At 40.5% G+C, this 57,671-nt stretch carries 56 protein-coding genes, 1 tRNA gene and 1 pseudogene (2 of these 58 only partly in view); 44 read left to right on the forward strand and 14 right to left on the reverse strand.

Features of this window, described 5'->3' with window-relative positions:
• The 8 genes from trmD to LEP1GSC199_RS15785 all read left to right on the forward strand — a co-directional run.
• On the forward strand, window positions 1-464 hold the 3' portion of the coding sequence (gene trmD, locus LEP1GSC199_RS15750) for a tRNA (guanosine(37)-N1)-methyltransferase TrmD (protein WP_002987146.1). 190 nt of this gene lie to the left of the window's left edge; the window shows 464 of its 654 coding nt (coding positions 191-654); the start codon falls outside the window, past its left edge; it ends in the stop codon at window positions 462-464.
• An 8-nt stretch (window positions 465-472) separates the two neighbouring features.
• Window positions 473-910, forward strand: coding sequence for a 50S ribosomal protein L19 (rplS, locus tag LEP1GSC199_RS15755; RefSeq protein WP_039927118.1), 438 nt, complete (start codon window positions 473-475; stop codon window positions 908-910).
• A gap of 56 nt (window positions 911-966) precedes the next feature.
• Window positions 967-1,587 carry a ribonuclease HII gene (locus LEP1GSC199_RS15760; RefSeq protein WP_083901963.1) on the forward strand — a complete coding sequence of 207 codons (621 nt, stop codon included), beginning with the start codon at window positions 967-969 and terminating at the stop codon, window positions 1,585-1,587.
• Window positions 1,568-2,221, forward strand: coding sequence for a hypothetical protein (locus LEP1GSC199_RS15765; RefSeq protein WP_002987023.1), 654 nt, complete (start codon window positions 1,568-1,570; stop codon window positions 2,219-2,221). The genes LEP1GSC199_RS15760 and LEP1GSC199_RS15765 overlap by 20 nt, the downstream gene beginning before the upstream one ends.
• Complete coding sequence (locus LEP1GSC199_RS15770; protein WP_002987261.1) at window positions 2,218-2,478, forward strand: EscU/YscU/HrcU family type III secretion system export apparatus switch protein; 261 nt, start codon at window positions 2,218-2,220, stop codon at window positions 2,476-2,478. Before LEP1GSC199_RS15765 ends, LEP1GSC199_RS15770 begins: the two co-directional genes overlap by 4 nt.
• A 34-nt stretch (window positions 2,479-2,512) precedes the next feature.
• Complete coding sequence (locus tag LEP1GSC199_RS15775) at window positions 2,513-3,700, forward strand: HD domain-containing phosphohydrolase (protein ID WP_002987092.1); 1,188 nt, start codon at window positions 2,513-2,515, stop codon at window positions 3,698-3,700.
• A 29-nt stretch (window positions 3,701-3,729) separates the two neighbouring features.
• Window positions 3,730-4,077, forward strand: coding sequence for a YraN family protein (locus tag LEP1GSC199_RS15780; protein WP_002986970.1), 348 nt, complete (start codon window positions 3,730-3,732; stop codon window positions 4,075-4,077).
• A 103-nt stretch (window positions 4,078-4,180) separates the two neighbouring features.
• Window positions 4,181-4,381, forward strand: coding sequence for a hypothetical protein (locus LEP1GSC199_RS15785; RefSeq protein WP_002987385.1), 201 nt, complete (start codon window positions 4,181-4,183; stop codon window positions 4,379-4,381).
• On the opposite strand, the gene LEP1GSC199_RS15790 is transcribed toward LEP1GSC199_RS15785, so the two are convergent.
• Entirely contained in the window at window positions 4,382-5,827 is a 1,446-nt protein-coding gene (locus tag LEP1GSC199_RS15790; RefSeq protein ID WP_002987244.1) for an ATP-binding protein, read from the reverse strand.
• Window positions 5,828-5,947: 120 nt separating this feature from the next.
• Here LEP1GSC199_RS15790 and LEP1GSC199_RS15795 point away from each other — a divergent pair, with 120 nt between their 5' ends.
• The 14 genes from LEP1GSC199_RS15795 to gspN are packed head-to-tail and all read left to right on the forward strand — an operon-like array spanning window position 5,948 to window position 19,336.
• Window positions 5,948-6,313: a type II secretion system-associated lipoprotein gene (locus LEP1GSC199_RS15795; RefSeq protein ID WP_083901966.1), complete on the forward strand. Its 366-nt coding sequence runs from the start codon at window positions 5,948-5,950 to the stop codon at window positions 6,311-6,313.
• 18 nt (window positions 6,314-6,331) lie between these two features.
• Window positions 6,332-7,330 (forward strand): peptidoglycan DD-metalloendopeptidase family protein, encoded by a 999-nt coding sequence (locus LEP1GSC199_RS15800; protein ID WP_002987177.1) that lies wholly within the window; start codon window positions 6,332-6,334, stop codon window positions 7,328-7,330.
• 29 nt (window positions 7,331-7,359) lie between these two features.
• On the forward strand, window positions 7,360-8,271 hold the full coding sequence (locus LEP1GSC199_RS15805) for a hypothetical protein (protein WP_002987030.1): 912 nt from the start codon (window positions 7,360-7,362) through the stop codon (window positions 8,269-8,271).
• A gap of 1 nt (window position 8,272) precedes the next feature.
• A complete protein-coding gene (gene gspD, locus LEP1GSC199_RS15810) occupies window positions 8,273-10,033 on the forward strand; it encodes a type II secretion system secretin GspD (protein ID WP_002987257.1) in 1,761 nt (586 codons plus the stop codon).
• Window positions 10,030-11,706, forward strand: coding sequence for a type II secretion system ATPase GspE (gspE, locus tag LEP1GSC199_RS15815; protein ID WP_002987477.1), 1,677 nt, complete (start codon window positions 10,030-10,032; stop codon window positions 11,704-11,706). The genes gspD and gspE overlap by 4 nt, the downstream gene beginning before the upstream one ends.
• A 4-nt stretch (window positions 11,707-11,710) precedes the next feature.
• A complete protein-coding gene (locus LEP1GSC199_RS15820) occupies window positions 11,711-12,937 on the forward strand; it encodes a type II secretion system F family protein (protein ID WP_002987194.1) in 1,227 nt (408 codons plus the stop codon).
• A gap of 5 nt (window positions 12,938-12,942) precedes the next feature.
• Window positions 12,943-13,404, forward strand: coding sequence for a type II secretion system protein GspG (locus LEP1GSC199_RS15825; RefSeq protein ID WP_002974101.1), 462 nt, complete (start codon window positions 12,943-12,945; stop codon window positions 13,402-13,404).
• A complete protein-coding gene (locus LEP1GSC199_RS15830) occupies window positions 13,379-14,011 on the forward strand; it encodes a type II secretion system protein (RefSeq protein ID WP_198288792.1) in 633 nt (210 codons plus the stop codon). Before LEP1GSC199_RS15825 ends, LEP1GSC199_RS15830 begins: the two co-directional genes overlap by 26 nt.
• Complete coding sequence (locus LEP1GSC199_RS15835; protein WP_002987065.1) at window positions 13,989-14,516, forward strand: prepilin-type N-terminal cleavage/methylation domain-containing protein; 528 nt, start codon at window positions 13,989-13,991, stop codon at window positions 14,514-14,516. The genes LEP1GSC199_RS15830 and LEP1GSC199_RS15835 overlap by 23 nt, the downstream gene beginning before the upstream one ends.
• Entirely contained in the window at window positions 14,516-15,160 is a 645-nt protein-coding gene (locus LEP1GSC199_RS15840) for a type II secretion system protein GspJ (protein ID WP_002987219.1), read from the forward strand. Before LEP1GSC199_RS15835 ends, LEP1GSC199_RS15840 begins: the two co-directional genes overlap by 1 nt.
• Window positions 15,123-16,223, forward strand: a complete 1,101-nt coding sequence (locus tag LEP1GSC199_RS15845) for a type II secretion system minor pseudopilin (RefSeq protein WP_232420808.1) — start codon at window positions 15,123-15,125, stop codon at window positions 16,221-16,223. Before LEP1GSC199_RS15840 ends, LEP1GSC199_RS15845 begins: the two co-directional genes overlap by 38 nt.
• Window positions 16,224-16,225: 2 nt before the next feature.
• Entirely contained in the window at window positions 16,226-17,848 is a 1,623-nt protein-coding gene (gene pilM, locus LEP1GSC199_RS15850; RefSeq protein WP_002987326.1) for a cell division protein FtsA, read from the forward strand.
• Complete coding sequence (locus LEP1GSC199_RS15855) at window positions 17,848-18,372, forward strand: hypothetical protein (RefSeq protein WP_002987159.1); 525 nt, start codon at window positions 17,848-17,850, stop codon at window positions 18,370-18,372. The genes pilM and LEP1GSC199_RS15855 overlap by 1 nt, the downstream gene beginning before the upstream one ends.
• A 1-nt stretch (window position 18,373) precedes the next feature.
• Entirely contained in the window at window positions 18,374-19,336 is a 963-nt protein-coding gene (gene gspN / locus LEP1GSC199_RS15860) for a type II secretion system protein GspN (protein ID WP_002987212.1), read from the forward strand.
• A gap of 239 nt (window positions 19,337-19,575) precedes the next feature.
• Here the strand turns inward: gspN and LEP1GSC199_RS15865 are convergent, their stop codons facing one another.
• Window positions 19,576-23,196, reverse strand: a complete 3,621-nt coding sequence (locus tag LEP1GSC199_RS15865; RefSeq protein ID WP_002987310.1) for a vitamin B12-dependent ribonucleotide reductase — start codon at window positions 23,194-23,196, stop codon at window positions 19,576-19,578.
• Window positions 23,197-23,417: 221 nt separating this feature from the next.
• On the opposite strand from LEP1GSC199_RS15865, the gene LEP1GSC199_RS15870 reads away from it, so the two are divergent.
• A tRNA-Asn gene (locus LEP1GSC199_RS15870) sits at window positions 23,418-23,493 on the forward strand.
• 18 nt (window positions 23,494-23,511) lie between these two features.
• On the forward strand, window positions 23,512-24,249 hold the full coding sequence (locus LEP1GSC199_RS15875; protein ID WP_002987373.1) for a L,D-transpeptidase family protein: 738 nt from the start codon (window positions 23,512-23,514) through the stop codon (window positions 24,247-24,249).
• Window positions 24,250-24,480: 231 nt separating this feature from the next.
• Here the strand turns inward: LEP1GSC199_RS15875 and LEP1GSC199_RS15880 are convergent, their stop codons facing one another.
• Window positions 24,481-25,947 (reverse strand): flavin-containing monooxygenase, encoded by a 1,467-nt coding sequence (locus tag LEP1GSC199_RS15880; protein WP_002987375.1) that lies wholly within the window; start codon window positions 25,945-25,947, stop codon window positions 24,481-24,483.
• 376 nt (window positions 25,948-26,323) lie between these two features.
• Between LEP1GSC199_RS15880 and LEP1GSC199_RS15885 the strand changes: the two genes are divergently transcribed.
• Together LEP1GSC199_RS15885 and LEP1GSC199_RS15890 are read left to right on the forward strand one after the other, a co-directional pair.
• Window positions 26,324-26,653 (forward strand): ArsR/SmtB family transcription factor, encoded by a 330-nt coding sequence (locus tag LEP1GSC199_RS15885; RefSeq protein WP_039927069.1) that lies wholly within the window; start codon window positions 26,324-26,326, stop codon window positions 26,651-26,653.
• A pseudogene (locus LEP1GSC199_RS15890) lies at window positions 26,640-27,127 on the forward strand (SRPBCC domain-containing protein). The gene LEP1GSC199_RS15885 and the pseudogene LEP1GSC199_RS15890 overlap by 14 nt, the downstream one beginning before the upstream one ends.
• 262 nt (window positions 27,128-27,389) lie before the next feature.
• Here LEP1GSC199_RS15890 and LEP1GSC199_RS15895 read toward each other — a convergent pair.
• The gene (locus tag LEP1GSC199_RS15895; RefSeq protein ID WP_039927071.1) at window positions 27,390-27,998 is read right to left on the reverse strand and encodes a hypothetical protein; all 609 of its coding nucleotides are present in this window, start codon (window positions 27,996-27,998) and stop codon (window positions 27,390-27,392) included.
• Window positions 27,999-28,272: 274 nt separating this feature from the next.
• Complete coding sequence (locus LEP1GSC199_RS15900; RefSeq protein WP_002987374.1) at window positions 28,273-28,860, reverse strand: hypothetical protein; 588 nt, start codon at window positions 28,858-28,860, stop codon at window positions 28,273-28,275.
• A 212-nt stretch (window positions 28,861-29,072) separates the two neighbouring features.
• Between LEP1GSC199_RS15900 and LEP1GSC199_RS15905 the strand changes: the two genes are divergently transcribed.
• Window positions 29,073-29,456, forward strand: coding sequence for a DoxX family membrane protein (locus tag LEP1GSC199_RS15905; protein ID WP_002987051.1), 384 nt, complete (start codon window positions 29,073-29,075; stop codon window positions 29,454-29,456).
• 126 nt (window positions 29,457-29,582) lie between these two features.
• Here the strand turns inward: LEP1GSC199_RS15905 and LEP1GSC199_RS15910 are convergent, their stop codons facing one another.
• Both LEP1GSC199_RS15910 and LEP1GSC199_RS15915 read right to left on the reverse strand, forming a co-directional pair.
• Window positions 29,583-31,748: a SulP family inorganic anion transporter gene (locus tag LEP1GSC199_RS15910; protein WP_002986935.1), complete on the reverse strand. Its 2,166-nt coding sequence runs from the start codon at window positions 31,746-31,748 to the stop codon at window positions 29,583-29,585.
• A 115-nt stretch (window positions 31,749-31,863) separates the two neighbouring features.
• Window positions 31,864-32,310: a hypothetical protein gene (locus tag LEP1GSC199_RS15915; protein ID WP_002987370.1), complete on the reverse strand. Its 447-nt coding sequence runs from the start codon at window positions 32,308-32,310 to the stop codon at window positions 31,864-31,866.
• Between the two features lie 260 nt (window positions 32,311-32,570).
• On the opposite strand from LEP1GSC199_RS15915, the gene LEP1GSC199_RS15925 reads away from it, so the two are divergent.
• From LEP1GSC199_RS15925 to LEP1GSC199_RS15935, 3 genes are read left to right on the forward strand one after another with little or no spacing between them, the layout of a single operon-like run.
• Window positions 32,571-33,260 carry a succinate dehydrogenase cytochrome b subunit gene (locus tag LEP1GSC199_RS15925; protein WP_039927075.1) on the forward strand — a complete coding sequence of 230 codons (690 nt, stop codon included), beginning with the start codon at window positions 32,571-32,573 and terminating at the stop codon, window positions 33,258-33,260.
• 18 nt (window positions 33,261-33,278) lie between these two features.
• On the forward strand, window positions 33,279-35,204 hold the full coding sequence (locus LEP1GSC199_RS15930) for a fumarate reductase/succinate dehydrogenase flavoprotein subunit (RefSeq protein WP_002986988.1): 1,926 nt from the start codon (window positions 33,279-33,281) through the stop codon (window positions 35,202-35,204).
• A gap of 8 nt (window positions 35,205-35,212) precedes the next feature.
• Entirely contained in the window at window positions 35,213-35,944 is a 732-nt protein-coding gene (locus tag LEP1GSC199_RS15935) for a succinate dehydrogenase/fumarate reductase iron-sulfur subunit (RefSeq protein WP_039927125.1), read from the forward strand.
• 85 nt (window positions 35,945-36,029) lie between these two features.
• Here the strand turns inward: LEP1GSC199_RS15935 and LEP1GSC199_RS15940 are convergent, their stop codons facing one another.
• The 3 genes from LEP1GSC199_RS15940 to lepA form a co-directional block, all read right to left on the reverse strand.
• The gene (locus LEP1GSC199_RS15940) at window positions 36,030-36,974 is read right to left on the reverse strand and encodes a glycosyltransferase family 2 protein (protein WP_002987246.1); all 945 of its coding nucleotides are present in this window, start codon (window positions 36,972-36,974) and stop codon (window positions 36,030-36,032) included.
• Between the two features lie 2 nt (window positions 36,975-36,976).
• Window positions 36,977-38,281 carry a hypothetical protein gene (locus LEP1GSC199_RS15945; protein ID WP_232420809.1) on the reverse strand — a complete coding sequence of 435 codons (1,305 nt, stop codon included), beginning with the start codon at window positions 38,279-38,281 and terminating at the stop codon, window positions 36,977-36,979.
• Between the two features lie 134 nt (window positions 38,282-38,415).
• Complete coding sequence (gene lepA, locus LEP1GSC199_RS15950) at window positions 38,416-40,221, reverse strand: translation elongation factor 4 (RefSeq protein WP_002987183.1); 1,806 nt, start codon at window positions 40,219-40,221, stop codon at window positions 38,416-38,418.
• Window positions 40,222-40,343: 122 nt separating this feature from the next.
• On the opposite strand from lepA, the gene eno reads away from it, so the two are divergent.
• The 8 genes from eno (at window position 40,344) to LEP1GSC199_RS15990 (ending at window position 47,691) form a co-directional block, all read left to right on the forward strand.
• Window positions 40,344-41,645 carry a phosphopyruvate hydratase gene (gene eno / locus LEP1GSC199_RS15955; protein WP_002986939.1) on the forward strand — a complete coding sequence of 434 codons (1,302 nt, stop codon included), beginning with the start codon at window positions 40,344-40,346 and terminating at the stop codon, window positions 41,643-41,645.
• A 1-nt stretch (window position 41,646) separates the two neighbouring features.
• The gene (locus LEP1GSC199_RS15960) at window positions 41,647-42,111 is read left to right on the forward strand and encodes an FtsB family cell division protein (RefSeq protein WP_002987015.1); all 465 of its coding nucleotides are present in this window, start codon (window positions 41,647-41,649) and stop codon (window positions 42,109-42,111) included.
• Window position 42,112: 1 nt separating this feature from the next.
• Window positions 42,113-42,721: a ClpP family protease gene (locus LEP1GSC199_RS15965; protein ID WP_002974223.1), complete on the forward strand. Its 609-nt coding sequence runs from the start codon at window positions 42,113-42,115 to the stop codon at window positions 42,719-42,721.
• Entirely contained in the window at window positions 42,708-43,718 is a 1,011-nt protein-coding gene (locus LEP1GSC199_RS15970; protein ID WP_039927079.1) for a YheT family hydrolase, read from the forward strand. The genes LEP1GSC199_RS15965 and LEP1GSC199_RS15970 overlap by 14 nt, the downstream gene beginning before the upstream one ends.
• A gap of 33 nt (window positions 43,719-43,751) precedes the next feature.
• Window positions 43,752-45,137: a TldD/PmbA family protein gene (locus LEP1GSC199_RS15975; RefSeq protein WP_002987075.1), complete on the forward strand. Its 1,386-nt coding sequence runs from the start codon at window positions 43,752-43,754 to the stop codon at window positions 45,135-45,137.
• Window positions 45,137-46,516, forward strand: coding sequence for a TldD/PmbA family protein (locus LEP1GSC199_RS15980; protein WP_002986973.1), 1,380 nt, complete (start codon window positions 45,137-45,139; stop codon window positions 46,514-46,516). Before LEP1GSC199_RS15975 ends, LEP1GSC199_RS15980 begins: the two co-directional genes overlap by 1 nt.
• Before the next feature lie 4 nt (window positions 46,517-46,520).
• On the forward strand, window positions 46,521-47,054 hold the full coding sequence (locus LEP1GSC199_RS15985) for a DUF4416 family protein (protein WP_002987296.1): 534 nt from the start codon (window positions 46,521-46,523) through the stop codon (window positions 47,052-47,054).
• A 106-nt stretch (window positions 47,055-47,160) separates the two neighbouring features.
• Complete coding sequence (locus LEP1GSC199_RS15990) at window positions 47,161-47,691, forward strand: hypothetical protein (protein WP_002986946.1); 531 nt, start codon at window positions 47,161-47,163, stop codon at window positions 47,689-47,691.
• An 83-nt stretch (window positions 47,692-47,774) separates the two neighbouring features.
• Here the strand turns inward: LEP1GSC199_RS15990 and LEP1GSC199_RS15995 are convergent, their stop codons facing one another.
• Window positions 47,775-48,524 carry a diacylglycerol/polyprenol kinase family protein gene (locus tag LEP1GSC199_RS15995; RefSeq protein WP_002987240.1) on the reverse strand — a complete coding sequence of 250 codons (750 nt, stop codon included), beginning with the start codon at window positions 48,522-48,524 and terminating at the stop codon, window positions 47,775-47,777.
• A 3-nt stretch (window positions 48,525-48,527) separates the two neighbouring features.
• A complete protein-coding gene (locus LEP1GSC199_RS16000; protein ID WP_039927084.1) occupies window positions 48,528-48,884 on the reverse strand; it encodes an STAS domain-containing protein in 357 nt (118 codons plus the stop codon).
• A 73-nt stretch (window positions 48,885-48,957) separates the two neighbouring features.
• Here LEP1GSC199_RS16000 and LEP1GSC199_RS16005 point away from each other — a divergent pair, with 73 nt between their 5' ends.
• The 6 genes from LEP1GSC199_RS16005 to LEP1GSC199_RS16030 all read left to right on the forward strand — a co-directional run bounded on the left by LEP1GSC199_RS16005 (window position 48,958) and on the right by LEP1GSC199_RS16030 (window position 55,951).
• Entirely contained in the window at window positions 48,958-49,257 is a 300-nt protein-coding gene (locus LEP1GSC199_RS16005; protein WP_002987341.1) for a hypothetical protein, read from the forward strand.
• 29 nt (window positions 49,258-49,286) lie between these two features.
• Window positions 49,287-50,804, forward strand: coding sequence for an LIC12015 family putative lipoprotein (locus LEP1GSC199_RS16010; RefSeq protein ID WP_002987213.1), 1,518 nt, complete (start codon window positions 49,287-49,289; stop codon window positions 50,802-50,804).
• A gap of 101 nt (window positions 50,805-50,905) precedes the next feature.
• Entirely contained in the window at window positions 50,906-51,301 is a 396-nt protein-coding gene (locus LEP1GSC199_RS16015) for a helix-turn-helix domain-containing protein (protein WP_039927087.1), read from the forward strand.
• A 98-nt stretch (window positions 51,302-51,399) separates the two neighbouring features.
• Window positions 51,400-52,986, forward strand: coding sequence for a sodium:neurotransmitter symporter family protein (locus LEP1GSC199_RS16020; protein ID WP_039927089.1), 1,587 nt, complete (start codon window positions 51,400-51,402; stop codon window positions 52,984-52,986).
• A gap of 116 nt (window positions 52,987-53,102) precedes the next feature.
• A complete protein-coding gene (locus tag LEP1GSC199_RS16025) occupies window positions 53,103-55,091 on the forward strand; it encodes an ATP-dependent DNA helicase (protein ID WP_002987073.1) in 1,989 nt (662 codons plus the stop codon).
• 2 nt (window positions 55,092-55,093) lie between these two features.
• On the forward strand, window positions 55,094-55,951 hold the full coding sequence (locus tag LEP1GSC199_RS16030; protein ID WP_002987036.1) for a hypothetical protein: 858 nt from the start codon (window positions 55,094-55,096) through the stop codon (window positions 55,949-55,951).
• On the opposite strand, the gene LEP1GSC199_RS16035 is transcribed toward LEP1GSC199_RS16030, so the two are convergent.
• Entirely contained in the window at window positions 55,914-56,717 is an 804-nt protein-coding gene (locus LEP1GSC199_RS16035) for a hypothetical protein (RefSeq protein WP_002986938.1), read from the reverse strand. The genes LEP1GSC199_RS16030 and LEP1GSC199_RS16035 overlap by 38 nt on opposite strands.
• Window positions 56,718-56,775: 58 nt before the next feature.
• Window positions 56,776-57,671, reverse strand: the 3' portion of a protein-coding gene (gene asnS, locus LEP1GSC199_RS16040; protein WP_002986986.1) for an asparagine--tRNA ligase. 409 nt of this gene lie beyond the right edge of the window; only the last 896 of its 1,305 coding nucleotides appear in the window; its start codon lies beyond the right edge, outside the window — the gene reads right to left on this strand; its stop codon occupies window positions 56,776-56,778.

Raw genomic sequence — 57,671 nt, forward strand, 5'->3', positions numbered from 1 at the left:
TGGGTCCTGTCTACCGGGCTTTGGCATCCCTTGGGGAAAACAAAGGTAAGGTCATTCTCCTCAGTCCTTCGGGAGAACTTTTTAACCAAACTCTCGCTCGGGAGATTTATGAGTCTTCGGAGACTTTGACCTTTATTTCCGGCTACTATGAAGGGGTCGACCATCGTGTCACAGAGCATTTAATTGACAGGGAAGTGGCCATTGGAAACTATGTTATTTCATCGGGGGATTTAGCTGCTCTCGTTGTTGCGGATTGCCTTTCTCGGTTTGTTCCGGGGTTTTTAGGAAAAGAAGAAAGCCTTCTCGAAGAGTCGCACAACGAAACAGAAGAATTAGAATACCCTCAGTATACAAAACCCTATGATTTTATGGGTTGGACTGTTCCAGATGTGCTCCTCGGGGGCCATCATGAAGAGATCCGTAAATGGCGGCAAAAAAACCGCAAAACAAGAAATCATTCTTAGAGGAAGCCATGAATCAGATTCTAGAAACAGCACTCGCAGGCGAAGCAAAGAACGAACTTAATTTCGAAATTGGTGATACGGTAAAAGTTCACTACAAAATCGTTGAATCTGGTAAAGAACGGGTTCAGGTTTACGAAGGTGTTGTGATCTCTATTGCGAATAAATCACAAAGCAAAACGTTTACTGTAAGACGAGTTTCCTATGATATCGGAGTGGAAAGAATTTTCCCACTTCATAGCCCACGTATTGCAAGAATTGAACTCGTTCGTAAAGGATCTGTTCGTCGTGCAAAACTTTTCTATCTCCGTGATAAAAAAGGAAAAGCAGGACGTATCAAAGAAAGAAAAGGCGGACAAGCAATTGTTGCCAAAGATAAAAAGAGACAGGACGAGGCTTCTAAGGTCGCTCTTGCACAAGCAAAAGCTGCCGAAGCACCTAGCGCATAATCTCTCTTGAAGCGGTCGTTACTCGACCGTTCTTTCCTGAATTTCAAATTCCTAACCTGACCTGTTATTCACTCGATGAAGCAGGTCGTGGTACGCTTGCTGGCCCCGTCTCCATTGGTTGTGTCTCTTTTTCTCTAACTACCTTAGAGAAAATTCGAAATGGGGAAATTTTAAAAGGTCTTCGTGATTCCAAAAAAATTCCAGAACCCAAACGAATTGAGCTCCGAAAGGAAATCTTAAAATATATTTCCTACGCTCGTGTAACCTTTGTCAGTGCCTCGTTCATTGATCGTTTTAATATCAACCAAGCAATTTTTTATGGGATGAACCGTTCTTTGCCGAGTGGTTCCAATCCTACGCAAAAAAAAATCTTTCTATTGGCCGATGGAAATTATAAACTAAAAATTACAAAACCCATCGAAGGGTATCTTTCTCTTCCCAAAGGAGATGATTTGATTCCCTCCATTTCTGCTGCCTCCATCCTTGCGAAAACCTACCGAGACGAATATATGGAACGAATGGATACAAAATATCCAGGTTACGGGTTTGCCAAACATAAGGGATACGGAACAGAAGAGCACAGAGATGCTCTCGTAAAACTGGGAATTTCTCCTATCCACAGGTTGAGTTTTTGTAAATTTCTCCGATCAGGGGAGAGTGAACCCACTCTTTTCTAAACTCGTTCCACTTTCCCTTCCGCCTACATTCCCTTGGGGAAAATCGGCTCGGTTTGTAAACAATGGAAACCCCAACCACCACCTAGCGGAGACTTCTCGGACACGTAAGCTCCCATATCCAGGGGTAGAAAAAACAGAAAAGTGGAACAGCGATTCCCGTTTGTTTCGCATAAGCCAAAACGATTTGAAGGAGGCTCAAGTAAGTCCTACGAAAGTCAAGGACCCGTCCCGTTGGGTCCAGTGGATGGCAAAACAATCGGATTCAAGTGCAACTGAAATTGCGGATTTAAAACTCCTCTGGAATTATTTACTCGGCGAGACTGGTTTTTCGGATCTTCTATCCTACATCCATCCAGATAAAAAAGAGTCATTACAAATGGTCGTAGAACCGAAGAACAAAGGTTTGGTTCTCTATGTGTTTTGGGAGTCTAAGGAAACGGGGGCGATGGGAATCCAATTCCACTATGATCCAGAAAAAGAGAAACCCATACTTGTCGAAATCACCACGGAACAGTCGATACAGGGAGAAGAATTCTCTAAACAACTGACTAACCTCATTCGGGACTTCCCTCAAATCCAATCGGTTCAAATTGAAACTTGGTCGGAAGAATCCTTTAACGGAGATTATAGATGAAACAAAAAATGGCAGCTCTGGCTTATGATCCGGCCATTCATTCTGCTCCGAAACTGGTAGCAAAAGCAGAAGGCCGATTGGCGGAAAACTTGATCCGTGTGGCAAGAGAGTCGGGAGTCCTTGTCATTCGTGATGAAGTGATGGTGCAAACCTTAGATCATCTCCCTAATGGGAAAGAAATTCCTAGAGAATTGTATGAAGTCGTGGCAGCAGTGTTTCGAATCCTTGTTTTAGAGAGACAAAAGAAAAACAATTGAAGTTTCTACGCTTCTTACTAGGATTTACGCAATTATGCGGAAAATCTCCATACGTGACTTAGAACCAGGTTCGAAGTTTACTAAGTCAATTTATCTCGACAAAGACACTGTTTTTGTCGGAGCTGACCAGCCCATCACTCAACAAGATTTAGACCGATTGGTTCAATTTGGGATTACCTTTGTTCTTACTGATGGAGAAAAAGTTTTAGCGGATGGACAGGACAAAACTGTAGCTGGTACCGCACCAGGATACTTCGATACAAACCTTCCTTTTTACCAGGATGATGAAAACTCTACTCGATTTAAGTATCTATTAGAAAAAACGAATACGACTAAGGTCGAGTTTAACGCAGTTTTTAAAGACTGTTTTGATTTGGTTCAAAAAACTTATAGGTCTGCGTCCGAAGGTCGTTATACGGAGATCCGTGAATTTCGAGAGATTGCAGAGCGAATTGCTGACCATACGAAGGCCAATGCGCAAATCCCCATTTTACTCTTATCTCATTCCCATTCTGGTTATTATCTATACACTCATATCTGTTATGCGACATTTTTTTCGGTGATGCTCGGAAACTTTTTAGAATTTTCCAGACCCAAACTGATTGATTTGGCTCTTGCCTCTCTATTTGCCGATATTGGAATGGTAACGGTTCCCGAGGAAGTTTCGGAAAAAAAAGGAGCCCTATCAGAACTGGACTTAAAAACCATCAAACGCCACCCTGTGACTGGGTACCAAATTCTCACTCAACGTTTGAAGTTAAAAAACTCTCTGGCGATTGTTGCTTTGCAACACCATGAAGCGGTGGATGGTTCTGGGTATCCGCAAAGGATCCTTGCCAACCAAATTGAAGAACTTACCAAAGTGTTTATGATCGCAGACCAATTTGCTGCTATGATCCATCCAAGGCCGTATAGGCAAGCCATCCTTCCTTACGAAGCCATGAAAATTATGATTAGCGAAAACGTGAATCGTTTTGATTTAAAAATGGTAAGACTTTTTTTAAATAAACTTTCTATGTTCCCTGTGGGATCCGGAGTGGTACTTTCTGACCTAAGAATGGGTATGGTCATTGAATCCAATAAAGATAAACCTCTACGTCCCGTCATTCGAGTGACAAAAGATGCAGATGGCAATCGCTTAAAACATTTAGAGTTTGTAGATCTTATGAAAGATCTCAATCTCTATATCCAACAAGCCATTCCCTTTTCTCAGATCTATTAAACTCTTTTTGATAAATCTGGACCTGTCCGATGAGAGAAAAAACAGAACGAGGTCGTATCGGGGAAGAGTTGGCCGCAGGTTATTTAAATTCCATCGGACACACAATACTTTTTCGGAATTACAGAAAGGCCTTTGGGGAACTGGACATAATCAGTTTTAAGGACGGGGTTCTCTTCTGTTCAGAGGTGAAGGCCTGGAACGATGGTAACGGATTTCATCCCATCGAGTGCTTTCATGAGACAAAACGTGGCCGAATGAGGAAGGTATATTACTATTTACTAAAGGAAATCCCTGCGTTTTATCACCTAACACCTTCGTTTAATTTGATCCATATCACTGAAAAAAAGGAAGTTCGTTTTTATTCGTCAATCTTCTAAATACTTCATCAAGGGATTTTTGTACCGGGCCGATTGGTCATGTATCCCTAAAGGGAAAACGCTCTCAAGGATGAGAGTTTGATTGTTACAAGGAAGTAACCGCATGAGACAATTTAGTATTTTTGGGAATTTGGCAGAAACCGACGAATTTGGTCCAGATCCGGTATTACTCCGGAAAAGGGGAATGGCTTCTACCATTCAGAAAAAATTTGAGAACTACAAAAAAAAGATAGATGATCCAGCTTATATGGATTATGCGATCAATAAAATTGCGATGGAAATTTCACATTTTATTTCGAAGTAATTACCCTAGGCTATAAATCCATTGGTAACCGATACAATACTCCACCGCCTCCCAGATGTGTACTTCCTTTGTTCGGGAGGAGAGGTCCCAATCGGCAATGGTTCTTGTAAGAGAGGCAATTTGTTTTTTCTTTCTTAAGGATAGTTGTTTGGTTTGGGGTTCTGTATCTAAAATTTTTTGAATTCTCTGTTCTTCCCCTTCTGGAACGAATCTCGTATTTCGAAAAGCAAATCGTTCGGATAGAATTTCTTTGATTTTGATTTCTTCTAGTTTAATACACCTTTCATTCGTTGTTTCGAATAACGTTTGAAAGATGGTGATCCTATCTAAAAATGCACCGCTGATTTTTTGCAAATACAGACGAATCTTTTGTAAGGAACAATGGCAGATATGATTGCTATGGTAGTTTCCGCAAGGGCAGGGGTTTGCCGACAACATCAAGGTGAAATCGGTTTTTAGTTTTGTCTTTTCATTCATCCGAACAATTTCTAAATACGAATCTTCCATAGGCATTCTTAAACTTTCCAGAATGCGATCTTTAAATTCCAAAGCTTCATCCAAATAAAGAATTCCTCCATATGCTTTGGAAATTTCACCAGGTTGGAAGGGAAGACCTCCACCCACAAGTCCCACCTCGGTGGCGGAGTGGTGTGGACTTCGGAAAGGACGTTTCCGGGTGGGAATTTCAAAGTCCCCACCAGAGGTCCAGATTCCTTGGTCGTTTTGGTCTCTTGTTTCTTTGGGTGGGAGTAAGGGTTCCAACATTCTGTGGAGCATCGTTTTACCAGAACCTGGACTTCCCAATAACAAACTGTGGTGTTTACCGAGAAGCGCATACAAAAGTCCCTGGAAGGTCTTCATCTGGTAGGGATCCAAAAATACGTTATCCCAAGTTTGAGGATCGGAAGGAGGGGTGGGAACCTCGCGGTTGTCAGGTGAGGACTCGCCGAGGTTTTGGAGTCCTTCCAGATGGTCCAAAAAGTAATATCGACCCTCAGGTAAGATGTCTTCTTGTAAGGAGGCAGGAAGGCAGAAGGAAACATCTGCACTGTCTCGGTTTTGCCAGAGATAGGGTAAAAGTTCCTGGCCTCCGAGAACCGATCCATCCAAACCAAGACCACCCAAAAAGAAGAACTTGCCCTTGGGAATTTGGACTTGATCCGTTGCCACTAAGATTCCTACCGCAATGGCCAGATCCAAACAAACCATCCGTTTGGGGATATGCGCCGGTTTTAAGTTGATGACGATGGTTTCTAGTGGGAATAGATAACCGGAAGCTTCCAGAGCCAAACGGATGCGATCTCTGGACTCTTTGGTGGAGATAGAGGCACAACCTAAAATTTGGAACCCTGGAAGTCCTCTTCGGATTCCCACTTCGACCTGGATTTCTTTAGATCCATTCCATTCGTATAACAGACTTCCAACTTCAGCGCGTTTGGGGATCACAGCTAAATTTGGTTACGAATCCGTTCTTTTGGGCCAAAAAATAAAAAAGACTTTGCATAATTGAGGCATCATGGTGACTTTTCCTCAGAGTTTGCTTTGAATTGTAGTATCATTCGTGTAATTCCCCTCGTCCTTCTCCTTGCGTTCAGTCATTGTTCCCAACGGTTGATCAAAAAAGAAAGATTAAGGGAAATTAATGAATACTATGATGGAAAGACATATGCCTTACAAGAGGAGATTAAATTCTCTCAAACGGAAGTTTGGAAGAAAGGAACCTTGGTTAAGATCTATATCGAATCCACTCCTTCTCTTTTGAAATTGAAGGTTTATCCCATAGCAGAGTCTAGAGAGTCTTCTGTGGGGAAATTGGCAGCCTACATCATCAATGATGACGTGAAGAAAAAGCAGTATGACTTGGAAGATGTCGAAGAGTGGGTTGGCAAAAAATTCACTCTAGTCGAAACCAATGTCAAAAAGAAGAAATAAAGGTTTAGGGATGCCGTATTGTCGCAGTTTGTTCGTTTCAGTTCTTTCTTTGTTTCTTGTTCAAGATTCTTCCCCCCAAGTCCCGATATTCTACCTGTGAAGATCTTTCGGTTGGCCATTATTTCCCTTTCGGTTCTTTTTGGAACTCAGATTGTTGCCAATCCATTTCAAAAAATTCATTCTGAAATCAATGAGTCCATCCCCGGAAATGATTCAGGGATGTTTCGCCTCTTTGGCTCGCAATCACAAGAATCTGAAATCCATAAACTGTTTTCTGTTGGTGTAAATCCTTCTGGGGAAGAGGAAGAGGTGGAACTTGCCTCTCTTGATTTGCCCAAATACATTGATGTATCACCTGTTGTCAGTAATACAGTCGTACATGAGTCTGGAATCATCTTAAAAAAATATGCAGTACAAAAGAAAGACAATCTATCGAAGATTGCTCGGTCCTTTTCTATCGAATTGGCAAAACTAAGAAAACACAATGGGCTAACAAGTGACCAACTCAAGATTGGCCAGGTATTGGAAGTTCCCGTTCAGGTGAAAAATGCTTCTTCTTCCCGAGTGGTTCTCAAAAAGATTTTCATTATGCCGGTTCCGCAAAGCCGAGTGACTTCTCGGTATGGAAGAAGGGTAGATCCTTTTAATAAATACAATCGTGTGTATCACACTGGCCTTGATCTGGCTGCTAAAGTGGGGGCTCCGGTTCTCTCTGCTGCGGATGGGGAAGTCGTATTTACCGGTCGTAACGGCGGGTATGGAAATTCGGTCACCATCCAACACAAAAACGGTTATAAAACAGTTTACGCCCACTGTTCCCAGATTTTAGTTGAGGTTGGGGAAACGGTGAAGATGGGTCGTGTGGTTGCTCTTGTCGGAAGGACAGGAACAGCAACAGGGGCACATCTGCATTTTGAAGTGTTTCGAAACGGGAGGATCATGAATCCCGAATCAGCTCTAAGTATGACAGAAAAACAAGTCACTAGACTCCCTAAATCTGAAGTAGCCGGAATGTAATTGGAGCAAACCTCCAATTTGTGGGGAGCATGAATTTAATCCTTCAAAGAATCCAATCGAGTCAGTTTTTGACATTGATTCCGGCGGTTTTACTTTTTTCCTTTTCTCTCGCCTATTTACTAAAGTTAGTATTACTGCTTTTGTTTTCCACAGAAACAGGGATTGGTGTGGCAGGTACACGGCCCAAACAAATGCGTCAAGAAGTCATTTTGGCTGTGAGTACTTATGAAGATATCGTCACAGGTAATTTGATTCGTGGGCAAGTTTTTGATCCTAATGACGCCACCAAACGAGGGGCAGATGGGTCACCTCTCGATCCTGAAATTGCCCAGGACAATGGGGACGATGACCAAATGTTGATTACGGGAACTCTCTCTGGACATTGGTCCTTTGCTCGAGTGACCATCAGGGAAAAACAGAACAACGATTCCGAAGAATATGGCACAGGTGAGATGGTTGGCGGATATAAAGTGCAAACTATCGAACAACACTTTGTGGTATTAAAAAAAGGGGGCCTTAGCCTTCGAGTGAACATTGGTGAAACACCAGCCCAAGCGAAAGAACGAATTCGTCCGAAAGACGCAGCAGCTGTTTCTAATTTAGGACCTTCTAGTCAAACGGTCCAAAAAGTTCTTTCCCGTGAGGATGTGAATCGCAAACTGAAAGATCCGAATACTATCTATAAAAATGCAAGGTTTGGCCCACATTTGGTAGACGGAAAGATCGAGGGTTACAAGATCTATCAAGTGGCAAAAGACCATGTATTTTATTCCCTCGGTGCTCGCGGTGGGGATATTATCAAAAGAGTTAATGGAATGCCACTCAACGAAACTGAGAAAATGTTGGAAATTTGGGGTTCGATCAAACAGGCTCCGAAAATTACAGTGGATTTAGAGAGACAAGGCAAAATAATCACATATGAATTTATCATTCGGAATTAAAATGAGAAATCGTCTTCCTTTAGTAGTACTGAGTATTTGCCTATATGTCTTTGTCACTCCTAGTTTTTCACAAGAGAAAGGGAAACCAAAGGCCAAATCTTCCCCAGAACCTGCTAGTTTTACGGCGGATTGGAGAGATACAGAACTCAAAGATTTCCTTATGGGAATGAGTGCCATCATCAAACGAAACATTCTCATTGATGATGCTGTGAAAGGGAAAAAGATTACCATCATCTCGCAAAAACGAGTGAAAATTGAAGACGCTTACGGATTTATGAAATCTGTTTTAGAAACGCAAGGGTTTGGTCTTATCGAAGAAAACGATCTCATCAAAGTTGTCAAAATCAAAGACGCTCTAGCCAAGTCACCCATAGTTCGCATAGGGAAAGATCCTGTTTCCGAAGCGGATGTATCACTCAACAAAACTATTACACAAATTGTTCCCTTAGAATTTTCAAATGCTGCGGAACTTGAACCAATCCTAAAACGGGTAACATCCCCAGATACCGATATCATCATTCCAAAAAATCAAAACACACTGATTTTTTCTGGTTCCACATCGGACATCAACAAATTACTCAAGTTAGTTGATAATTTGGATGTTCGTGCCGATGGGCCTGGATCCATTTCTTCTGCGGGTGATATCCATATTTATACTTTAGAATACAATGAAGCAGAGAAGTTGGCTGCCATTTTGGTGAAATTGGACATGCCTGATGCTCCTACGGCTCCGACACAGGGTCCTCCGGGAGAACCGGGTGCTGATGGCAAACCGGCACCACCACCACAACCAGTGGCCCAACCAGCAAAAGTTCCTGGTAAACAAGATAAAATTAAGGCAGTGGCTCACAAAGAATCGAATTCTTTGATTGTAACGGCTTCTCCTCAAGAATGGGAAGAAATCAAAAAGATTATTAAAATTTTAGATACTCCCAGAAAACAGGTGTTACTCGAAGTACTCATTGTCGAGCTTAGTTCCACTGACCTAAACGATTTTGGTATCGATTGGCGTTACCAAGAGTTGGCTTATGGACAGTTTAACACGGGTCTTGCGGCGCAAGGGGGAGTAATCGATAAAAATGGTCGACCTACCAACGTAAACACTCTTTCTGGTTTCTCTCTTGGTTTCATTCGTCGCGGGGGTCAACAAATCATTGGTATTTTGAATGCCAACTCGACCAACGAAAATTTTAATGTATTGTCAGCGCCACAAATTCTGACCTTAGACAACCAAGAAGCGGAAATCAATGTGGGGCAAGATGTTCCGGTGCGAACTCAGAACAGGAATGCTGGTCTTGGGGGAGATAATGCGGTAACAGTGGCAAACTTTGAATACCGGCCAACAGGGATTAAACTCAAATTCACTCCCCATATCAATAAAAATAATCGCATCACTCTTGATCTTTACCAAGAGATAAAAAACGTAGCGGGAATTTCTTCCGAAGCTACGGGGGGAAACCCAACGTTTAACAAACGTGATATCAAAACAACCATTGTTGTGGACAATATCCAAACGATTGTGATTGGGGGACTCCTCTCCAATGACAAACAAAAGAAAGTGCAAAAGATCCCAATTCTCGGTGAGATTCCCTTACTTGGAACACTATTCCGCAGAACCACCAATCAAAATCGTAAAACCAATTTGATGGTGTTTTTAACACCACACATTCTGGACGACCGAGACAAATCGGATCGTATCACCATCCAAAAGAAAAATGAACAAGAAAGGATGGTCGACGAACGAGAAAAGAAATTACGATGAGAAAGAGTTTAGGTCAAATTCTATTAGAAGATGGGATCCTTACCATAAAGGATCTCGAAGACATTTCCAAACAACAGGAAAAAACCAATCTTCCTATTACTCATATCATTCAGAAAAAAGGTCTCGCTTCTGAAACTGACATCTTAAAAGCCTTATCCAAATTACATAGAATGGATTTTGTCGACAAACTTGAGTTTGTTGCAAACGAAGAAGTATTTGGAAAAATCCCCTTAAAACTCGTCCAACGCTCCAAAATTGTACCGGTTTCTGTCAAAGGTAAAAAAGTAATCGTTGCTACCTCTGACCCCACAGACCTCCACCCCATGGACGATATGCGTTCCTTCTTAAAAGGTTACGAAATCCAATTCGTTCTCGCAACGGAAAACGAAATTATGAGGATCGTTCACTCTCAGTTCGACAAAACCACTGCCGAAGCCAAAGAGATGATGGACGAGATGGATGGGAGTTTTGGAGATCTATCGGATGCATTCGAATCCGATGCACTTGATCTTTCGAACGAAGCTCCTATCATTAAAATGGTGAACGTGATTTTATCACAAGCCGTTTCCGAAAGAGCCTCGGATATCCACGTAGAACCTTTTGAAAAATCGCTGGTGGTTCGATATCGTGTTGATGGGGTTTTACAGAAAGTTTTAAATCCGCCTAAGTCCTATTTGGCGGGGATCTCTACTCGTATCAAAATCATGTCGAATTTGAACATTGCGGAAAACCGTTTACCGCAAGATGGTCGGATTAAACTACGGTTAGCTGGGAAGGATGTGGACGTCCGGGTTTCTATCATTCCATGTCAATTCGGGGAACGTATTGTAATGCGGATTCTCAATAAAACAGATCAAAAGTATTCGATAGAAACCATGGGTTTTAATAAAGAAATCCTAAAAGATTTTAAAGAACTCATTTATAAACCTTATGGAATCATACTAGTAACGGGGCCAACAGGATCCGGTAAATCAACAACTCTCTATTCTGCGTTATCGGAAATCAATACAGAGGAACGAAATATCATTACTTGCGAAGATCCGGTGGAATACCAGATGGATGGGATTTCCCAAATGCAAATGAACGAAAAAATTGGCCTTACCTTTGCTGCGGGCCTTCGTTCTATTCTTCGCCAAGATCCGGATGTGGTAATGGTAGGGGAGATCCGCGATGAGGAAACGGCAAGGATTGCGATTCAAGCTTCCCTTACCGGTCACTTAGTTTTTTCTACCCTCCATACAAACGATGCTTCCGCAGCTGTGACAAGGCTTGTGGATATGGGAATTGAGCCCTATTTAATTACAAGTTCCGTTCTTGGATTTATGGCGCAAAGGCTCGTACGTGTGATTTGTAAAGATTGTAAAACAAGTTATAAACCAACCGACAAAGATTTAGCAGGTCTTGGAATCCAGAGAAAAGAATTAAAAAATGGAGTCTTATACCGCGGGAAAGGTTGTGCCTCCTGTCTAAACTCTGGATACAAAGGGCGAACAGGTTTGTATGAACTACTCATAATGAATGATGAAATCAAACGAGCTATTTTGCAAGGTGCTGATTCCAATCGAATCAAAGAACTTGCGATTAAAAATGGACTAGCAACACTACCAGTATATGGTAAATTCAAGGTAATTGAAGGTGTGACTACGCCGGAAGAAGTACTCCGGGTATCATAGTTTTATGCCACTTTTTACTTACGTTGCATTTAATAGAAAAGGCAAAGAAGAAAAAAACATCATCGATGCGGTGAATCTTCAAGCGGCACGTAACAAGCTTAAGGCGAAAGGTCTTTACGTTCGTTCCATACAAGAAGACCGTGAAAAAGAAGAAAGGGAACTTTTTCCTTTTTTGTCCAAGTTATTATACCGAATCCCAAGAAAAGATGTGGGGCTTTTTTGCAAACAATTGGGAACGCTGATTGGTGCCGGGATTCCGTTGGACAAATGTTTACTTTCCATCATTGACCAAGTGGAAAATATTTATTTCAAAAAAGTTCTAATTGAGATGCGAGCCGACATCACGGAAGGGATGAGTCTTTCTGAGTCCATGAAAAAACACAAAACTGTGTTTCCTGACCAGTACCCCAGTTTAATTTCTGTCGGTGAATCTACAGGAAACTACGAAGACACCTTGCACAGATTAGCTGAACTAGAAGAAAAATCTTCGGAATTAAAATCAAAAGTCCAAGTGGCCATGATTTATCCCATGATTATGGGTTTGTTATCTCTAGGTGTTTCGATTTTTTTACTAGTTGTGGTCATTCCACAAATTGAACAGTTGTTTGCTTCCTTTGATGCAAAACTTCCCCTTCTTACGAGAGGTGTTATCTTTTTATCCTATATTCTTACAAACTATTGGTTTTTTATATTAGGTGCGATTGCAGGTGGGCTTCTTGGATTTATGAAATGGAAAAGTTCAGGGGAAGGGAAAAAAACTTGGGATAAATTTCTTTTGAGGTTGCCTGTGATCGGAACCTTACTTCGTAAAATTTTAGTTTCCAATTTTGCAAGAAACCTATCCATTCTTCTGATGAACCGGGTTCCACTGATTGTATCTTTGAATATTGTATCGGATGTTGTCGGGCACACCGTTTTTAAAGAAGAAATTGAAAGTGCTATCATCAAAATCAAAGAAGGGGGGAAACTTTCTGATTCCTTACAAGGATCACAAGTCCTTCCCCAGATGGTTCTCGGGATGCTCAGTGCCGGGGAAGCATCCGATAAAGTTCCCGAAATGATGAATAAACTCTCGGAAATCTATGAATCCGAGGTCGACACGGCAATAAAATCTTTGACCCAATCATTAGAACCAATGATGATCATTGTAATGGGTGGAATTATTTTTACCATTATGGCGGCGATTATGACGCCAATGTACAAACTAACTCAAGAAATCCAGGGGATGTAGAGTTTATGAAAACTAAAGGGAAACACAGAAAGATTCGTGAGGGACTCACACTAATCGAGATTACCGTGGTAATGCTCATTTTAGGATCACTCATGGCAATTCTTTACTCCAGTATCGGAAACCGGGGTGAAGGCGAAAAAAAATTGAAGCTGAAAAATGACAGTGCCGTACTCAAAACTGCACTAGAAAGGTATTTAGAAGTTTATGATAAATATCCATCGGAAGAACAAGGTTTGCAGGCTTTAATCGAAAAACCAGATGATGATAAAATCGGTGACGATTACGAACCTATCATTCGTGAAAAGGCAGTTTTAAAAGATCCGTGGAAAACACCTTATGTGTTAAAGTTTGAAGGAGCTGTTCCTCAAATTGTGACGTTAGGTGATGATAAAAAAGAAGGTGGAGAAGGAAAAGGTAAAGATTTTAATATCCTTTCACCGGATGATTACCCGGCCGCTTTCCGATAAAATACCGGTTCTGAAAACCAAACGGAAATTACGCGATGGTCTCACTTTGATTGAGATCGTCGTAGTAATCTCCATTCTTGGTCTTATCATGGTGATTGTTGGTGGAACTCTCCGTAACCTCATCATTCCTTCCACAGAAGATATTTCTGTTAAGTTACAAGAATCCTTTAAGTTCGGATACAACAAAGCGCAATTAACCAATCAAGCTGTTCTATTCAAATATGATTTCGAAAAAAGAGATTACCAGTTTTTTCTTTTAAAAAGAGAAGAAGGTGGATTAGAAGAAGAAGCTATATTAAAAAAAGTTACCCTTCCTTTTTATTCAAAAATTGTTAAAGTAAGGGACGTAGCTGGAAAACCGAGGTCGGAAGGAAAACTTCATATTGTTTTTACCCCACAAGGTACTACCACAGACTTATTTTTATATGTTGGTTCCGATACAGAGATCAAAAGAACCATTCAAATTTATCGGTATGGTGGTAAATTCAAAATCCACAAAACGGAATACTTTCCGGAACAAGAAACGAACCCCATTCAAAAGATATCTTACGGACTTGACGAACGAGATGAACAAGTAGATTCCAATGCAAAAACGCAATCTAAGTAAACGAAACGAAGCAGGTTTTACACTCTTTGAGGTTACCATTGCAATGGCTATGGCTGCTATGGTGATGACTTATACATACTCTCTTATTGCAGAAGGAATTTCTTATCAGAAAAAAGCAGTCTTACTTGCCAATGCCGTACATTTAGCAAAAATCAAAATGGCTCAAGTGGATTCTTCCACAACCATGCAAACAGATACATCTCGCGGATCGATCGAAGCCTTTCCTGGTTACACCTTTGAAACCGAAATTAAAGAAGAAGAAATGGATCTCCTCAAACTAGCCGGAGGACCAAATGCCGATGCATTGCGTAAAAAAGCACCAAAGGATATGTTAGGTGATAAAGATGTAGGATTCAGTGACCTTATGAAAAAAAGAGGTCAAAAAAAGAGTTTTGAGACAGGTGGCGTTCTAAAAGTTTTTAGAGTGAAGGTTTCTATTTTTTATATGGATGGGAACAAAAAGGAAACGTATAGCGTAGAAACATTTAGGAGTACGAAATACTAATGCTCGTGGTTTCGCGATATAAACGTGGGTTTACCCTGGTGGAGATCTCCATTGTTGTAATGATTATGGCAGTCATTTTCACTGGGATATTCTCTGTTTTTTATACTGCAAATAAAATCTCGAAAAAAGGTGCTTCGAACAAGGGTGCCAACAGAAAGGACATTCTTTATGCTATGGAGAATATCAGGGGGACATTTGCTCGTACTTATTATATAGATAACCAAAAAAGAATATTATTTGTAGGTAAACAAGACGGTGTCACAGGGACAAGAAACGATCGGGTAGTATTTGCGACGGCCAATCCAAATTCGGAAGAAGAAGGGCAAGCTTCGGTTCGGGAAGTTTCCTTTTTTTTACGGAAGATGCCCAATCCAAAAATGGAAGGATTGTCATATCTTATCCGCCGAGAAGATGAAATGATTGATACATTTCCCACTCAAGGTGGCGTAGAACATGTATTACTCGAAAATGTCAAAAGTTTTCAGATGAAGTTTTCTGAACGTGGAGACAAATGGGTAGATGATTGGAATTCCCGAACAACGAAAAAAATTCCAAGGCTTATTCGGTTTGAAATTATATCACTAGTGGGGAATGCATTTGTTAAATATGAATCGCTTGCGCATCCAGTCATTCTCTTCAAATAATAAAACAAAAAAAGGTTTTATGGTCTATCTTCTTGTGATGGCCATTGGTACCGCTTCTTTGTTTACCGCATCCAAATTCTTTGAAGATGCAGCTACAGAATACCGTGTGGCACGGTCCCAAGCCGATGGATTTAAGGCTCATATGCTCGCTAAAGCAGGTTTTATGGGGGCAGTGGGTGCTTTAAAAAAAATTCCGGAAGAAGTTTTATACCAATCGGGCCTCGCAATGGATCCTCCCCCCATTCCGTTAGGGGGTGGCGTTATCTATTACACAATGAGTCCCGAAGACGGAAAAATTAACATCAATTCTTTAGTAAAAATTTACGATGACCAACCAAACCAGCGAACTATAGAAATGGTCACTCGTCTCTTTTACCAATTTGGATTAAAACGAGAGATGATTTTTCCGATTTTGGATTGGATTGATGAGAACCACCAGGAAACTGGTGGGGGCGCCGAACAGTACTACTACAACCGGCTTTCTCCAGCGAGAAAAATCAAAAATGCTCCGTTGTATTCTCTCTCGGAACTCTTAGGGGTCAAGGGATTCGATCGGTCCGTAGTTTATGAAAGTTTGAAGCCGAAGGATTATGATAAAAATAATTCCAAGGACTTTATGACTGAGGAGGAAAGAGCCCTTCGTTCCGATAAAGACTATGTGCTCTCAAATAATATTACTGCTTACCTTCCTGCGGGTGATTCCTATGATGACCGGATCAATATCAACACCGCACCCTATTTTGTCCTAATTTCCCTTTCCGACTTTATGACCAAACAGGCCGCTATGAAAATTTTGAAACTCAAGTTGCAGAAAGGAGGCTATATTAAAGAATTGAAAGATCTGGAGACCGAACCTGAATTCCAAGTCAAAACAACGGGGGATTTAACTCTGTATAAGGAACTGGCAGGGGAGGGAACAGATGTCTCTGGTGGGCGTATTAAAACCAAAGGCGAAATTTATAAAATCACAGGGGTTGGGATTATAAAGGATAAAGTGGTTCGAAAGGTTTCTGGTCTTTTTGACCTAACCAAAAACCAGATGTTATACTATACTGAAGATTAATTATGTTATCATTTGACCAATACCTAGCTATCGATTATGGTTCGACGTTTCTAAAAGGAGTCCTTTTTAAAAAAGTACTCGGGAAAGTGGTGATCCTTCGAACGGAGAGCCTTCCTGTTGTAGAACTGGACGAATCCGAAGGGGATCCCTTCGAATACAATATCATTCGTTTCATTCAAAGTTTTTTTCCTGAGGAAAATCGTTTCCTTCTCAATTTGGGAATCCACAATCTTTTTGTTCGTGACCTAACTGTACCTTTGGTTTCAGAAAAAGCCATCCAAGAAGTATTACCCTTTGAAGTTGAAAACTTAGTTCCTTATCCTATGGAGGAACTGGAGGTCATTGGCAAAACTTGGAGATCGAATAAAGAAAACTCGGATGTCATTTCTTTCAATGTCCACCATTCTGAACTCCTGCGTGCGTTAAAACCGTTTGCTAAGGGAGATCTTTCTTTATCTTGTTTATCACTGGATTCCTTTGCCCTTTCTTCTTTGGTAACAAAAAACTATCCATTGTTACTTGCGGAACAAACGATTCTCCAACTAGATCTTGGTGGAAAATATAGTATTCTTAATATCCTATTTGAAGGAAAACTTCGTCATACCCGCCAAATTTATATTGGTGGTGAAGATGTGAGTTTGGAAATTGCCAATCTACTAAAAATCGAATTAGAAGATGCAAGGCTACTCAAGGAATCACTTCCTGTTGGATTCCTTTTTGAAACAATCGAAAAATCAGAAGAAACAAACTTTCTATCTCGATTTCATATCACAGCCACTCAGTGGAAATCCCTTCGAAAGTTTATATTAGCAAAAATTGAACAGCTGATCCATGAAGTGGAAAATAGTATCTTCTCACTTCCCGAAACAGAAAGACCAAACCTTATCCTTCTCTCCGGAGGGGCCAGTTTGTACCCAGGTCTTACTGCCTATTTGGAAGAAAAGTTAGGAATTAAAACTGGCCGTTATGAATTTTTAGGCATAACTGATCCAAGTTTTGTGACGGCAGTTGCTACAGGAACGCACTTTGAATCCCGTAACCGAGTCAATTTTTTGGAAACGGGATTTGCAAAAAAAATTCACACCAATAGGTTTAAATTATCTGCTTTCAAACCACACCTAATCCTCGTAAGTATTTCATTAGTATTATTGTTTGGCGTGTTTATTATCGGAATTGTTTTAGATAAACGTAAAATTGCAGCCAACAAACAAGTATTAATTGAAAAATACAAAAATGGGATTGGTGGAGAACTGGGAGAGGATGAGGATCCGCTGAAACTCGCCTCTGACAAACTAAAAGCAGAACGAAAGAAAACTGAAATCTATCGTTTGTTCCTTTCCCAGGAAAGTGTTTTGGATGTTTTGAACGAAGCCACTGAACAATTTCCTTCCCCAGAGGTATTACCGTTTATTTTGGATCAGTTTAATTTTGAAGAAAAAGAAATCCAAATTTACGGTAGGGTCAATGAATTTGGGGAAATTGGAACCATCCAATCTGCGTTAGAAAAATCCGAAAAATTTACCAATATACAAATTCAAAACAAAAGACTGATCACTGGAGTGAATAAATTCAAAGTCAGTTTTAAAATCAAAATGGATGTTGTGACTCCGAAGGATGAACCGTAATGTTTGATCGGCTCAATGATAGAGAACGTGTTTTAGTCACTGGTTTAATTAGCTTTGTAGCTTTACTTGGGATTTATACCATTATCACTTTATTTTCAGATTTGCGAAATAGTCTTACAGAAGAAATTTTTGAAACTAGAACACAGGCAACAGAACTTGATCGAGTGATTCGAGAATATAATTATTTGCGTGGTTTACAATCAGGTGGAAGTGAAGAAGACGTGAGTGTCATGTATTCCAAACTCGATCAGATTTTGGTTCGATACAATTTGAAAGACAAAGTCCAAACAATGAAAGATACAAGTAATGTAATCCAAAAGGATTATAACAAAATTACAATCGATGTATCGTTTCGCTCTGTACTTTTGCAGGACATTATTAAACTTGTATATGATATAGAAAAGAACAAACAAATTCAAGCAAAAGTAGACTTACTCAGTTTTCGAAAGCCGTTTGCTGAAAAAGAGATATATGATGTGAACTTGAAAGTTTCATCGTATAGTCGTTTATCGAAAGGGAAATAATATGCCAAAAGAAACTGAATTGGAAGAAGATTTTCTTAACGAAGAAGACCAAGAGATTCAAGAAAGTCTTCTGGAAGACGACGGTGATTTGTTTGATGAGGATGGTGATGAAGAACACTCAAAACTAAATCGCAATCAAATTTTTTCACTTGTGGCCATTACTATTTTATCCTTTTTCGTATTTACTCTATTTATATTTCCGTTGAGCGAAATTGTTCGCTCTGTTTTGATCAAAACAGGTAAAGAAACCGGAATCTTTATGGATGCAAAAGAAATCCATTTCCCTATGATTGGGAGAAAGTCTTTTGATAGTTTTGTTGCTAGTTTCCCGTCTGGCACTTCAATTAAAGCAGAAGAAATTAGTTTGGGAGTTTCTTTATTCGGTCTTCTCCAGTCCAGGTTGGAAGGAGATGCAAACATCGGGTATTTTAGTTTTGAAGGAGGTGAGTGGGCTGCAGGTATCCAAACTTTGGATATTCCCCTCCGTTTGTCTTCGATAGATGATAAAGTTACTAAATGGAATGGGGAAGGAGAAATTGACTTATCTGGTGGAAAAATCAAAGAATCCGCAGAAATCCCATTTTTAGGCAGCTTAAAAGGAACTGATATTCGTAAGGCGAATATTGTTTTTAAGATTCGTTCCGGTAAATTACTTCTGGAACGAGGAAGTTTAGAGTCATCTTTTGCTAAATTTCAATTCCAAGGTGTGGTTCGTCTTTCGGATACTTTAGCTTATTCTCAGTTAGATCTAAAAGTGTGTTTCACTTTGACAGAAAAATTTGCCCAGGAACGACAAGACTTAGTCGGTATGTTGGCACTTCTTCCGCAGGAAGGGGGAAAAACTTGTATCCCAATCCGAGGTACTTTTTCGTCTCCTAAAGTGGACCTTCCCAACTTAAATCAGTTAGGTGGTTCGGCACCAAAAGCAGAAGAGACTTCAATTGAACCGGCTCCCGTTCCGTAATCTATCTTAAATTTCCAATTTTATAAATGAATTGAGAACAATAAAAACAAGCAGATAATCCTTCTTGTTTTTATACTAGAATTTGATTTTCTCTTTAGGATAAGAGGGAACAAAAACACCAATGACCACCTATGTTTAGATAAAAAAAAGACCTAAACTTAAAGCTTAGGTCTTTTTTTCCTTCACCCAAACCCTAAATTGCATTGCAATCAGAGTTTGGTTATTTTTGTGGAGTTAGCTTACGAACAACCAGTAGTGGATCCGCAAGAGATACACTTGAGGCAAGCACCGTTACGAACCATCTGGAAGGAACCACATTCTGTACAGGAATCTCCTGTATAACCTTTGGTTCTGGCCTCTGCGATGATTTTAAGAGTTGCCGCTGCCGATTGTGCTGCGGTTGGTTGTGTTGTACCACCTGCCACTGCCACCGGTTCTGGTTTTTCTTCCAATACAGACTTCATCGAAATAGGGGCAACATGTAGCGGAGCACGAAGTCCGCTACTTTCCTGCTTTCCCACTAGATCTTTGCTTGGTTCTGCTTTCCTTCCTACTTCATCAGTTCTTAGATCTTCAGGAGATACTTGTGCCAAGTCGTATCTACCAAGGTAAGTGATGGCAAGTTCTCTAAAGATGTAATCGATCACAGAGGTTGACATCTTAATATGAGGGTTGCCAGAAACCATACCGTTTGGCTCAAATTTGAAGAATGTAAATGCTTCTACAAATTCTTCTAAGGGAACTCCATGTTGGAGGCCAAGAGAAACCGCAATCGCAAATGCATTCATTAAAGATCGGAAAGCCGCCCCTTCTTTGTGCATATCGATAAAAATCTCACCGATTTGGCCATCTTCGTATTCTCCTGTGCGAAGGTATACTTTGTGCCCCCCAACCATAGCTTTTTGCGTATAACCTGCACGACGGTGTGGGAGTTTTCTCCTTTCCGCAATGTATTTATAAACAAGTTTTTCTGCCACTTCTGTTACGGTTTTTGGAGCAGAGGAAGTTTGGAGTTCTTCCTCTTCTTCTCCCACAGCACTTAACAACTGAAATACGGAGTTAAGTGGTTGTGAAAGTTTAGATCCGTCACGGTAAAGTGCATTAGCTTTGATCATCACTTTCCAAGACATGAGGTATGCATTTTTCACATCCTCAATGGTTGCCTCCTCGGGAAGATTGATCGTTTTGGAGATAGCACCCGAAATGAATGGTTGAGCCGCAGCCATAATTCGGATATGTGATTGATAAGATAAAAATCGTTTTCCGTATTTTCCACATTTGTTTGCACAATCAAAAACTGCTAAGTCTTTCTCTTTGATGAAAGGTGCATTTTCGATGGTCATCGTTCCGCAAACATAATCGTTTGCTTGTGCGATTTCATCTGCTGAAAATCCCAATGTTTCCAAAAGGTTAAAACTCATGGAGTTGTAAACGGTCGAATCGATTCCCAACGTTTTAGAAAGGAAATCTTCACCTAACGTGAATTTATTGAATGCAAATTGGATATCGAAAACGAAGGGAAGTTGTTTTTCGAGTTTTTCCAAAACATCTTCTGTAAAACCTTTTTCTTTCAAACGAGCCGTGTTCACACCCGGTGCTCCGTTGAATGTCGCATGGCCTTTACAGTAGTTGACTATCGCATCTTGTTCGGCTTGGCTATAACCAAGTTTTTTCAATGCAGCAGGAACGGATTGGTTGATGATTTTGAAATAACCACCACCAGCCAATTTTTTGTATTTCACAAGAGCAAAGTCCGGTTCAATCCCTGTAGTATCGCAGTCCATAACAAGGCCAATGGTTCCAGTAGGTGCAATCACTGTTACTTGTGCGTTGCGATATCCATACAATTCCCCAAGTTCTAGGGCTCTGTCGGAATCTTCTTTTGCTGCTTCGAGTAGGTAAGAAGGAAGAAACGATGGATTGATTCCCACCGGAGTGATGGTGAGGCCTTCGTATTCTTCTTTTGGTGCATTGTAAGCGGCACGTCTATGGTTACGAATCACTCGGAGCATATGGTCTTTGTTTTTTTCGTATCCAACAAATGGTCCGAGTTCCTTTGCCATCTCTGCCGAAGTTGCATACGAGGACATATGCATAATGGAAGAAATTGCACCAGTGACAGCCATGGCTTCTTGTGAATCATAAGGGATTCCCATGATCATAAGCAAAGAACCAAGGTTAGCATATCCGAGTCCCAAAGTTCTGAATTTGTAGGATAGTTCGGCAATTTCTTTGGAAGGGAACTGAGCCATAAGCACAGACACTTCTAAGATGATGGTCCAAACTTTGTTTAAGTAGCGGTATCCTTCTACGTCAAAGGTTCCGTCTTCTTTTAAGAATTTAACAAGGTTTGCGGAAGCCAAGTTACATGCCGTGTTGTCGAGGAACATATACTCAGAACATGGGTTTGAAGCATTGATGGCACCGTCTTCAGGACATGTATGCCATTCATTGATCGTGCTATGATACTGTGTTCCAGGATCTGCAGAATTCCAAGCGGCATTCGCAATTTTTTCCCAAAGGTCACGGGCACGTAGTGTTCTGGAAGGTTTTGGTTCCCGACCCGCAGCACGAGCTCTCTCTTTTTCTGTTCGAAAATAGAGGTTAAAAGGAAGATCTTTTTCGACTGCTTCCATAAACTCATTTGTGATTCGAACTGAGTTATTGGAATTTTGGCCAGAAACAGTATTGTATGCTTCGGACTGCCAGTCAGTGGTTAACTCTTCAAAGAGCAGGTCTTTGTATCCTTGTCTGGATAAGTCAATCACTCGTTTGATGTAGTTGTCTGGAACAAATGCCTTTCTAGCCTTTTGGATCGCTTTTTTGAGATCCCCATTGACAGTGGGGTCGTAGGTGCCTTCACCAAGTGTTTGTTTGGCGGCTGAACAAGCAGCCATAATATCGTTTAAAAGGCGATTGTTAAGGATTGATCCTGTGACAAGGGATGCCACTTTTTTCTCTTCTTGGACTTTCCAATCAATGAATTCTTCGATGTCTGGATGGTCCATATCAAGGCATACCATCTTCGCTGCACGACGAGTGGTTCCCCCAGATTTAATCGCACCAGCGGCTCTGTCCCCAATCTTTAAAAAAGACATGAGGCCGGAACTTTTACCACCGCCAGAGAGTGGTTCATTGGCAGAACGTAAATTTGAGAAATTGGTTCCTGTTCCCGATCCGTATTTAAAAAGACGAGCTTCACGAACCCAAAGGTCCATGATTCCCCCTTCATTGACTAAGTCGTCATCCACAGATTGGATAAAACATGCATGAGGTTGTGGGTGTTCGTAAGAAGAGGCAGATCTTACAAGCTTTCCAGATTTTGGATCCACATAATAATGTCCTTGTGACTTTCCATCAATTCCGTAAGCCCAGTGAAGTCCTGTGTTGAACCACTGCGGGGAATTGGGTGCAGCCATTTGACTTGCGAGCATAAAAATAACTTCTTCATAGAAGACACGAGCACTGTCTTCATCGGTAAAATAACCGTGTTTATAACCCCAATAAGTCCAACATCCCGCAAGGCGGTGGAACACTTGTTTGGAATCAGATTCTCCTACAAACCTGTCTTCAGGATTGAGGGCGATGAGTTTTTCATCATCAGGAACCGAACGTTGTAGCCATTCGGGGATTCCTTTTTCTGCAATTTTTTTGAGATATTTGGGAACACCTTTCCGGCGAAAGTATTTCTGCGCGAGGATATCTGTTGCTACTTGTGACCAAAAATCCGGAACTTCGACTCCGTTTGCCTCAAATACAACGGATCCGTCCGTATTCGTAATTTTAGAATCCTTACGGACCCAAGTAAGATTCGGGTACAAACCCTTATTCCCTTTGGTAAAATGCCTCTCAATTTTCATGCAGACCCCATCTACAACAACATATACAATTTCTATTTTTTTCCCCTACCAGGAGTGGAGAGGATTATGTCACAATGAGGGAATCTTTAGTTGGAAACATCCATTTTTTAAGCTAAGGAAGCCTGATTTTTTAGAATTTTTTCAATATTTCTGTAAGCTCTGAATGTTTTTTTTCGTTGACCTAGCGACCTTCCTACGTAGCATGGTCACAGATTCGAGATTCCCCTTTAGCTCAGTCGGTAGAGCAAATGACTGTTAATCATTGGGTCGCTGGTTCGAGCCCAGCAGGGGGAGCCAATCGTTTCTGAATGAGTTTTGAAACCCATCGGCTCGCAAAAAATCCCTCTCGTTTTCTTAAACTTCCTAGGGTTCTCCCCAGATTTCAAGCAGATTCCGCACCAAAAACCCAAATCTATCATTGTTCTTTTTAGTTTTCTCTTTTTTCTTTGCCAATTCCCTCTTTCCAGTGAAGGGAATTCTCCGCCAGAATCTCCCCTTTGGAACTCAGAACAGATCCTTTTCATTACCGCAAGAGCCGGTGAATCTACGGGACATTTAGATTTTTTTACTCTAAACGAGGGAGAATGGACTGCAGTGGTCGAAAAAATACCCGTGCGTCTAGGACGAAATGGGCTCATCCTCAAGGAACTAAAAAGAGAAGGGGATGGATACACTCCAGCAAGTAGTTATCCCATCCAAAGGATCATTGGAAAACAAAAAAGGAAAATTCGAAATTTAGAATACACTCAAATTCGAAAAAACTACTACTGGAGTGATAACCCTAAGTCAAAAAATTACAACCAAATGATCAAACACCGCGAAAAAGAGGCAGTGGCACTTTGGAATTCTTATATTTACGATTTATTTGTAGTGATTGAACACAATACAAATCCTGCTATTTTGGGAAGGGGAAGTATGTTATTCCTTCATGTTTGGAACGAAGATAACCCAACATCAGGATGTGTGGGTGTCTCAAAAGAAGTTTTGGAGACTTTAGTTTCCGTGTTAGATGGTAATAGGAAACCTAGTATTTCCATCCAAATTTTGGATTGAGGAAACACTCCCTACGCCACCGATCGGAGTGAAAATCCTTTGCAAAAGCAAAGATTGGAACGGAGAGCGGGATCGCATAATGGTTAAAATTGTTATTTTAATTAGATTTGCGAGGCACAAAAATTAAATTTTCTATTCTTGATAATTTGAATATTCTGAAAATATAAAAAACCGGCATTTGTAGTCAATACCGGAAAAATATGTTGTTTAGGTTTAGAGTTGATTAGAAGATTAAAAAGTTTTTACTGCAAAGTCTTTGTAGTCAGGTGTTTTCATTTCCTTTTCCCACTGACTCCAAGTATAGGGCCACATCGCAGGATCTCCGTCTGGGTCCAAATACCAACTTTGACAGCCGCCGAGCCATACCGTACTACCCATACCAGCTTTGAGATAAGCTGCAAATTGTTTTAATGCTTCTTCTGTAGTTTCGATTTCGTCAAATTTCTTTTTTCTCCAATCGTTAATCACTTTCATAACATATTTGGTTTGGACTTCGCTCATCGCAATTACTGAGAAGTTTCCAATTGGTGTATTGGGTCCCAACATAAGCACAAAATTAGGAAAGTGAGGAATGAATAAAGACCTGTAGGCTTGGACTTTCTTTTTCCAAACTGTATCGATGTTAATTCCATTTTTTCCAGTTAGGTTCATTGGTCTCATAAAGTTGAATGGATGAAATCCTGTCGCTAGGACTAAAATATCCAATTCGTGAAGTGTTCCGTCCTTTGTAACAACTCCTTTTTCGGTAATTTTTTCAATACCTTCGGTAACTAAATCTGCATTCGGTTTTTGGATGGCATCATAGAATGTAGAGTTTACAATTACGCGTTTGCATCCTACCCGATAGTTAGGTGTTAGTTTGGCGCGGAGTACGGGATCTTTAATGGAATTTCTGAGATTCCGTTTGCAAAGAAAACTCATAAGTAAATGAGGGATTTTTTTACCAATCACTGCTTTAGAGAACGTTTGTTCTACGGCAAAGGTATACCATTTGTGGAATCGCTTTAATATATTTGTATCCTTTCTCCAACGTTCTTTTTCCTTTTCGGAATAATTGGTATCGGGAATTTGAATGATCCATTGCGGTGTTCTTTGGAATACGGAAACTTTTTTCCCCACTTTGATCAATTCTGGAATGACTTGGGCTGCTGTAGAGCCTGTTCCGATGATACCAATTCTTTTTCCTTTTAAATCTACAGAATGATCCCATTCGGCTGTGTGAAAACATTTACCTTTAAAGGAACTTAGTCCTTGGATCTCGGGCCGGGCAGGGTGGTGCAAAATTCCTGTTGCGGAAATTAAAAAATCGGAAACGTATGTTTTTCCTTGGTTGGTTTTAGTAGTCCACTTTCCATTGTTATATGATGCTTCGCTAACTGCTTCATTGAAGTGAATTCTAGGAGTTACTTTGTATTTATCGCTGACTCGTTTGAAGTAAGTTTGGATTTCATCCCCATGGGCAAAACGGTGGCTCCACTCTGGATTTGGTTCAAAACTATAAGTATACATATGAGCAGGGATGTCACAGGCAACACCTGGATAGGTGTTTTCTCTCCAAGTTCCCCCTAGATCATTTTTTTTCTCTAATATGGTAACATCCGTGATCCCTGCTTTTTCTAATTCAATCGCAAGTAGAATGCCAGTCATCCCAGCACCTATGACCACAACGGAAGGATTTCTAAGAAGTGATGTTGTCATTTATTTCCTCATTTCGTAATTTGTTCGAACTTTCTTATGAGAACATTGTTCCGAAATTCGCAACTGAGACAGAATGACATCAGTTTGGGATTTGTTTGCAATAAAAAAAACATATGTGTGATAAAAAAGAAAATTTGAATTTTTAAATTAGAATCATAGTGATTCTAAAAAAATAAAATGAACGCTATCCAAATCGGTTCAGGGAAATTCTGCATTAGATTTGTTAGGCGGTCTATGGTACCTTGCCGCAGGTATTTCTTTTTTTCCATTTTGTTTCTCGTCTGTCGGGATCAGTGCAAATTTTTTTCGGAAAGACAGGAGCAAAAAACATATTTAAGTATTTACTTAATTAAGAAATATATTAATAATGCATTCAATGAATGCTTTTGCTGCTTTAGCAGATGATACGAGAAGGGATATTGTAAGGCTCGTGGCCAAAAATGGAGAACTTACTTCCACAGAAATTAGCCAGAATTTCCAGATGAGTCCTCCTGCAATTTCGCAACATCTGAAAGTGCTAAAAGCAGCAAATGTCCTTCAGGTGAAAAAGGATGCTCAGAAACGTATCTACAGTCTGAACCAACAAGGAATGCAGGAAATGGAAGCTTGGATTACCGATATCAAAAATCTTTGGACCAAACGTTTAGACAAACTGGATCGCTACGTGCTCAAACTAAAAATGGAGAGATCCCATGATAAAAAATAATACAGAGACAGTCATAGAAAACAACAAGGTTACTTTACTTATAAACGATATTTTGATGTACCGGCTGACTTACTTTTTGAAGTTTGGTCGGAGGGGGAACACCTTACAGAATGGTGGGGCCCAGATGGCTTTACGTTAACGATTCAAAGATTAGATTTTTCCAACGGTGGTATTTGGGAGTTTGTGATGCATGGTCCTGATGGACATGATTATAAAAATAAAATTCAATTTATCGACATTCAAAAACCTCATTTCATTTCGTATAAACATTTGGGGGATGGCGAGGGTGATGAAGACGTAAATTTCCAATCAAAAATCATTTTTGAAAAAGCTGGCAATGGAACAAATCTCGTAATGGAGCAACAATTCACCAGTAAACAAGAGTTAGAAAGAGTAAATGAGAAGTATGGAGCCATTGAAGGTGGAAAACAACACATCGGGAATTTGGCAAAGTATTTGGAAAAAATAAAGTAGGGGATCCTTGATAGATTTTAGCGATTAGGAACCTGAAAAAACATGTCCATCAAACATATCTATAAGGCGTTCGGAATTCCTGGATGCCGGTAGGTTACTAGAAATTCGAATGGATATTTTCGGTTTTCTTTTTTTGAAATCCCATGATTGCCACAATTCATTATGATTCTAAAACTTGTGATCAAGATGAGTTTGTAAATATGATTCATATACTGCCCGAACTGTCCGTGTAAGGTGATCCTATAAATGTGCAGAAAATAAGTTAATACACAGGAACTGGATCCCAATACCGACATTGAATCTCCTCACTTTGTCGATATTTTTTTCTATCCCTTCTCTGTGCCCAATAACAGGTGCCGTCAACAACACTTTCTGGCCAATAATCATCTTCCCTCCAATGTTTTCTATCTTTAATATTGGAATATTTACCTGCCACCCAAGGACTGTTTCTATTAGCTTTCTCTTTAATTGTATGATCTATGATATATTGTTGAACAATTCCATCTTTATCAAAGAATATATGAATATAGAGATAATCCATACCTACATAGCCACCATTTGGTAGAGGGGCCGTTAAGTAATTTACATAGGCGATAATTTTTTTCATTTCAAACTTTCTTCCCAGGATTTCTTTAGTGATTGGTTTTTTAAATGTCTTCCTTAACCAGGGCTTAGGATAAATTTCGAGTAATTCTTGTTCTGTGGTTTTTCCAATTACTGGCAATTTGTTTGGATCATATTGGAATTTTTCTGGTCCGTCGATTATATCTCCGGCAAAATCAGGATCATTTTTAGAAAACAACCCACATGAAAGTGCAGATAAAATCATAAGAATTGTTACGAACTTTATCAATAAGGTGTGTTTTTTCATTTCTTTCCTCTATCTATTTCCCCCACGAAAGTAAGCCTTAAGAAAAGATCACCTGTAAACGAGAAATCGTTTCCTTTACTAGAATTTGGAGTAGATTTTTAGATGATGCAATGACCTGTGTTCCTCTGTAGATTCTTACGCGATGCAACTTGTTACTTCCCATAATTAGTATTATGTCGCATAACAGGCGATAGTATGTTGTATGAAAAGGCACATCGGTAACACTTTAGATCACTCACATGGGTTACACTTTTACTGTCACTGGAACGAGGTTTTATCTCTGAAACATATTCTGGCTTTTATAGAAAGTAGGAAAATCTTTCAAAGAGACAATCTGTTGTAAACCTTCCTCTATGGCGGATTGGATACTGTTGGCAATTTTATCTTTTGAATCTGTATCGTCAGCGCTGAAAGGAATGGTCCTAGAGGTGATTTGTTCGGAATGACCTAAAATCCGTTGTGGTTCGCCCGATGCTCCGACCACAACAAATTCAACTATGGAGACGAAAGTTGCATGATGGAATTTTGTTGTTCCTTCTTCGAATTCCAAGGATCTGTCTACTTGCACCTTACGCAAAACAATCGCACCTGGTTCGAGAGGATCGTTCGATTTTAAAGGTGATAAGGAACTTACCGTAAAAAAGCGAGAGCTCGTATTGGAAAAAGACTGGAGTGCAAATTGTCCGATAGAGATTTCATGGGCAGGACCCACTTTCAATACTTTGGTCTCTAGTTCTTGTGCATATTGGAGCCGTAGTGTTTTTTCTGATCTTTCCTCCTGCGGAAGTTCCGTTTGAGAGGAAGTAATACAGTGGACCAATAAAAAAAAGAGTGTAAATGCTAAACGGAATCCAAGTTTCATAGTTAGACCTGAATATCAATGCCACCAAACAACGAGTTTATTGCATCAGGAGTTGTAAAAATCCCTAAAACTTAGGGAATGTTGGCTTTTCTTAAATTTAGAATCCTTTGAAAACGAGATGACTTTTTATTGTTTCTGTTCATGATTCAGAAATCTAGGGTGATCCTTCGAAAGCCCTAGAACAGAAATAAACTTATCTGAAGGAAAATGGTATGAAAATTGCGTATACAATTGTAAGGATTTTGCTTGGAGCATTGTTCTTGTTTTCTTCCGTCGTGATCCTGTTTAATTTGGTAGAACAACCAGAAACGACCGGAAATTTAAAAATATTTAATGATGGAATTAAGGCTTCTGGGTATTTAATGACTCTGATTAAAGTGACAGAGCTTGTGGTGGCCATTGCTTTTTTAACTGGCCGATTTGTTCTATTGGCTTCCATTGTCATTGCACCGATAGCTATCAACATTTTTCTCGTCCACCTAACAATTGCACCAGAAGGATTGCCTGTTGGTATTTTTGTGGTTGTTGCTAACGCATTTCTTGCCTATGTGAATTGGAATGTATACAAACCATTGTTTGTTCCTGTAAACAAATAAATATCTGCTAACTAATCCATACAACCATCACAGACAAAAAATAAACTGTGTTTTGTTTGGGTTATGGTCTGAAATGATAGGGGAGTTTCATTCACCGAACTCCCCTTCTTCCTTATTCAATCTTTATTAAACAGTTTCAAAAAACTGAACTTCTCCAGAGGAAGTATCATAAAATCCTGAGACAATTTTTATCTCCTTGGTTTTCACTTTTTCCGCTAGGTAAGGACTGTGAGTCAGGATCTCCTCGATCGAGTTTTTCACGTTTGCTTTCACCACATGATTGAAGATATGTTCATTTTCTTTTTGGATGGGATGGGTGATTTTTTCCGATGCATCGATTGCTTTTTGGATTTTTTTGGTAACGCTCGCGATGTTACCGTCACGAAGCGCATAGATGGCACTGGAAACTGCCCCACAATTGGAATGTCCAAGCACAACCACAAGTTTTGTTCCAATTTTGTCGCAGGACAACTCTAAACTTCCAAGGATTTCTTCATTGACGATATTACCCGCAATCCGAATCGAAATGATATCTCCAAGACCCGCATCAAAAATAATTTCGGGGCTTGTTCTGGAATCAATACAAGACAATACTACCGCAATGGGATTTTGTCCAAAGGCTGTTGCATTCACTTGGTGTTTGAAATACTTTTCTGACCATTTTCCTTTAACAAACCTTTCATTCCCTCGTTTTAGAAAATCCAAAATTTCGTTTGGAGTCAGTTTTTGTTGGGCTTCTTTGTCTAAAATATTTACAAACTGAACTTGATCACTGAGCTCATACGAATCTTTTAGTCCAATCAAATTCAATTGGATCTTTTTTTCAACAAAGACTACTGTTTTGAATTCTTCCAAAACTTCTAATATATCATGATCAATGAAATTACAATTGGATGCATCCACAATCAGTTTGGAATTTTCAGGGAGTGCCCAAAGTGTATCTTTGATAGAAGCTTTATTTAAAAAAGAAACCTGGTTAGGCAATTCGATCCGAACCGTTTCACCGATATTTAAAGTTTCTGTTTCAACGGAAAATGGGTTTTTATAATTATTTTTTAAGATAAAAATAAAACTGATAGAGAGTCCAATCAGGACTCCTGTTAAAAGGTCAGTGAAGATGATCGCAATGATTGTGGCAATGAAAGGTAAGAATTGATATATCCCCTTTTTGTAAACGGATTGGTAGAGATCTAGTTTGGTCAGTTTAAAACCGGTTACAATTAAGATTACTGCTAAAGAAGATAGGGGAATTAAATTTAAGAAGGATCCAAAGAAAAGAACACTAAGGGACAGTAAAATGCCGTGAAATATTGTTGAAAATTTGGATTCTGCGCCTGCATAGATGTTTACAGAACTTCGAACTATCACAGACGTAATGGGAAGTCCCCCTACTAATCCGGAAAGTGAGTTTCCTATACCTTGAGCCACAAGCTCTCTGTTAGGGGATGCGAGCCTTTTGTGTGGATCAATTCTCTCCACTGCATCTAAATTAAGTAGTGTTTCCAGAGTGGCAAAGGCAGCAATTGTGACGGCAAAATACCAGACATTAGTATTCGTAATTGCCGAAAAATTGGGAAAGAAAAATACAGATTCCCAATTTTTAATACTCGGGATGGATACTAGATGTTTTTGGGAAAGATACCACTGAGGAATGTAATTTTGAAAGAGAGTGTTTAATAAAACACCGAGGAGAATGACAAGGACTGGTGAAGGTAAAAATTTCAAAAGTTTCCATTTTGATTTATCATAACCAACCATTAAGGACAAAGAAGAGACAGCAATAATGACCGCTCCCCAGGAAAAGTATTTTATTATATTGAATAGTTCAGAGAAAGTATTTTCTCCGTCTTTTTGAAAGAAGATAAAGTCCTCTTCTGGATCCACATCAAATCCTACGGCATGGGGAATTTGTTTTAGAATGAGAATGATCCCGATGGATGCAAGTAATCCTTGGATCACGTTAGACGGGATGTAATTTGCAATAAACCCACCGCGTAAAAATCCAATCGCAATCTGAATCAATCCAGCTAATAAAACAGCAAGAAGAAAGGTGCGATAATCGCCAAGGCCTGCAATGGCAGCTAACACCAAAGTGACAAGGCCTGCGGCGGGGCCACTCACACTTGTGTTGGAATGGCTAAGGATTCCGACAACGATCCCTCCAATCACACCTGAGATCACACCTGATAATAAAGGAGCACCACTGGCCAACGCCACTCCCAAACAAAGCGGAAGAGCGACTAAAAATACGACAAGTCCTGAAGGAATATCTTGTTTTAATTTAGAAAACATAAATGTCTGGAAATCTTAAAATCTTAAGCATGTGGTGTCAACCGGAATTGAATGGTTCTAATTTGTTTTGAACAATTGATTCAGGGGAAAAAATTCAGAAAAAAATTGCCAAAAATCATAACCAAACAGTCACGTCATCTAAGTCCTCTTCGCTGATGACATGCCGCATTTGGTCTTCTGTGGTAAAGGAAATGGATTGGATCTGTATAGAAGACCAAAGGTTCGTATACACGAAAGGACCAACGTGACATTTGATGATGACATTTGGTTGAATTTTTTTTTCGATCGAACAAATAAGTTCTGGTGTCTTCTTTTCTTCTGGAATCAAAATTTGTTTCTGTTGGTCTATGGCAAAAAATAAAATCTGAAATTTAGAAATGCTAACGTTTGTTAAGTTTTCTGTTTTGATAAACAGTTGCAATTCTTTTGTATTGATTTTATGGCGGGGGCGGATCGTAACAAGAATCGGTAAGCCTACTTCCTTTAAGTATGTCTTGCGACTATCAGAAAAATTTTCATTTGGTTTGGAGCAAAGAAGGAAAGGAAACCAAAAAAGAACCAAAACCGGAACCCTAATCCATCCAAACAGTCTCCGGACATTCCACTTTCGTTTTCTTAGCAAGATTTAGCAACTATGGCTGGCTTTAGGCCCGGACTCAACCCCTTTTCGGTGACTTGGACCTTCCAGAAATCTATTGAGAAACAAACTCAAATACGCAAGTTTCGGATCGATCAGATTTATGAATTTACGGAAAGTGGAATCTGTCCAAAATTGGACGTAATAGAAAAAATTTACACCTATACTCTATCAGGAGCTCTTCAATGACGTTGAGTCTAGACTTCTTTCAGTCCTCAATTGGAAAGAAGATCATAATGGCCATTACCGGATTTATCTGGTTTGGATTCGTGATCGTTCATATGGTCGGAAACTTACAAGTTTTCCAAGGACCAGAAAAATTAAACACCTACGCAAAGTTTCTTAAGGATTTAGGACCCCTATTATGGGTAGCAAGGATTGGATTGATTGTGGCCTTTTTTGGACACGTATTCACTGCTATCCGCCTAAAAATTGAGAATACAACTGCGAGACCTGTCTCCTATGCGAAAGGTTCCACAATCCAAGCTTCTGTTGCTTCACGCACTATGGCTTATAGTGGACTCCTTCTCCTTACGTTTCTTGTGTATCATCTTGCACATTTCACTTTAGGATTCACTAACCCAGATCATTACACACATGAGTACATTCTCAAAAACGGTGATGTCGTTCACGATGTTTATGCGATGGTAATCCTTGGATTCCAAGATCCTATCATTGCAGGTTCCTACATCGTTTTTATGGTCTTCCTAGCTCTACATTTTTCTCATGCTTTGGGATCCATGTTTCAGACTTTGGGAATCCTTGCACCAAAACACAACCCCACCATCCAGAAACTTTCTACAGGACTTGGCCTTATCATTTTCCTGGGAAATAGTTCGATGCCGATCTCGATTTTACTCGGGTATGTCCGTTAAGGGTTTTTAGGAGAAGTTATGAAATTAGATGCAAAAATTCCGTCGGGTCCCTTAGAACAAAAATGGGACAAACATAAACAAGACATCAAACTTGTAAACCCGGCAAACAAACGTAAGTATAAAGTCATCATTGTAGGAACTGGACTTGCGGGAGCTTCTGCTGCTGCAACACTCTCGGAACTTGGATACCAAGTTTCTGTTTTTTGTTTCCAAGACAGTCCTAGACGTGCCCACTCCATTGCTGCCCAAGGTGGGATCAACGCCGCAAAAAACTACCAAAACGACGGTGACTCCGTATATCGGTTGTTTTACGATACTGTAAAAGGCGGAGACTTCCGCGCAAGAGAAGCAAACGTCTATCGATTGGCCCATGAATCTACGAACATCATTGACCAATGTGTGGCACAAGGAGTTCCTTTTGCTCGTGAGTATGGTGGAACCCTTTCCAACCGGTCTTTCGGTGGAGCGCAAGTATCTCGTACTTTTTATGCAAAAGGTCAAACAGGCCAACAGTTGTTACTCGGTGCTTATTCTGCTTTAGAAAAACAAATCTCTCGTGGTGCAGTAAAAATGTATCCAAGAACGGAGATGTTAGAACTGGTTCTTATTGATGGACATGCCAAAGGAATCGTTGTTCGGGATTTAGTGACTGGTGAGATTTCTTCTCATGCAGGAGATGCGGTGATCCTCGCTTCTGGTGGATACGGAAACGTGTTTTACCTTTCTACCAATGCAAAAGGTTCCAATGTAACGGCTACTTACCGAGCTTACAAAAAAGGTGCCGGATTTGCGAACCCTTGTTATACGCAAATTCACCCCACTTGTATTCCACAAGCCGGAGACTACCAATCTAAATTGACTCTGATGTCAGAATCTCTTCGTAACGACGGACGTGTTTGGGTTCCGAAAAAAAAGGATGACCTACGTGCCCCACACGAAATTCCAGAAGACGAAAGAGACTACTACCTAGAGAGAAAATACCCTTCTTACGGAAACTTAGCACCGAGAGATATCTCCTCTCGATCTGCCAAAGAAGCATGTGACAATGGTCTTGGTGTGGGTCCGAAAGTTGGGGACAAACGTCTCGGTGTGTATTTGGATTTTTCTGATTCCATCAAACGTTTGGGGGAACCTGTGGTTGCGGATCGTTACGACAACCTCTTCCAAATGTATGAACGCATTACTGGTGAAAACCCATACAAAGTGCCTATGCGTATTTATCCTGCCGTTCACTATACGATGGGTGGGCTTTGGGTAGACTACAACCTGATGTCCAATGTCCCTGGACTCCACGTTCTCGGGGAGGCAAACTTCTCTGACCATGGTGCCAACCGACTCGGTGCTTCGGCCCTGATGCAAGGCCTTGCGGATGGATACTTTGTGATTCCTTACACCATTGGTGATTATTTTGCCAAAGAAGGTCATAAAAATATCTCTACCGACAGACCAGAATTCAAAGAAGCAGAGGCCCGTGTACGTGAGATGACAAACAAACTTCTCACGATCAATGGTAAAAAAACTCCAGACGATTTCCATAGAGCTCTCGGTAAAATCATGTGGGACCAGTGTGGTATGGCTCGTAATGAAAAAGGTTTAAAGGACGCTCTGCAAAGAATTCCTGAACTTCGGGAAGAATTCTGGAAAAACGTAAAAGTTGCCGGATCTGGCGCCGAACTCAACCAAGAGTTGGAAAAAGCCGGTCGTGTTGCCGACTACTTAGAGTTTGGTGAACTACTTTGTTTAGATGCACTCAAACGAGAAGAATCTTGTGGAGGTCACTTCCGTGAGGAACACCAAACAGAAGAGGGCGAAGCAAAACGTAACGATGATAAATTCTGCCACGTAACTGCTTGGGAATATAAGGGAGAGGGAAAAGCTCCTGAAGAACACCGCGAAAAACTCGAGTATGAAAACATCCACCTAGCCGTAAGGAGCTACAAATAATGGATAATATGAAGTTACACCTTAAAGTTTGGCGACAAAAAGATAAAAACGATAAAGGTCGTATGGTTAGTTATGAAGCTAACAACATCAGCGAACACATGTCATTTCTCGAGATGTTGGATGTTGTCAACGATGACCTAATCAAAAAGGGCGATGACCCGATCGCTTTTGACCATGACTGCCGCGAAGGAATTTGTGGGGCATGTTCTATGGTGATCAACGGCGTTCCCCATGGTCCTGAAAAAGGAACTACCACTTGCCAGTTGCATATGCGTAAGTTCAAAGATGGTGATACAGTTTATATCGAACCTTGGAGAGCCAAAGCTTTCCCTGTCGCAAAAGATCTAATTGTTGATCGTTCTGCTTTTGATCGGATCATCCAAGCGGGTGGATATGTATCCATCAACACTGGTGGGGCACCGGATGGAAACGCATTGCCAATTCCAAAGGTTGATGCAGACCTTGCGATGGATGCAGCTACTTGTATTGGATGCGGGGCTTGTGTAGCAGCTTGTAAAAATGCCTCTGCGATGCTCTTTGTCTCTGCGAAAGTTTCTCACTTAGCTCTCCTTCCACAAGGGGTTGTTGAGAAAAAAGAACGGGTTCGTAAGATGGTTAGTGCTATGGACAAAGAAGGTTTTGGAAATTGTACAAACCAATACGAATGTGAAGCCGCTTGCCCGAAAGAAATTTCGGTAAACTTCATCACAAAGTTAAACAGAGAGTATATTTCTAGCTAATTATCGTCCCTATCAAAAGGATAGTCACGGAACAACGGTTTTGTGGTAGTAGTTGGAACCCGGTGGAAATACCGGGTTTTTTATTTTAAAATGAAAAATCATCCAATAAAGTAAATAAATCCTTTTTCGAAATAGATTTTTCCGCATTGAAATCTTCCATCAAACTTTGTATCCATTTCGTTTCTTTCCCTCTTTTTGTCCTTCCCTGAATGATGGTTTCTCCCCGAGATTGGATGGCTTTCTGGATAAGAGTTTTGGATTCTACTGGTAACAAATCCCATTTCCCATTTTCCCGAAATTCTTCCTTGGTGAGAAGTAGCGAATACAAACGAAATCGTTCTAAGGCCTGATACTGGTTTGAAAGTTGGTCGTCGTGGCCACCATAACGCACCATTAAATTTTCTTCCAATAATCCGATGGAATGCCCCTTTAGTAAAATCCGATTCCATAAATCATAATCTTCGCATACAGGGAGTTCGGCGCGAAATAGTCCAATGGATTTTAAAGTTTCCCTATGTGCTAAAAAACTAGAACAGGTCACCATACAAATTTCCAATGATTCCTTTAAAAAATTCCCGGCGACTTTTTGATACTTTCCTTTGGGTTCTAAAAGATTTCCCTTTTTATTCCAGACTTCTTTGGTCTGAGAGAATAAATATTCTGGAAAATTTTTGTGGAATTCCATTTGTTTAGTTAGTTTTTCAGGAAACCATTCATCATCCGAATCTAAAAATGTGATCCATTTCCCTTCTGCTTTTTCGATTCCAAAGTTTCTGGCACCACTCACTCCCCTATGTTCTATTTGATGGACTTGGATGGATTTTTGGTTTCTACCAAAGGATGTAAGGTTCTCTTTCCAACTTGGCAATTTCGATAGTAAATCCATCCAGGTTCCGTCTGTGGACCCATCATCAATGATATGGAGTTCCCAATGCGGATAGGTTTGTGCTAAGACTGATTGGATGGCACGTTCTACGACCGATCGGCGATTGAATGTGGGTATGACGATGGAAATAAACGGTCGTTCCATACTTAGCACTCTTCTAAGACCAAATCTAGGTGTTGGATTTGGCCTCCTTGGTGGAGATAAAAAATCGGAATCATTTCTCCTGAGGGAGTGCGTTTCAGGAATTGGTTTTGAACGTGTTTCGAATTGCCATTTTCCCCCATTGGATTTTTTCCTTCTGTGTTTTTTTTATCCAGAGCCTTGGTTGCGGATTCCCTCGAATCCCTCAGCTCTGGGCCAACTAATCGCTGTTCGTATATTTCCCGTAGTATGGAATTAACTGTATTACCACTATACACCGGTTCAAGTAAAATATTTGTATAGCGATAAAACCTTCCAATCCATTCTAATAGTATCTGATTTTTCTTTCCAAATTTTGCAGAGATTTGGTTTGTTATGAGTTGTTCTGAGGGAATGGAGGTGATTGGGAGTCCCAACTGTTTTTGTAAATCGGCCACTTTAGGAATCCACTTTTCTTTCGGTTCTCCCACCATCACTCCCAGTACCAAAATAGAAGTACCTTGAAAGGCATCAAAGGCTGAAAGGAAGGTCGCACCAGAACCAACTTCTAAAACGAGTATGGCTGTTATCATTATAGATTTTTGATTGTTTTGGATTTCGTTTTGATTCGTACTTCGTTTTGTCAAAGTATCTTTCGACTGGTTTGGCGCTTCCTTCTGCGAAGAAAGGAGAAACGAATTTTGTTCTATCTCTACTTTCAATTTTTCCCAAAGGGAATGAAGCCCTGGGATCTGGCCTGGATGGATTCCAAATTCGGGAAGTACAAGTCCCGAATAATCGATCTGTCTATCTAACCAAACTGTATACGCCTCTTTCCTACTCGCATAACATTCGATAGTGTGAGAATGGCCTCGCACCAATTGTTCGTTATAGGTTTTTAATCTGGGATCTCTTGAATAGGCAACTGTGTCCACTTTGATTCCATGTAAGCGGAGGATGTATGTGAAACTGGCCAAATAATTTCCATGAATGGCACCCCATAGAAGGACCGTGTCCATTTGGTTCTCCTTAAGAAAATCCAGAATGCCTATAACCTTTCGCCATTTGGATCCGAGTCCCAATGGAAGTAAGTCATCTCGAAGGAAATAGAGATGGGGAATGGATTGGTCCTTCGGTTTTTTGGAATGGAGCACCTCTGTTTCTAAATGATCGTTTTCGAAGAGGTCGATTCGAACCGTTTCCAATCCACAACGGGGCAGTTCCGATATTTGCAGAGGAAATTCCATGGAAAATTCCGTTTGGTTTTGGTTTTTCAAAAGGTTGATAAGAGAATTTGTATCTTTATGGTTCTTTCGGGTTTTATCATCCATCGAGTTTTTCATCCAAAATTGGAATCTACCAAAGGATTCATTAGTGGAACAAGAAAGAAAGGAGAATGGGGAGGCCAACAAAATTAACGTCTTCCATTCTGCTCAGAGATTCCTGGCAGAATGGACAATGGGCTTTAGTCTCCGGTTTTGAGAATGGAAAGGAAGGCTTCTTGCGGAATTTCCACATTCCCAATTTGTTTCATTCGTTTTTTCCCTTCTTTCTGTTTCTCAAGAAGTTTTTTCTTACGAGAAATATCTCCCCCATAACATTTCGCTGTTACGTTTTTACGAAGGGCAGAAATACTTTCCCGGGCCACCACTTTGGAACCAATTGCTGCTTGCAGTGGAATCATAAATTGGTGACGAGGGATGAGGTCTTTTAGTTTTTCAATGATCACTCGTCCCCGATCTTCAGCTTTGGATTTGTGGACGATGGAGGAAAGGGCATCCACGGGCTCCGCATTCACAAGGATGTCCATCCGCACCAGTTTAGATTCCCGATACCCGACTTCTTCATAATCCAAAGAAGCATATCCTTTGGTATAGGATTTGAGTTTGTCATAGAATTCAAAGATGAGTTCCGCAAGCGGAAGTTCGTAAGTGAGTTGGAGTTTGTCTTTCGAAAGATAAACGGTATCCATATGGATTCCTCGTTTTTCGATCACAAGAGACATGATATTTCCGACGTACGATTCCGGTGCAATGATGGTAGCTTTCACAAATGGTTCTTCTGATTTTCCAATGAGGATGGGGTCAGGCCATTTGCTCGGGTTATCCACTTCGATCACTTCGTCTTTTGTAGTATGGATGCGAAATTTAACCGATGGTGCTGTGGTAATGAGGGCTAAATTAAATTCCCTTTCTAGTCTCTCCTGGACAATTTCCATATGAAGAAGGCCGAGGTAACCCACACGAAAACCAAATCCTAGGGCTGCGGAATTTTCTCTTTCAAACGTTAGCGCAGAATCGTTTAACTTTAGTTTTTCGATGGCATCCACGAGCGCATCAAAGTCTTCTCCGTTAATCGGAAAAAGACCAGCAAACACCATAGGTTTTGCATCTTTAAACCCTTTGACATCTTCCGCTGTTTGTCTGTTGGCAATGGTGATGGTATCTCCCGTTTTGGCATCTCCCATCTTTTTCATACCAGCGACGACATACCCTACATCTCCGGCTTGTAATTCTTCACAAGGAACCATGGAGAGACGATTGATCCCGACTTCTGTGACTGGAAACTGACGGCCAATATGCATCATATGGATCGTCTCCCCTTTCCGGAGTTTTCCATCAAACAGACGAACTTTGGCAACCACACCCATATAAGTGTCAAAGAAGGAATCATAAATGAGTGCCTTCAGAGGAGCATCCACATCCCCCACTGGTGGAGGGAGTAAATAACAAATGGCTTCCAATACTTCTTGTACATTCAGTCCTGTTTTTGCAGAAATAGGAATCGCTTCTTCGGGATTCAGTCCAAGGGACTCTTCTATCATCAATTTACATTTGTCAATATCCGCAGAAGGTAGATCGATTTTATTAATAACGGGTATTATGCGAAGATTTAAATCCATCGCTAGATATAAATTGGCTAAGGTTTGGGCTTCCACTCCTTGGCTTGCATCGACTATCAGCAAAACCCCTTCACAAGCGGCAAGAGAACGGGACACTTCGTACGTAAAGTCCACGTGGCCTGGGGTATCAATTAAATTCAGGTGATAGACATTTCCATCTTTGGCTACATAATCAAAAGATGCATTATTGGCTTTGATCGTGATTCCACGTTCCCGTTCAATATCCATGGAATCCAGGATTTGGTTCTTTTGAGTCCTTTTGTCCGTGACAAGACCAATCTCAAGCAAACGATCCGCCAGAGTGGATTTTCCATGGTCGACATGGGCGATAATGGAAAAATTGCGGGTGAATTTTTGGCGTTCGTTCACGGTTCCCTCTTCTTTTTAAGTCATTTTCCTGGAACAAGGCTCTTTGTCGAAAAAGTTTATTGTCAGAGGCTTAAAATTCCTAAGACTGGGAGGAAATTATCCCTTAGGAGAAACAATTCCCGATGTCCCAAAAAGATAGCATTCGTTCCGTCAAAGCCCGTGAAATCATGGATTCCAGAGGAAATCCAACCGTTGAAGTGGATGTCACTCTAGAAGACGGTTCCTTTGGTCGTGCGGCGGTTCCCTCCGGTGCATCAACAGGTGAACACGAAGCGGTAGAACTTCGTGATGGCGATAAAAAAAGATACTCCGGAAAAGGTGTACTAAAAGCCGTAGAAAATGTAAATTCTAAAATCTCAAAATCCATTCTTGGACTTTCGGCAACCAACCAACTCCTAATCGATGGAACCATGATCTCCCTTGATGGAACAGCCAATAAATCCAAGTTAGGTGCCAATGCACTTCTCGGAGTTTCTATGGCTACAGCGAAAGCAGCAGCAGTCCATGCAGGTCTTCCCCTTTACCGTTATATTGGGGGAACTTTTGCTCGTGAACTTCCCGTTCCCATGATGAATATCATCAATGGTGGGGCTCACGCAGACAACAATATCGACTTTCAAGAATTTATGATCCTTCCTGTATCGGCTCCAAACTTCCGCGAAGCCCTTCGTATGGGTGCCGAAGTTTTCCATAGCCTAAAGTCCGTTTTAAAAGGGAAAGGTCTGAATACCGCTGTCGGTGATGAAGGTGGATTTGCTCCTAACCTAACAAGCAATAGCGAAGCGATTGAAGTCATCCTCACTGCGATCGAAAAGGCTGGTTACAAACCAGATCTAGACATCAAAATTGGTTTGGACTGTGCCGCTTCCGAGTTCTACGATGAGAAGAAAAAGAAATACGTTCTCAAAGCGGAGAAAAAACCAGAGAAGACTGCCGAAGAACTTGTAGAATACTACTCAAATTTAGTGTCAAAGTATCCGATCATTACCATGGAAGACGGTCTGGATGAAAACGATTGGACAGGCTGGAAAAAACTTTCCGAAAAACTGGGGAAAAAGATCCAACTTGTGGGGGATGATTTGTTCGTAACCAATATCAAAAAACTCGCAAAAGGGATCGAAAAAGGGATTGGTAACTCCATTCTCATCAAAGTGAACCAAATCGGAACTCTCACAGAAACCCTCAGTGCGATCGAAATGGCGAAAAAAGCCCAGTATACAGCTGTTGTTTCCCATAGATCGGGAGAAACGGAAGATGCGACCATTTCTCACATTGCTGTCGCCACCAATTCCGGTCAGATCAAAACAGGATCACTCAGCCGAACCGACAGGATCGCCAAATACAACGAACTCCTTCGTATCGAAGAAGAACTCGGTAAAAATGCAACTTATAGCGGAGTAAACACTTTTTACAACTTAAGGTAATATGACACCAACGAAAGCCTCCCTACTTGTAATGTATATTTGTGCTGGTCTCTATCTTGGACTTTTGTCCGAGTCAGGGATCGCCGAACGTATGCGCCTTGAGAAAGAATTACAAAATCTCAATGCCGAGGTAGAGAGGCTTGTGGTAGAAAACCAAGGGTTGGAAGAAAAAGAACGCCGCCTCAAAAATGATGCTTATGCCTTAGAACAGGAAGCAAGGAAGTACTATCTACTTTCTGAAACTGCTCATGTATTGAAATTCGAAGAAATGCCTTCGCCTTTGACGCAAAAAACAAAAGCCCTTCCGGCTTCCCTGCAAACGGCAGGGCTTGGTGCGGAATGGAAGGAGCCTCCGCTCTTTTTGTTACGTTTCTTTTTTATTTCTTTCAGTGTTTTCCTGATTCTAGGCGTTTACTTCAAGCTGAAACGCTTGCCTCATACGTCTAAACAGGAAAGACTGAATTAATATGCCAGAAGAAGAAACACCAGATAAAGAAATCTCAGAAACCATCCAAGATCTCATTAGCGACAAAAACATGGGAAAGAAGTTCCTGGAAAAAAGGAAAATCTTTCTCTGGGGTCCGGTCACTGACGAATCCTCCAAGGAATTAACTGCCAAACTCATGTATTTGGAAATGGCAGATCCTGGAAAACCAATCACGTTTTATATCAATAGCCCCGGTGGTGTGGTTACCTCTGGCCTTGTTGTCTATGACACTATGCAAATGATCTCCTCACCGGTTCATACAGTATGTATGGGAATGGCAGCATCTATGGGTTCAATTTTACTCATTGGCGGAAAAAAAGGAAATCGTTACATTTGGCCCAATGGTCGAGTGATGATCCACCAACCTTCCATTGGCGGACAAATCCAAGCTCCTGCAACGGATTTACTCATCCATGCTCAGGACATTGTCAAAACCAAAGAAAAACTCAATCAAATGTTAGCGGATGCTTGTGGCAAATCCTACGAACAATTGGTGGAAGACACCGATCGCGATTATTATATGGACGCCGAACAAGCATTAGCTTACGGAATCGTGGATAAAATCGTAAACACAATTGACGTCGTCTAACAGAGAGTTTAAACCTAGAAGATTTTTAGAAGGTAGACATTTACAAACTGTCTACAATGTACTTTTTCCTCCAGACAATTCGTTGGAGGATGAGTATTATTCAGAGAGTATCCTCATTCCCACAAACGATAAGTCTGGGGATATCCTTTGGTTAGAACACAATCCTCCTCTCTCACAAGTCCGTAAAAATGCATCCAAATGGAACGGGTATTACCTACTTCTCATTCATGGAATGGAAGGGAGTACTGAATCCCATTATATGGTCAGTGCCGGCAAAGAAGCATTGAATCGTGGTTATGGAGTGGTTCGAATGAATTTGCGAAACTGCGGTCGGGGACTTGGACTTGCTAGAAAACCTTACAATGCCGGCCAATCGGAAGATATAGAGACCGTATTACAATACATATATAAACATTTCACCAAATCCATTTTTGTCTCAGGGTTTTCTTTGTCGGCAAATATGGTGGTGAAGTTTTTTGGGGAAAAAAGACAACATTATGCGAAAGGTTTTTCTGCCACCTCCCCTCCTTTGGATTTAAAACGCAGTTGTGACTTTATTGATTCTCGTGCAGGAAATTTTTATCGGGATCATTTTTTGGATACCATGAAAGAAAAGGTAACTTCCGGGATTTATGATATCCCAGATAAAATCAAAGAACGAGTGCTTCGCAGTAAGTCTTTTTTTGATTTTGATGATTTTTTTACAGCACCAATTGCTGGTTATACGAATGTTTTAGAATACTACAATATCTGTTCAGGGCTTAAATACTTAGGTGGAATCAAAATTCCAGGCCTACTTGTCCATGCCGATGATGATCCGGTTGTCCCTTCGGAAGTATGGCATGAGATTCGTTGGAATTCATTTCCTCTTTTGCAAACAGTGCTTACGGAAAAAGGGGGGCATGTGGGTTTTATCAGCGACACCTCTCCAGACAATCCAGAAGGAAGATGGCTTCCTCGCATTTTACTCGATTTTTTTGATTCGCAAATCAAATAACATAACAATAACTAAAATAGAAGGTAAGGGCTAATGCGTAACCTATTAAAAGAATGTTTGGCCGAAGAGTCCGGATTTGTGGAACTAAGATTCCACCATAAAGAGAGTCGTTCCTTTCATGCAGAAAGAGGACGAGTGGAGTCCACGGCCCTTCGGAAACGAACAGGAGTTGGGGTGCGAGTGCTCGAAGCAGGCACTTGGGGATTTGCATCGACAAGTGAAATTTCAAAATCATCCATCCAAAATGCCATCCAAGTTGCAAAAAAAGCCGCTCGCCTATCCTCTGCTTTGCGAAAAGACAAAATTCCAAACCTACCCAAAGCCAACTTTGCCATTGGCGATTTTATTGGAAAAGGGATCGAAGATTTTCGCATTCGCACTGTGGAAGAAAAATTGAAACTAGTCCTTGATATCCAAAATGCAGCCGCCAAACAGTCGGCAAAACTCCAATCAGTCGGTTGCGGATATTCAGAAATTTATGAAGAAAAAGCCATCGTCACAACAGATGGGGCTGATAGTTTTTTTAGTATGGTCAGGCCTGAATTTCGAGTCTCTGCCGTTGCCAAAGAAGATGGAAAAATGGAATCGGGATCTCATTCCATTGGAGTGACTGGAGGTTGGGATTGTCTTTTTCGTTCTCAGTCGGCCACAGAGATTTCTGAAGAAGCCTGTAAAACTGCTGTGGATTTACTCTCCAGTGTTTTACCGGACGGGGGACTTTCGACTGTCATCCTTTCCCCGTCCATTGTAGGTCTTCTTGTGCATGAGGCCATTGGTCATACGGTGGAGGCCGATTTTGTTCTCTCGGGTTCAGTGGCCCAAGGGAAAATGGGGCAACGTGTCGGCTCCGATCTCGTGACGTTATGCGACTCCGGATTTTCTGAATACTATGAAGGTGCCGGTGGGTCGATTCCGGTAGACGATGAGGGCCTTCTTCCCACAAACACAGTCATCATTAAAAATGGAATTTTGACTTCTTATTTGCATAACAGAGAAACCGCAGAACGATTTGGGGTGGCACCGACCGGATCGGCAAGGGCTTGGGAGTATGGGGATGTTCCTCTCATCCGTATGCGTAATACCTTCCTGGTTCCTGGGGATTCCAGCTTGGACGAAATGATCGCAAACACCAAAGACGGATACTATTTGGATGGGGCTAAAAACGGACAGGCAGATGCCACGGGTGAGTTTATGTTTGCCGTCCAAAAGGCCTACCGAATCCAAAATGGTAAAATCACAGATCTTTTGAAAGGGGTCACAGTATCGGGACTTGCCTTTGATGTATTACAAAATGTAGATATGGTTTCCAAAGAATTTAAATGGGATTTGGGATCAGGTCACTGCGGCAAAGGCCAACCAGCAAAAGTCGATGCGGGTGGTCCTTATGTTCGAACCAAAGTATTGCTAGGTGGTAAATAATGGATCGTTCAGCTATTGAAAAACGGTTAGACGGACAAAAAGAACTACTTTCCGGACTTGTTAAAAAAGCAAAATCAAATGGAATCGACCAGGTGGAAATTTATTCCAGTTATGGTTACTCAGAAGATGTCAGTTTAGAAAAAAATGACTTAAACAACTGTACGGCAACAGAAGAGAATATGTTTGGAATTCGTGTGATCACCGAAGGAAACCAAGGTTTTATCATCTCCAATCATATTCCGAGTTTATACGAGTCCATTGAAGAAGCCTATAGCCTCGCCAAAAGCCAGTCCACTCCCGATTTTGATTTGGGTTTGCCGGAACCAGAAACCATTTCCAGCCATTTCAATCAGTATGATCTTTCTTTGGATACGATGGGAATTGAAGACTTAGTGGCCACTGCCAAAGAAGCCCTTGGTTGGAGAAATGATTTATATTCCAAAGTCAATATTGACTCAGGAGATTTTTCGCTTAGCAAGGGTTATAAACTCATCGTATCCTCCAAGGGTGTGATGGCCCATGAACTTGGGGCCGAACTTTCTGCCTCAGTGATGGGGATGGGTGTGGACGGGGATCTTGTCGGAAGTTTTGATTATGATTCTGCCAGTGGATTTAATAAAGACCAATTCCATTCCCTTTGGAAAAAGGCTTTTACAAACTTTGGGGATAAATGTATGGGTGCCCTATATGCAAAACCTATCTCTGGATTCCAAGGAAAAGTTTTACTTCCACCTGAGGCAGTGTATTCTTTTTTTCTAGGCCTCTTTATTGGTTCATTAAATGGAACAAGCCTACGAAAAGGAAAATCGAAAATGGCAGGAAAACTGGAAGAGAAGGTCGCCTCTTCCCTGTTATCGATTTGGGATGATCCAACGAACGATCGTTTTATGGGATCGACCGGATTTGATAGAGAAGGCCTCCCTACTTCTAAAAAACCCATCCTAACCGATGGAGTTTTACATACTTACTTTTACAATACCTATGAAGCCAAAAAAGCTGGCCTAACCAAATCCAATGGTTGTGCTACGGGAGGCGCCCAAAGTCTACCTGGTTGCGGACCGAAACAATTACAAATTGCCCCTGGCTCTTCTTCTAAGGATGAGTTTTTTAAACTTCCAGGGAAAACTTTATTTGTGAACCGAATCTCGGGAACTAAAGACGGAGCATCTGGTGATTTTTCAGGAGTGATCAAAGGCGGATACGTCATAGAGAAAGGTGAAAAGATTCCGGTCAGGGAAGTCCAAATTGTGGGGAATGCTTTTGATGCATTGAACCAAATTGAAGCCATCTCCAAAGAGGGTGAACTTTTGGGTGAGTCGTCTTTTGTTCCTTATATGCTTCTGGATGGATTTACAATCACAGGGGTTACGGAAAACTAAGGTTATGCCACAAGAGTTTTTAGAAAGGCCACCCGGTGCTTCCTTTTTTCTCATCCTCTCTTACGAAAAAGAGGATATACTATTTGAATTGAAAGTAATGGCGGAAAAACGTTTTTCTAAAATACTCTATGAGTCTGTCCTTCTTCCCAAATGGACTCCTGATGAAACAGAGAGGGAATTTGCCTATCCTGGGCGATGGACCAAAGTCCTTTCCTTCAAACAAAGGATTCACAGAGAAGAACTTGTGGAGAAAAAGAAAGAATGTTTGGAATTCCAATCTCTCTTGCAAAAAAAGGATCAGAGTGTTCTTTTGATTCCTGGATACGTAACTTCGCATAACATTGTGATTGCGAAGTCAAAGGATGATTTCCATAGAACTTATTTATTCCAAGGGGTCTACGGCGAAACCGTGTATCATTTTTCGAGAGGCCAACTAGTCGTTCCGAACACGACACAAAGTTATTTTCGGGAAAAGGATGTTAGTTATTTTTTTAATACACTCAGAGAATCCTATGAATTCAATAAATTCAAATCCTGATTGTAATCTTGATTCCCATGTTCCCGTGGTAAAATCAGTCATTAGCGCCAGTAAGGCGAATTTTCTGAATTTTGCATTTAGAATTTCCCCTCTTCTTTATCCTATTATGTTTGTTTTGATTTTTGGTATCTCTTTATTTACCTTGGGGTGCCATACGGAACAGGCACAATCCTTTCAGTTTTGCGATAATTTTAATGAACCTTTGGATTGTACAGAACCCAAAACAGAAAGAGATACAGTATTTCTGGACCAAAAGTTGTTTAAAAAAGAAAATCCGACTTACGAGGATTTTGGTAACTTTTTGTATTTCACTGCAAGAGAAACCCCGGGTTTTCGCTTAGTGCTCACAAAACCATTCAATGGGATAGAAAAACAAACCTTTCGCTCTGAATATATTGCCTATTTAAAGTATGGAAATTCTACCGAAAGAATGGAAGGAAACTTATTCCAAAACAAAATTGTAGTCTCTTTTCATTATTTGGGTGCACTTTTGAAAGAAGAGTTCCGTCATAAGGGAATTGATAAGTCTCCCTTTCAACTGGAAGCTCTCGGCCCCATTCTTTTGGAATACAAAGTGGTTGTTCCAGGGATGGAACCAATCACCAAACAAAGAACTGTCGAACTTCGCTGGAAATAACTCTCTAAAGTTTGGTTAGTCATGGATTGGAATTAGGAATGGCCCACTGTTTTCAATCAACAGAAAGCCACTGAATCCGGACGTTACTTTTGAATGTAAAGCGCCTGGGGATCGAAGAAAAAATCCATAGGTGTGTAATCCAAATACAATAAGGAAAGCACTGAAAGTACTACAGCTCCCACAACGGGAATGAGAAGGTTGTCATCAACGAGTCCCTTTGCTGTTGTATTTGCAAAAAACTCAGTGATACAAGCGGCAACCACAGAGAAGAAAACAATAACAATAGGTGTCCACAAAAGTTCTGTTTGTGGACCGGTGATGGCAAGAAAACTTCCTGGATGAGACTTTGTAATGAGAAAGAGGGCCAGAACGGAGAAAAGAAAGGCGGGAACTAAAAACCCCACAATACCTTCTAAGGATTTCCCATTATAGAATCTATGTTTGCCATACTTACTACCAATAAAAGCAGCAAAAGGATCCCCTATCACTAAAAACAAAATGGCAAGGATGGCAATCTCTGCGGGGAAGAACAAAACAACGATTAGATTGGCAAAAAAATAAGGAACTGTTCCGTTGAACCTTTGTCTTTCGGATTCTTTCATTAAGAAACCAAAGTATTTATAAAAGAAGTTTTCAAAACCAGAATGGTTTAGCCGAACCAGTTCTAATACAAAGAGAGCCACGAGAAGTGCGGCAAGTAATGTAACAAGGATGGCCCGTGTTGCATATACGAGACCAAAGGCATCAAGGAAGGGATCAAAAAATAGTGTCACGGGAATGAAAAGCCCGAGCACATGCCAAATTTTACGGAAAAAATTAAATCCTGAATTCACGGTTTACCTACTTGGTCTTGAGGCCATTTTGAACGCAGCCTCTTCATTGTTAGCGATGGGAAATAAATTACGAACTCCTGCCATTAAAAATGCTTGTCTAACACTTAACGGCAGATTGACTAAGATGATTTTATGTTTGTGCAGGAAGGCCTCTTCGCTGAGGGTTTTGAAAGCGGTGATTCCTTGGGTAGTCACCATATTCAATTCTTCTAGATCCAAAATGACAGATCCATGTTTTAGAGAATTAAGTACAGATTTGATGCATTTCTCCGCAGTGAAGTTATTTAGATTTCCCTGCAATTTGGTAACATATACAGTATCAATTTTTTCAGTGGAAACAACTAAATCGTCTAGGCTCATAAATTTTGCTATTTTTCTTATTTCATTCTTGCACTCTATTGCAAGTAAATAAAACTTTTGGAAGGAGTGGTGTTTGAAGGTAACTGTTGCCCATTTATACAAAAAACTGGAAGAACTGGATCGAGATGTCGTAGAATTGAAAAAATTGACGGATCGGCTTGCTTCGGACAGGGAATATTCCCCCATTCTCAAAGAAACGTTTTTATCTGAGATGCATAAATTAGAGGACCAAAAATCAGAGATCCTCAAATTGAATGTTGCCAGTTCACTGCCTTTGGCTAAAAAAACTGCAGTTGGTCCAGAGAAAACAATCCCAACCCCCCCACAAGTTTTGGAACCGAAAAAGTCGGAAAAACCAGTTCGCAAATATTAAACAATACTGAAAATAGACAAGGAAATCCAATGAATCTAAACAAATTTCTCACTCTGGGTGTTATACTCGGTTTGACTTTCGTATCACTCATCAATTGCTCCAAGGATTCTGAAATCCTCGCGACGTTTGATGGTGGAACTGTAACTCGCAAAGAAATGAACTTTGTGATTGAAGCTTCCAAACGAGGCAATGCAGAACCACAACCCATTAGTGCTGACATCCAAGCAAAAATTTTAGAAAGTATCGCTTTGGAAAAAATCTTATTAAAAGATGCAATCTCCGCTAAAAAAGTGGCTGAAGCTGACGTGCAAAAAATTGAATCTCTTGTGAATCAATTTTTGAAACTTAACGTTTATATGCGCGAGTATGTAAAAAATGGTTTAAAAGAAAAACCGTTAGAGTTTGTGAATCTTCAATTAGCACTAGTTCGTGGTGAAGATGAAGCTGCTAACTTAAAAAAAGCAGAAGAACTCGCAAACAAATTGAATTCCTTATCTAATAAAGAAATTGCTGAAGAAATTTCTAAAGTCACAGAAGATATCACAAGAAGACCGATTGCTGGAAAATTAGAACCTTTTTGTACAAACTGTGCAGAAACGCCATTGGAAGACATTCTAACGGAAGTGAAGAAGGCAAAAAGAGGAACTTTTATTTCTTATGCGAAAGCAGGAGAAGGAAGGATTGCTTATGTGGTTCGTTCCACAGGAACTGAAAAAGTTCACCCAGAGAGACTAAAAAAATACTTCACTTCCATTTTTGATGATTTTAAAAAGGAAGCTACTGAATACGGTAAAACCCATGATGATGCGGACACAAAAGCATCTGTTGCCTATTTTACTGACGGAGAATCGGCTGACAAAGCCAACCAGTTTGCTTCTCATACCATGAAAGAATATGAACAAGGTCTCTATCAAAAAGAACTGAAAAAAATCACTGAAGAAAGTGGAATCACTGTCGCAAACTTACCACGTTTTTCTGGTCCTACGGACATCGATCCAAAGATCTTTACACCAGACTATGCATTGTATTCCACTCGAGATGGAAAAACATACTCTTGGAAGGATTTGACTATTGAATTTGAAGCCATTCCCAGTATTCTGAAACAAGATTACAAGGATGAAAAATCCAAAACTTGGGATATGCTGAATTTATTCCAGTCCACCATCCTCCAAGGGAAAATTGCAGAAACTTCGGACCGTGTGCAAGACGTTGGTTCAGAAATTGGATATTTAATGCAAATGGATAAAATGAAGGTTTCTTTGGCGTTAAAATCACTACAAGATGAAATCAAAGCCATTCCTGTGACTGTGACCGAAACTCAAATGAGAGATGCCTATGAAGCAGGTAAATTGTATGCTTACGCTGACCAAGACCCGAAAAACCCACAGAATCGCATTCCTAAGCCTTATCCGGCTGTTCGTGATAGGATCAAATCGGAAATGGAAGGTGCCCAAAGGAATTCATTTATTGAACAGAAAGTGTCTGGGCTAAAAACCACTTACAATTTGGTCATTGCCGCTGATCGTCTAAAGGAAGTTACATTATAGTCCCATTCAAGTTTTAGGGTATGGCAAAATTTTTTTATTGAATTTTGCCATATTTGACATATTCTGACTGTTAGGGGGGATAAATGAACAATCACATTTACATGCTTCGAAAGAAGAGAGGTATCAAACAGTACGATATGGCAAGGGCACTGGGAGTTTCTCCGAGTTACCTATCCAAAATTGAGACTGGAGCCCAAGATCCGACTGAAAAATTTAAGTCGTCTTGTGCAAAGTATATCAAAACCTCTGTTGATAAACTTTTCAACGACAGCGCTGTGGAAGACATCTACCCTGAGTTTTCCAATGGATTGAAAAACAAACTTTGGGCAGTCAGACGTGAGTTAGGAATCAAACAATACGATTTCGCTAAGAAATTGAAAGTTTCCACTCCGTTTTTGTCAAAAGTAGAACTTGGACTTTTGGAACCACCGGAAGATTTTAAGAATCTGGTCTCCAAAGTTCTGAAAATGGAAAAAAACGAGCTATTTCTCGGCTAATTTGAAAAATACCAAAGCAAGGCTCAAAGCCTTGCTTTTTCTCATCCCTTTACAAAAAGATTTTGTCACATAATTCCTAATACATTCAATAGTCCTTGATGAAAGATAGACAAGTGGAACACCACGATGGCTGGGCCAGTCGTATAGGATTGATATTGGCTGTGGCAAGTGGTGCGATTGGACTTGGAAATTTTTTACGGTTCCCGGGGCAAGCTGCACAAAATGGTGGCGGCGCCTTTATGGTTCCGTACATCATTAGTTTCCTCATTCTAGGAATTCCTGTATGTTTAGCCGAGTGGACCATGGGTCGCATGGGTGGCAAACACGGCCACAGCACACCTTTTATTTTTCGTGAGTATCTAAAAGGATTTCCACTCAAACTTTCCGGGACCATTGGTGTGATGATTCCTGTGATGATTTATGTATACTATGTATTCATTGAATCTTGGTGTTTGGCTTATGCGTATTACTTTCTTACAGGTCAAATGTCCCTGAATGCTTCTACCCAAGATGAGATGACAAAACAGGCTTCGACCTTTTTTTTACACCTAACTGGTGCGGATGCCAACGGTTCTAGTTTTCAATCTCCAATCATTGTATTTTTTCTCCTCTGTGTTTTGTTTAATTTTTTACTAGTTTATCGTGGCCTTTCGAAAGGGCTCGAAGCCTTTGCAAAAATTGCCATGCCCCTTATGGGAATTTGTGCTACCATCATCCTTATTCGTGTGCTTACCATTCCTGGTATTGAATCGGGACTTGCAGTTATGTGGAACCCCGATTGGTCTAAACTGACCCAACCTAAAGTATGGATCAGTGCCGCTGGACAAATTTTCTTTTCCTTATCGACTGGATTTGGGATCGCCCTTGTGTTCTCTAGTTTTTTAAAGAAAAAAGATGATGTTGTACTTTCTAGTCTTTCTTCTGCTTCTTTGAATGAATTCGCAGAAGTTGTGTTTGGTGGTATGATCACCATTCCTGTTGCTTTTTTGTTTTTAGGAATGCAAGCCACTTCTTTTGGAACTTTTGGAATGGGTTTTATCGCCCTGCCTTCTGTTTTTGGGATGATGCCTGGTGGGGATTTTTTTGGTGGGTTGTGGTTCTTTGTGTTATTCCTTGCTGCCATTACTTCTTCGGTAACCATGTTGCAACCTGGGATCCTATTTTTAGAGGAAGGGTTCCATGTGGGTCGGCGTAAGTCTTCCTTAATATTATTCCTATTTACCTTCCTTCTGTGCCTCCCTATTATTTATTTTAACAAAGATTTTGCGGCTCTGGACATTGCAGATTTTTACATAGGGACCATTATGATTTATATTCTGGCTTCCATCCAAATTTTTATTTTTGTTTTCAAAATTGGAGTGGAGAAAGGTGTGAAGGATGCCAATGAAGGAAGTCTTATCCCCTTTCCTAAGTCCATTCAGTTTGTATTAAAATACATTACTCCTTGGTTTCTATTATTTATCTTCGTTTCTTTTTGTTATATGAACCTGCCTGAATATTTGGATAAAATGAATCCAGAAGTGATGGGACTCCTTGCTGAAAACAAAGGAGAAAATGTTGAAGATGCTAAAACAAAGGCCACAGTGGCTCGTTCGGTAGTGATTGGATTGTTTTTGATCTACGGATTTATTTATATATTAGTTTCTAAAGCACTGGATCACAAAAAGGATAAGGTTGTTATATGATTTCATCCGGCGAACTCAATTGGCAAGGGATACTCATTATGACAATCTCTCTTGTTTCCGTGATTAGTTTGACTGTGGCGTGTATTATTCTTCTTTTTCGTAACAGGCATTAAGGATTGGACGTACAAGCAGTTTTTACAAACAAACTTCCTAAACTTTGGAAGGATTATGAAGTTCGAAAAGAACAAATGGATATGGCCACCTCCATTGAATCTGCTTTTAATACGGGTTCCCATTGGGCGATTGAAGCAGGAACCGGTGTCGGAAAGTCCCTTGCCTATTTGATTCCGAGCGCACTATTCTCTTTAGAAAACGAATGTACTGTGGTTGTTTCCACTGAGACCAAATCTTTACAGGACCAACTATTATATAAAGATATCCCGCTTGTTTCTGAGGCTTTGGGAGTTCCTGTCAATGCGATGGTGGCTCTTGGTGCCAGCAACTATCTTTGCAAACGTAAATACAATCGAGTGATGGAACGGGGGGATTTTGGTCCAGAAATGGAATCTTCCCTGCAATACTTTGTGAACTGGGAGAAACAAACCACAGCCGGAATCCGCGCGGAATACGATGGTTTTATATCCAATTCCTTTTGGAACTCCGTGTCTAGAGAGTCTGACAACTGTTTGGGGAGAAATTGCCCTAACTTCAGTTCCTCTTATTATTTTTTAGAAAAAGAAAAGTGGAAAAAAGCAAATATTCTAATTGTAAACCACCACCTTCTCGCAAGCCACTTGGCAGGTGATTTCAAAATCCTTCCTCCTTTTTCTCAACTTGTCATTGATGAAGCCCATGCTTTTCCTGAAATTGTAGGTCGGGCATTTGGTTCTGAAATTCGTTATGACCTGCTAATGAATTTATTGCATTATCTCTACTTTCCTGAGAAACGGACAGGTCTTGTTTTAAAACTTAAAAACAGCGAAAAAATCATAAAGTCTGTAGAGGCTTCTATTGGTTATGCGAATGATTTGTTTCGTATGTTACTTTCTGCCATTCCTTTACAATTCAACCAGTTTTCCACACGTCACACGGAACGGCTCAAATTAGACAATGGAGCTTTAGAAGATACTCTAGCAGACCTGGCTTCTCAGTTAGAAAGCCTCCTTACTAAGTATAAAAAAGACAGTGAGGATATGGAAGAGAAGGAAATGGCTCTAGGCCTTGAGATGGTTTCAGGAAACCTAAAAAAAGCCTCATCATTTCTCAATGACTTCCGGTTGAAAACCAATCCTAATTTGGTGTTTTGGATTGAACCTCCTCCCCAGTCTTCGAAAGATCCATTTTATTATTTATTCTCCCAACCGAAAAATACAGACGAGATCTTGGCAAACACTCTATTTCCCAATATGGATTCTGTGGTGATGACATCGGCGACCCTTTCCCCAACTGCGGGGAATTTTCAGTATTTTTTGAAGGAAGTGGGAACCACAGAAGTTAAAACCAAAACATTGGCTTCTCCATTTTCGTATAACACTCATTCGCTTTTGTTTGTACCAAAACAAGTGGCAGATCCAGTCCAAGACCCAAAACGCAATAAAACGGATCTTTCGTATTGGATCACACGTCTTCTCAAACTTTCCGAGGGGGATGCTTTTGTATTATTTACATCCAATAAACTTTTGTCAGAACTCTATGAAGAACTTAAAAACCAAGTTCCTTATCCGATTTTTTCCCAAACAGAACTGGGGCCAATCGCCGCCAAACGTGAGTTTCTTGCTAATGAAAAAAGTGTGTTATTTGGAGTGTCTAGTTTTTGGCAGGGTGTAGACATTAAAGGTGACAAACTCAGAAATGTGATTGTGACCAAACTTCCCTTCCAAGTTCCTACAGAACCTGTTTTACAAGCCAAGATGGAAGATATGGAAAAAAAGGGTAAAAGTCCGTTTTGGGAAATGCAGGTTCCAAAAACTTGTTTATTACTAAGGCAAGGGTTTGGGCGTCTCATCCGTTCTCAGTCGGACACAGGGATGGTGAGTATCCTTGATCCCAGGGTGCATACAAAGTCCTATGGAAAAAACGTCTTGCAAAGTCTTCCGAAAGGAGTTCCCCTCATAACGGAATTCAACGAATTGGAAAGAAAATTCAAACTTTTGCCGAAGTCTTAATTATGAAACGAATCTATCTTCTGTTGGTTTTTCTATTCTCAGTTTCTCTTGGGTCAAAACCCATTGAAGATAAAGATATCTATTCTTCTATTGTCAACTGGACAGACCTTTACATTTCCTCTTCGGTGAAAGAGACCATTCCCAAAATTGTTTTTGACGAAGAAGATCCCGAGTTCTCGGGAAAAAATACCGCCACAAGCCAGGGCAAAGCCCATTCCATGGCCCGGAAAAAAGCTCGGGAAAAACTTCGAGTACGTCTTAGCCAAAGGTTAGAATCCATTCTTTTTAACGCTGACTATACCGTGTATGAATACACCCAAGTAAACCAACAAACAAGGTTACGTTTAAATTCCTATATTGGATCAGAGAAAGAAGATTACGATTTCCAGTTTGTGAAGAATGTTTTAGAAGCAAAGGCAAGTTTACATCTCAAAGGTAAAGAGGGAATCTTAGCTCATCTTCCCGTTGAATATGGAATAGAGTCTGTTCCTGAGTTTAGTGAAGAAGTGGTGCCTGTAGAATTTTCAGGCCTGGTTGTTGATGCTCGCCATCTGAATGTGAAGCGAGCCTTATTTCCTAAAATACAAACCGATCGAGGTCTTGACATTTATTCTCCTGTCTATGTGAAAGAAGCTTATGCCATTGAAACTGGATATATTGTATATAGAGATGAACAAACGGGAAAAGGAACAGAAGCCAAAATAGGAAAAAATCCCTACTTTGTTTTGGCACTAGGAACGGCGGGAAAAAACCAAACGGATCTTGTCATTCCCACAGACGAGGCGGCCAAACTTCTTAGCCACCCCGAAACAAGAAAAAACCTTACACGTTGCAGAGTTTTGATTTTAGTTTCTCGGTAAGAGATAAAAACATTTTTTCTGCCTTTGAATAATCGCCATGAAAGAGATAAGCAAAACCCATATCTTCTAAGTCTTTGTGGCCTAAAGAATTTGATTTTGCTTCTAATTCACTGATTTTTTTATACACTGAATCATACATCTTTCGTTTCTCATCAAAGCTGGGTAGATTCAATTTGTTCGGAATGTTTTCAAAAATCAAATTGGCTTCTTTGTGACGATCCAAAAAGAGAAGTGCCATACCCACAAGTTTATGGATATCGGAATCGTTTAACAATTTCATATTGTCACGGAAAACTTTGATCACTTCATCATATCGTTTTAAGTAATACGTACAAATCAGTTCTTCTTTGACAAAAGAGTTATCATTCCATTGTTTTTTATACCTGGTGATAATTGATTTTGCATCTTCATAGGCTTCTGCGCGAAAGTAGATTTTGATCGCAGTTTGAATGATAGAAAAACAAAGAGGATTTGTTTGGGTTTTGAAATATAGATTTAGGCTATTACAAGCATCGGCCGTTTTTCCAATTTCAAAATTTTGGATTGCATCAACTAAGGGAGCAAGACTTGAAATTCCTTTGGGAGCTTTGATTGTCGCTCTTCCGGTAAGTTCATACAATGCTAAATAACCAAGATGTTGGATATAAAAGTTCTCGGGATGGCGTTTGGCAAGGACCACGACGTCTTCGTTTGATCCTACCTCATATAGATCCCAAGCTTCTTGTTCGACGGATGTATTAAAAACTTGGGTTGCTTGTTGTGCCATAAGGTACCTCTCTTTCCCTAAAAAGATCGGCCTCAAGGTAAATTTCCCGTACGAAAAATTAAGGACTGAGCCTGTAAATCATCCTTGGGAAAGGAATGCATTCCCGAATATGGGACAAACCACAAATCCAAGCAATCACTCGTTCGAGTCCCATTCCAAAACCTGCATGAGGAACCGAACCATACTTTCGAAGGTCCAAATACCAGGAATAATCTTCCGAAGGAAGGCCTTCTTCTTTTAGTCGTTCCACAATTTTTTCATAAGATTCTTCTCTTTCGGAGCCTCCGATGATCTCCCCAATTCCATCGGGAGCAATGAGGTCCGCCGAAAGGACCGTACTCGCGTCATTGGGATTTTGTTTCATATAGAAGGCTTTGATGGCTCGTGGGAAATTTTGAATGAAAATAGCAGTTCCAAAATGAGTGGTTAGGATTTGTTCCCGATCGGAATTGATGTCCTCGCCCCAAGTGATTGTCTCTCCTGCGGTTTGTAAAATTTGGATCGCATCTCCGTAATCCACTCTTGGGAAAGGTTTGGCGAGTTGTTCTAGGAGAGGTGTTGGATCGCGATCCAGAGCTTGCAGATCTTCTTGGGTTCGTTCGATGGTGGTGCGAAGGACTGTTTTCACAAATCGTTCTTGCATGTCTAAATTTCCCTCTTGGCCAAGAAAGGCGGTTTCAGCCTCGAGCATCCAAAATTCGGTAAGGTGGCGTCTCGTTTTACTTTTCTCCGCACGAAAAGTGGGACCAAAACAGTAGACTTTGGAATGAGCGAAAGCAGCCGTTTCTAGGTAAAGTTGTCCAGTTTGGGCCAGGTAGGCTTGGCCTAAGTCAAAGTATTCTGTGGAAAATAAGGTTCCGGCTGATTCTCCAATGGAGCCAGTCAGGATGGGTGTATCGATGAGGGTGTATCCGTCATTACGAAAGAATTCACGGATGGCAAAGGACAATTCAG

It is taken from the genome of Leptospira vanthielii serovar Holland str. Waz Holland = ATCC 700522 (assembly GCF_000332455.1).
Classification (GTDB): domain Bacteria; phylum Spirochaetota; class Leptospiria; order Leptospirales; family Leptospiraceae; genus Leptospira_A; species Leptospira_A vanthielii.

What these genes read in the sequence shown, in the direction of transcription:
- LEP1GSC199_RS15940 (WP_002987246.1), bottom strand. Translation starts at nt 36,974, where the DNA reads ATGGAACGACCGTTTATTTCCATCGTCATACCCACATTCAATCGCCGA.
- gspD (WP_002987257.1), top strand. Translation starts at nt 8,273, where the DNA reads ATGAGAAATCGTCTTCCTTTAGTAGTACTGAGTATTTGCCTATATGTC.
- LEP1GSC199_RS15820 (WP_002987194.1), top strand. Translation starts at nt 11,711, where the DNA reads ATGCCACTTTTTACTTACGTTGCATTTAATAGAAAAGGCAAAGAAGAA.
- LEP1GSC199_RS15830 (WP_198288792.1), top strand. Translation starts at nt 13,379, where the DNA reads ATGATTACCCGGCCGCTTTCCGATAAAATACCGGTTCTGAAAACCAAA.
- LEP1GSC199_RS16015 (WP_039927087.1), top strand. Translation starts at nt 50,906, where the DNA reads ATGCTTCGAAAGAAGAGAGGTATCAAACAGTACGATATGGCAAGGGCA.
- LEP1GSC199_RS15905 (WP_002987051.1), top strand. Translation starts at nt 29,073, where the DNA reads ATGAAAATTGCGTATACAATTGTAAGGATTTTGCTTGGAGCATTGTTC.
- LEP1GSC199_RS15935 (WP_039927125.1), top strand. Translation starts at nt 35,213, where the DNA reads ATGAAGTTACACCTTAAAGTTTGGCGACAAAAAGATAAAAACGATAAA.
- LEP1GSC199_RS15865 (WP_002987310.1), bottom strand. Translation starts at nt 23,196, where the DNA reads ATGAAAATTGAGAGGCATTTTACCAAAGGGAATAAGGGTTTGTACCCG.
- LEP1GSC199_RS15845 (WP_232420808.1), top strand. Translation starts at nt 15,123, where the DNA reads ATGAATCGCTTGCGCATCCAGTCATTCTCTTCAAATAATAAAACAAAA.
- LEP1GSC199_RS15840 (WP_002987219.1), top strand. Translation starts at nt 14,516, where the DNA reads ATGCTCGTGGTTTCGCGATATAAACGTGGGTTTACCCTGGTGGAGATC.
- gspE (WP_002987477.1), top strand. Translation starts at nt 10,030, where the DNA reads ATGAGAAAGAGTTTAGGTCAAATTCTATTAGAAGATGGGATCCTTACC.
- LEP1GSC199_RS15770 (WP_002987261.1), top strand. Translation starts at nt 2,218, where the DNA reads ATGAAACAAAAAATGGCAGCTCTGGCTTATGATCCGGCCATTCATTCT.
- rplS (WP_039927118.1), top strand. Translation starts at nt 473, where the DNA reads ATGAATCAGATTCTAGAAACAGCACTCGCAGGCGAAGCAAAGAACGAA.
- pilM (WP_002987326.1), top strand. Translation starts at nt 16,226, where the DNA reads ATGTTATCATTTGACCAATACCTAGCTATCGATTATGGTTCGACGTTT.
- LEP1GSC199_RS15985 (WP_002987296.1), top strand. Translation starts at nt 46,521, where the DNA reads ATGCCACAAGAGTTTTTAGAAAGGCCACCCGGTGCTTCCTTTTTTCTC.
- LEP1GSC199_RS16000 (WP_039927084.1), bottom strand. Translation starts at nt 48,884, where the DNA reads ATGAGCCTAGACGATTTAGTTGTTTCCACTGAAAAAATTGATACTGTA.
- LEP1GSC199_RS15885 (WP_039927069.1), top strand. Translation starts at nt 26,324, where the DNA reads ATGAATGCTTTTGCTGCTTTAGCAGATGATACGAGAAGGGATATTGTA.
- LEP1GSC199_RS15925 (WP_039927075.1), top strand. Translation starts at nt 32,571, where the DNA reads ATGACGTTGAGTCTAGACTTCTTTCAGTCCTCAATTGGAAAGAAGATC.
- LEP1GSC199_RS15805 (WP_002987030.1), top strand. Translation starts at nt 7,360, where the DNA reads ATGAATTTAATCCTTCAAAGAATCCAATCGAGTCAGTTTTTGACATTG.
- LEP1GSC199_RS15780 (WP_002986970.1), top strand. Translation starts at nt 3,730, where the DNA reads ATGAGAGAAAAAACAGAACGAGGTCGTATCGGGGAAGAGTTGGCCGCA.
- LEP1GSC199_RS15960 (WP_002987015.1), top strand. Translation starts at nt 41,647, where the DNA reads ATGACACCAACGAAAGCCTCCCTACTTGTAATGTATATTTGTGCTGGT.
- LEP1GSC199_RS15945 (WP_232420809.1), bottom strand. Translation starts at nt 38,281, where the DNA reads ATGGATGATAAAACCCGAAAGAACCATAAAGATACAAATTCTCTTATC.
- LEP1GSC199_RS15975 (WP_002987075.1), top strand. Translation starts at nt 43,752, where the DNA reads ATGCGTAACCTATTAAAAGAATGTTTGGCCGAAGAGTCCGGATTTGTG.
- LEP1GSC199_RS15965 (WP_002974223.1), top strand. Translation starts at nt 42,113, where the DNA reads ATGCCAGAAGAAGAAACACCAGATAAAGAAATCTCAGAAACCATCCAA.
- LEP1GSC199_RS15775 (WP_002987092.1), top strand. Translation starts at nt 2,513, where the DNA reads ATGCGGAAAATCTCCATACGTGACTTAGAACCAGGTTCGAAGTTTACT.
- LEP1GSC199_RS15880 (WP_002987375.1), bottom strand. Translation starts at nt 25,947, where the DNA reads ATGACAACATCACTTCTTAGAAATCCTTCCGTTGTGGTCATAGGTGCT.
- LEP1GSC199_RS15855 (WP_002987159.1), top strand. Translation starts at nt 17,848, where the DNA reads ATGTTTGATCGGCTCAATGATAGAGAACGTGTTTTAGTCACTGGTTTA.
- LEP1GSC199_RS15895 (WP_039927071.1), bottom strand. Translation starts at nt 27,998, where the DNA reads ATGAAAAAACACACCTTATTGATAAAGTTCGTAACAATTCTTATGATT.
- LEP1GSC199_RS16020 (WP_039927089.1), top strand. Translation starts at nt 51,400, where the DNA reads ATGAAAGATAGACAAGTGGAACACCACGATGGCTGGGCCAGTCGTATA.
- LEP1GSC199_RS15785 (WP_002987385.1), top strand. Translation starts at nt 4,181, where the DNA reads ATGAGACAATTTAGTATTTTTGGGAATTTGGCAGAAACCGACGAATTT.
- LEP1GSC199_RS16010 (WP_002987213.1), top strand. Translation starts at nt 49,287, where the DNA reads ATGAATCTAAACAAATTTCTCACTCTGGGTGTTATACTCGGTTTGACT.
- LEP1GSC199_RS16035 (WP_002986938.1), bottom strand. Translation starts at nt 56,717, where the DNA reads ATGGCACAACAAGCAACCCAAGTTTTTAATACATCCGTCGAACAAGAA.
- LEP1GSC199_RS15930 (WP_002986988.1), top strand. Translation starts at nt 33,279, where the DNA reads ATGAAATTAGATGCAAAAATTCCGTCGGGTCCCTTAGAACAAAAATGG.
- LEP1GSC199_RS15900 (WP_002987374.1), bottom strand. Translation starts at nt 28,860, where the DNA reads ATGAAACTTGGATTCCGTTTAGCATTTACACTCTTTTTTTTATTGGTC.
- LEP1GSC199_RS15910 (WP_002986935.1), bottom strand. Translation starts at nt 31,748, where the DNA reads ATGTTTTCTAAATTAAAACAAGATATTCCTTCAGGACTTGTCGTATTT.
- gspN (WP_002987212.1), top strand. Translation starts at nt 18,374, where the DNA reads ATGCCAAAAGAAACTGAATTGGAAGAAGATTTTCTTAACGAAGAAGAC.
- LEP1GSC199_RS15835 (WP_002987065.1), top strand. Translation starts at nt 13,989, where the DNA reads ATGCAAAAACGCAATCTAAGTAAACGAAACGAAGCAGGTTTTACACTC.
- LEP1GSC199_RS16030 (WP_002987036.1), top strand. Translation starts at nt 55,094, where the DNA reads ATGAAACGAATCTATCTTCTGTTGGTTTTTCTATTCTCAGTTTCTCTT.
- eno (WP_002986939.1), top strand. Translation starts at nt 40,344, where the DNA reads ATGTCCCAAAAAGATAGCATTCGTTCCGTCAAAGCCCGTGAAATCATG.
- LEP1GSC199_RS15980 (WP_002986973.1), top strand. Translation starts at nt 45,137, where the DNA reads ATGGATCGTTCAGCTATTGAAAAACGGTTAGACGGACAAAAAGAACTA.
- LEP1GSC199_RS15990 (WP_002986946.1), top strand. Translation starts at nt 47,161, where the DNA reads ATGTTTGTTTTGATTTTTGGTATCTCTTTATTTACCTTGGGGTGCCAT.
- LEP1GSC199_RS15825 (WP_002974101.1), top strand. Translation starts at nt 12,943, where the DNA reads ATGAAAACTAAAGGGAAACACAGAAAGATTCGTGAGGGACTCACACTA.